This window comes from Sphingopyxis sp. J-6, assembly GCF_046603995.1.
Lineage (GTDB): Bacteria > Pseudomonadota > Alphaproteobacteria > Sphingomonadales > Sphingomonadaceae > Sphingopyxis.
Window position 1 is genome coordinate 2,597,340 of sequence record NZ_CP145810.1, and the last position, 54,949, is coordinate 2,652,288.

The following is a 54,949-nucleotide window of genomic DNA, read 5'->3' on the forward strand; positions in this document are numbered from 1 at the left end:
GTCGTAGAGCTTGCCGCCGACATTGAACCGGCGGGTGCCGAGGTCGGCGAACCCCTGTTTGCGATAAAAGGCGAGCGCCCGTTCGTTCTGCGCATAGACGCCAAGCAACAGACGGCGATGGCCGCGAGCGGCTTCCAGCGCCTGCTTCATCAACGCCGCGCCAAGGCCGGTGCCATGAAAGCGCGACAGCGAATAGATGCGCTTCAATTCGATATCGCCGTCGCGCGCGGCCGCGAGGTCGGGCTTGCCGACGAGCACGAATCCGACGGGTGCCCCGCCGGGCTGCGCTTCGGCAAGCCACGCCCGGGCGCCGTCGGCCAGAGCGGCGCGATAGGCCGCTTCGCAATGCTGCGCGGCGCAATGACCGACGATCGCATCGCCGTCGAGGATGCCAGCAAAGGTCTCGAGAAAGGTCGCCGCGCCGATCAGCGCGAGCGCCGGCGCGTCATCCGCTCCGGCCTCCCGGATCGTCCATGTCGGAATGTCCGTCATCGGTTCAGGCAGCCATGGTGAAGGGCTCAAGCCCCGCGAGCCGCGTCCGCACCGGAACTTCGGGGACCGGCCGCGGTGCCAGCCCCTCGATCGCCTTGGCCATCGCGGCGATATGCGCCGGGGTCGACCCGCAGCAACCGCCGAGGATATTGACCTGACCGTTTTCGGCCCATTCACCGACCAGCTCCGCGGTCGTCTCCGGCAGCTCGTCATATTCGCCGAGTTCGTTGGGCAGGCCGGCGTTGGGATAGACCATCACCAGCGAATCGGCGAGGTCGGACAAGACCTTCACATGCGGGCGAAGCTGCGATGCGCCGAACGAGCAGTTGAGCCCGATCGTCAGCGGCTTCGCATGGCGCACCCCATACCAGAAGGCCTCGACCGTGTGCCCCGACAGGTTGCGGCCGCTGAGGTCGGTCAGCGTCATCGAGATCATCAGCGGCAATTCGCGCCCGACCTTCGCCTCGGCCTCGAGTGTCGCGGCGATCCCCGCCTTGGCATTGAGCGTGTCAAAGATCGTCTCGATGAGGATGAAGTCGGCGCCGCCCTCGGCCAGCGCAACGACCTGGTCGAGATAGACGTCCTTCAGCTCGTCGAAATCGATCTCGCGATAGCCCGGGTTGTTGACGTCGGGCGACAGCGACAAGGTCTTGTTCGTCGGCCCGACCGCGCCTGCGACAAAGCGGCGGCGGCCGTCGAGCGCTTCGTATTTCACCGCCGTCTCGCGGCCCAGCCGGGCGCTTTCGATATTGATGTCGGCGACCAGATGCTCGGCGCCATAATCAGCCTGGCTGATCCGGTTGGCGCTGAAGGTATTGGTCGAAACGATGTCCGATCCCGCCGCCAGATAGGCCTCGCCGATCGCCGTCACGATATCGGGCCGCGTCAGCGCAAGGATGTCGTTATTGCCCTTCTGGTCGTGCGACAGGCCGAGGTTGCCGGCATAATCGGCCTCGGCGAGCTTCCTAAGCTGGATCTGCGTGCCCCAGCCGCCGTCGGTGAGCAGGATGCGTTCTTTCGCCGCCGCTTGCAGCGCCTCACGTGCACTTATCATGCCGCCTGATCCTTTGCCGTCGCCACCGGCCGCAATCCCAGCAAATGACAGATCGCATAGCTGAGTTCGGCCCGGTTGAGCGTGTAGAAGTGGAAATCGCGCACCCCGCCAGCATAGAGGCGGCGGCACATTTCGGCTGCGATCGTCGCCGCGACGAGCTGACGCGCCGCCGGATGGTCGTCGAGTCCGTCGAACAGCGACACCATCCATGCGGGGATTGCGGTGCCGCACATGTCGGCCATGCGGCGCGTCTGTGATACGTTCGACACCGGCAGGATGCCGGGGATGATCGGCGCTGTGATCCCCGCCGCTGCGGCCGTGTCGCGAAACCGCAGGAAGCTGTCGGGCGAGAAGAAGAATTGCGTGATCGCCCGCGTCGCACCCGCGTCGAGCTTGCGCTTCAGATTGTCGAGGTCGGACTGCGCGCAGTCGGCGTCGGGATGGACCTCGGGATAGGCGGCGACCGAAATGTCGAACGGTGCAACGGCCTTCAGCCCCGCGACCAGCTCGATCGCATTGGCATAACCTTGCGCGTGCGGGCGATAGGGGCCGCCCGACGGCACGTCACCGCGGAGTGCGACGATGTGCCGCACCCCGGCTTCCCAATAGGCCTCGGCCACCGCGTCGATCTCGGCGCGCGAAGCCTCGACGCAGGTCAGGTGCGCGGCGGGCGGCACGCTGCTCGTCGCGGCGATCCGCGCGACCGTCGCGTGCGTGCGTTCGCGTGTCGAACCCCCGGCCCCGTATGTCACCGACACGAAGCGCGGCGCGAGCGGCTCGAGCGCATGGAAGGTGTCCCACAACTGAGCTTCCATCTTTTCGGTCTTGGGCGGGAAAAATTCGAAGCTGACGCCGATATCGCCATCGAGATTGGCGAACAGCGGCGAAGCCGCGGCGCGGCGGGCCTCCGCGAGCGAGTCGAGGTTCGATGTCATGCCGCAAGCCTTTTACGCTGACCGTCGCTGCCTTGGGCGACGGGGGATTGATCTTCGTCGCTGCGCCGCCGGCCAAGCCACAGCTTGACCGCAAGTTCGCCGCCTTCGAGCGTCTGCGAGGTTTCGAGCCCCATGCCCGCCGACGCGAACCAGCCGCGGATCTGGGCATCGGAGAAGCCGAGGCGGGCATGCGCCGCAAGCGTGCGCATCTCCTCATCCTCGTGCGGCGCGAAATCGACGATCAGCAGGTGCCCGCCGCCGCGCAGCACGCGGCCCGCCTCGGCGATCACGCGGTCGGGTTCGTGCGCGAAATGCAGCGCCTGATGAATGACCACGCTGTCGACACTCGCATCCGCCACGGGGAGGCTCAGGAAATCGCCCTGCACCAGATCGATCGGCACCGGCTGGCCGGCCAGCTTGGCGCGCGCAATGCGGAGCATTTCGGGGCTGCGGTCGAGCGCGGTGATGCGGCGCGCGGTCGGCGCGAAAATCTCCGCCATCCGGCCGGTCCCGGTCCCGATATCGAGCAGGTGGCCGAGCCGGCGGTTGTGCATGATCGCGAGGATCGCCGCCTCGACCTCACTCTCGGCGACATGGCGCGACCGGATTGCATCCCATTCGGCGGCATGTTCGGCAAAATAACGCTCGGCGGCGGCGGCCCGCTCGGTCCGGACGGCAACGAGGCGGCGGGCGTCATGCGCGATCACCAGCGCCTCACGCGGCGAAAAGGGCCATTTATCTGCGCGCGCGATCGTTTCGCCCACAGGTCCGTCCTGCGCAAGGCGTAGGAAGACCCAGCTCCCCTCGCGGCGGCGTTCGACCACCCCCGCGTCGACGAGGATACGGACGTGCCGCGACACGCGCGGCTGGCTCTGGTCGAGCACGACCGCAAGCTCGCCGATCGCCAGCTCCATCTCGCGCAGCAGCGCAAGGATGCGCAGGCGCGTCGGATCGGCAAGGGCACGAAAAATGTCGAGCAGCTCAGTCACAAACACACATATAAAGCTTTCTTTATATCTGGTCAATCGTTGACGAAGCCTTGTTTCCCGCCGCTTGCGACACCGCACCCCACTCCATCCATCGATTTGCGCCCATGATCACACAAAAGGCCGTTGCGCCCATTTTGGCGAGATTGTAGCTCTTTGGGCGATTGGCAATTTGCCGGGTCGAAAGGTTCGTGTCCGAAATGCCGGTCGATCAATTCAATCGAGAGGGGTATTCCCAAATGAAGAAATCGATCACTCTGTCGCTCGTTCTCGCGGCCTCGATGGGCCTCGCCGCTTGTGGTGAAAAGGCTGCCGAAGCCCCCGCCACGACCGACGAATCGGCGGCAACCGTCGAAGGCGCCGCTGACGGCGCGATGGAAGCAGCCGAAGGCGCTGCCGACGCGAGCGCCGCTGCCGGCGACGCCGCTGCTGCTGCCGGTGCTGCTGGCGACGCCGCTGCTGCTGGCGACGCTGCGACCGCGACCGACAAGGCCGCCGAAGCTGCCGGCGCTGCCAAGGAAGCGACCGACGCTGCCAAGGCTGCGACCGAAGAAGCCAAGAAGTAAGCTTCTTTCGGGCCATTCGGCCAGAATAAGGAGGGGGGTTGCCGACTTGGTCGGCGGCCCCTTTTCTTTTGGCCGTGCGGCCGGAAGCATGGGCATGCAGGATAGTTGCCAAGCCCCGAATCCACAGCTAATTCTTCACGACCGTGCCCGGTTTCGGTCACTCGGATGTTCGAAAGGAAATTTCATGCGCAAAATCATCATCGCCTCGATGGCCGCTGCGGCCTTCAGCCTCGCCGCCTGCTCGGAAAAGGCGCAGGAAGAAACGTCGGAAGCTGGCGCCGCCGTCGCTGATGATGCCGCTGCTGCCGGCGATGCCGTCGCCGAAGGCGCTGCCGATGCCGCCGACGCCACCGCCGCTGCTGCGGGCGAAGCTGCCGATGCGACCGCCGCTGCCGCCAAGGACGCCGGCAACGCCGTCGAAGGCACCGTGAACGCCGCCGGCGACGCCGCCGCGAAGGCCGGCGACAAGATCGCCGACGAAACGAAGAAGGCGGAAGCCAACGACAAGCAGTAATCGGGGCTTGCGCGCCAAGCGCGCGCAATCCGGAACGGGGGGCTCCATTCGACACGGATGGGGCCCCTTTTCGTGGGAGATTAGGATGCCGAGGGTTGATCTTGCCCTGTGCGCCGCAGCGACGATCCTGACGGCAGGATGCAGCCGCACCGACAATGAACCCGGCCCCGGCGGGGTGACGGTCAGCGAAGCGAAGGCGCTCGACGATGCCGCCGAGATGCTCGAAAGCCGCGACAGCGTCCCTGCCCCCGACCCGGCAAAGGAAGAGAAGGCCAAGGCGAACGAATAATCGCCTTTCGTTCGGCCGGGCGTAAAGCTAGGCTGCGCGCGTCCCGCAACTGGCGCTGATGATGGAGTCCCATCGGGGAGCGGGATTGGTCGAGAACCAGCGAGCCGCGCGCCTGGGTGATCCGCTGCCACCAAGGACCATCCGCATGACCGAACCCACGCCCGCCGCTCCCGCATCGACCCAGATCGTCTTCCTGCTCTTTCCCGGCATCACCCAGCTCGACTTCACCGCACCCGCGCAGGCACTCAGCCGCATGCCCGGCGCGACCTTGGCCGGCGCTGCGGCCACCACCGCGCCGATCGCCACCGACAGCGGCTTTTCCATCGTGCCGACACATGATTTCGCGAGCTGCCCGCAGGCGGACATTCTCTGCATCCCCGGCGGACATGGCGTCGCCGAGGCCTTGGGCGATGCCGCGACGATCGATTTTATCGCGCGGCAAGCCGCCGGCGCCCGCTGGATAACCAGCGTCTGCACGGGTGCCTTCCTGCTCGGGCGCGCCGGGCTGCTCGCGGGCAAGCGTGCGACAACCCATTGGGGCTATACCCATCTCCTGCCGCTGGTCGGCGCAGAGCCCGTCGCCGCTCGCGTCATCGAGGACGGGAATATCATCACCAGCGGCGGAGTGACTTCCGGGCTCGACTTTGCGCTTACACTGATCGCCCGGCTGCAGGGCGACGCGGTCGCGCAGGCGATCCAGCTTGCCATCGAATATGACCCCGCCCCACCCTTCGTCGGCGGCCACCCCGACCGTACCCCTGCGGCGGTCACGGCCGGACTGAAGGCGCGCGTCTACGACGCCGCGGCGGCGCGAATGGAGGCAGCGCTCAAGGCCTAACGACAGTCGGCGAGCGCGATCTCGTAGAGTTTGGGCCAATATTTCCCGGTCACGAACAGGCGCTTCTTCTTCGCGTCCCACGCGATGCCGTTGAGCACGCTGTCGTCGCCCGAAGCGCCTGCATCGGCCTTGAGCCCCGACAGGTCGACGAGCGAGACGACATCACCACTTTCCGGGTCGATCCGGACGATGAAGTCGGTCATCCAGATATTGGCCCAGACCTGTCCCTCGATCGCCTCGAGCTCGTTGATCATGCTGATCGGCCGGCCGCCGAAGCGCACGGTGACGCGCTTTTTCTCGGTCATCGTTTCGGGATCGAGAAAGCGCAGTTCGGAGGTCCCGTCGCTCAGCACGAGCTGGTCGCCAACCGTCGTCAGCCCCCAGCCCTCGCCGGCATAGGTGAAATTGCCCCGCGGCTTCAGATTCTTGATCGACCAGCGATGGCCGACGCCATTCTGCCAGGTCACGCCGATGATCTGGTCCTTCCACCGCGCAATCCCTTCGCCGAACTGGTCGGCGGGCAAGCTGGTCTGGGCGAGTGCCTTGCCGGTATCGAGATCGAGCCGGGCGACGCGCGACTTCCCATATTGGCCCGTGCCCTCGTAAAGATGGCCGTCGTCCCAGAACAAGCCCTGCGTGAAGCTGGCCGTGTCGTGTGGATAGCTCCGGACGATACGATAACCGCAGCGCTCGACCGGCGCGGGGTCCGCGGCGGCGGCGGTAAGGGCGAAGAGCAGGATCATCCTGCATAGCTATGCCGGGCGGAATGAACTGGCAATGTCCCACTTTCGTCACCCCGGACTTGATCCGGGGTCCCGCTCGGCGACGCTGGAAAGCGGGACCCCGGATCAAGTCCGGGGTGACGGGAACGTAAAAGCACAATGGAAAAGGGCCGGAGCATCGCTGCTCCGGCCCTTGTTTCTGTCGGCGAGTGGCCGAACGGCGCGGACTTTAGAAGTCCATGCCGCCCATGCCGCCCATGCCGCCGCCGCCCATGGGCATGGCGGGCTTGTCGTCGGGCAGCTCGCTCACCGCCGCTTCGGTGGTGATGAGCAGACCGGCAACCGAGGCCGAATCCTGCAGCGCGGTACGCACGACCTTGGTCGGGTCGATCACGCCGGCAGCCACCAGATTTTCATACACGTCGGTCGACGCGTTGAAGCCGAAGTTGGTGTCGTTCTGGTCGAACAGCTTGCCCGCGACGACACCGCCGTCGAAGCCGGCGTTCTCGGCGATCTGACGGACCGGAGCCTGCAGCGCGCGACGGATGATGTCGATGCCGCGGGTCTGGTCTTCGTTGACGCCGGTCATGCCGTCGAGCGCCTTAGTCGCATAGAGAAGCGCGGTACCGCCGCCGGGGACGATGCCTTCCTCGACCGCAGCGCGGGTCGCGTGCAGCGCGTCGTCGACGCGGTCCTTGCGTTCCTTCACTTCGACTTCCGAAGCGCCGCCGACCTTGATCACGGCAACACCGCCGGCGAGCTTCGCCAGACGTTCCTGCAGCTTTTCGCGGTCGTAATCCGACGTCGTGGTTTCGATCTGCGCACGGATCTGTTCGACGCGGCCCTTGATCGTGTCGGCTTCACCCGCACCGTCGACGATGGTGGTGTTGTCCTTGTCGATGGTGACGCGCTTGGCCTGGCCGAGCATGTTCAGCGTGACCGACTCGAGCTTGATGCCCAGGTCTTCGCTGATCATTTCGCCGGCGGTCAGGATCGCAATGTCCTGCAGCATCGCCTTGCGGCGATCGCCGAAGCCCGGCGCCTTGACGGCGGCGACCTTGAGGCCGCCGCGCAGGCGGTTCACGACGAGGGTGGCGAGCGCTTCGCCTTCGATGTCTTCGGCGATGATGAGCAGCGGACGGCCCGACTGCACCACGGCTTCGAGGATCGGCAGCATCGACTGGAGGTTCGACAGCTTCTTCTCGAAGATGAGGATGTACGGATCATTCAGCTCGACGAGCATCTTTTCCGGGTTGGTGATGAAGTAAGGCGAAAGGTAGCCGCGGTCGAACTGCATGCCTTCGACGACGTCGAGTTCGAAATCGAGGCCCTTGGCTTCCTCGACGGTGATCACGCCTTCCTTGCCGACCTTTTCCATCGCTTCGGCGATCTTCTCACCGACTTCGGTGTCGCCGTTGGCCGAGATGATGCCGACCTGCGCGATTTCGGAGGTGCCCGAAACGGGCTTCGACTGTGCCTTCAGCGTCTCGACGACCTTGGTCACCGCGATGTCGATGCCGCGCTTCAGGTCCATCGGGTTCATGCCGGCGGCAACCGACTTCATGCCTTCACGGACGATCGCCTGCGCCAGAACGGTCGCGGTGGTGGTGCCGTCGCCGGCCTTGTCGTTCGCCTTCGATGCGACTTCGCGCAGCATCTGGGCGCCCATATTCTCGAACTTGTCCTTCAGTTCGATTTCCTTGGCGACGGTGACGCCGTCCTTGGTGATGCGGGGGGCGCCGAAGCTCTTGTCGATGACGACGTTGCGGCCCTTGGGGCCCAGCGTGACCTTCACCGCGTCGGCGAGGGTGTCGACGCCGCGCAGGATGCGCTCACGCGCGTCGCGGCTGAATTTTACGTCTTTAGCAGCCATGTGCTTATTCCTTTCAAAGGCGCAGAAAACTGCGCAACTTTACTCGCAAATCGATGAAACCGCTCAGGCGATGACGCCGAGGATGTCCGATTCCTTCATGATCAGCAGCTCCTCGCCGTCGACCTTGACTTCGGTGCCCGACCATTTGCCGAACAGGATGCGGTCGCCCGCCTTGACGTCGAGCGGGGTCACCTTGCCGTCGTCGGCGCGGGCGCCGGTGCCGACCGAGACGACTTCGCCTTCCTGCGGCTTTTCCTTGGCGGTGTCGGGGATGATGATGCCGCCGGCCGTCTTTTCTTCGGCTTCGATACGGCGAACGAGCACGCGGTCGTGCAGCGGTCGGAACTGGGTCATGAAACTCCCTCCAGAAGTGCAAATGATATCGTTTTAGCACTCACATACCGGGAGTGCTAACAGGCGGGCATATGGGTGGGAGTCCAAAGGCCGTCAAGCAGCGGCGGTCAACTTTTTTGCGTCAGGCCGGAAGAAGGCCGAGACGGCTGCGCATCCGCCAGCGCGTCAGCAGCACCGCCGACACGACGATCAGGCCGACCGCCAGCCCGATCCACACCCCGACACCGCGCAGCGGCGTCCAGAAACCGAGGTAGATGGCGGTGCCGTATCCGGCGATCCAGTAACCGCACACCGCGATGATCATCGGGATGCGCGTATCCTGCAGCCCGCGCAGCACCCCCGCCGCGACCGCCTGTGCACCGTCGAAGAGCTGGAACGCCGCCGCGACGACGAGGAACTGCATCGCGAAGCCGACCAGCGCGGCATTGCGCGCCGCGTCGACGTCGACATAGATCGACAGCACGAGCTTCGGGAACAGCCACATGACCAGCGCGGTGAAGGCCATGAAGCCGATGCCGAGCAGCAGCGACGCCTGCCCCGCAAAGCCGATGCCGCGATGGTCGCGCGCGCCATACGCCAGCCCGACGCGGATCGTTGCCGCCTGCGCCACCCCGAACGGGATCTGGAAGGCGAGCGCCGCGACCTGCAGCGCGATCGTGTGTCCGGCCAGTTCGGTCTCGCCGATCCGCCCCATCAGGAAGGCGGCGCCGGTGAACAACCCCGCTTCGGCGAGGATGGTCAAGCTGATCGGCGTGCCGATGCGCAGCATTTCGAAGAAGCGCGACCATTCGGAGCGCCACCAGTTGCCGAACAGGCGGTAACGCCGCAGCCGCCGGTCGGTCTGGATGACGACGACATAGGCGAGCAGCATCAGCGCGCTGGTCATCACGCTCGAAATCGCCGAACCGTGGAGCCCGAGCGCGGGCAGACCGAGATGGCCGAAGACGAGTACCCAGTTGCCGAGCGCGTTGACGCCGAGCGCGAAGAAGGTGATCGCCGTCGCGATCGTCGGCCGGCCGAGCGCCGAGACGAAAATGCGCAGCACGCTCGCCGCGATCATCGGAAACATGCCGAACATCAGGATGAGGAGGAAGCTCGCCGCGCGCGCCGTCAGGTCGGCGGGCTGGCCGGTCGCGCGCATGATCGGGCCGCCCGCTGCGCACACGCCCATGAAGAGCAGCGAAACGAGCGCGCTCAGCCACAGCGCCATGCGCACCGTGCGCCGTACTTCGCGCACGCTGTGCTTGCGCCGGCCGAGTTCCGCCGCGATCAGCGGCGCCGCCGCGCCGACCAGGCCCGTCCCCGTCCAGAGCAAGAGCCCGAAGATCGAAACGCCCAGCGACGAAGCGGCGAGCGCCGTATCGCCCAGCCGGGCGACGAAGATCACGTCGATTGCGTGCACCATCATCTGGAGCAAGTTCGCCGCCGCCAGTGGCAGGGCGAGCGCCCACGTCGCGCGGAATTCGGCACGGAAATTCTGCGGACGATCCGCAGTCAGGGGGTGGGCCTGCTCGAGCATAGCCGGCCCGGATAGGCGCGGGCGCGCGGCGCTTCAATCCCCCGGCAGGGCGCGAAGCGAAATTCCCGTCCATGGTGGCAAATCGGCCACATCGGCCGTCGGTCAGCGCGATGGGTCGAGGTAGATTTCGACGCGGCGATTGGCGATGGCTTCCGCCGGGGTCCCGGCCAGTGGGCGACTGGCGCCGAAACCCCGGGCCCGGATCGCTTTCGGATCGACGCCGCGCGCGCGCAGTTCGTTCGCGACGACATCGGCCATCCGCTGGCTGTCGGCGGGGCTACCTCCGCCGCTTTCGACATGGCCTTCGACGCGAACCGGACCACGGCATTCGCGCCATGCGAGCCAGGTGTTGGCGATCGTCAGATTGCCCACGGGCGGCATGTCGGTGCGCCGGGCAACGAAGGACAGGACAAAGGGATCATCGGGGCGGCAGAAGAGCGGTTTGCCGCCGCCCGCCGCCGCCATCGGGACGACCTCTGCAGGCTCCGGCAGGACGGGAAGGTCCGACGATGCGGTCGCGGCGACGGGCGCCTGCTGCGGCGGTTCGGGGTCGTCACGTCCAAAGGTGAGTGCCGCGACCGCGACGAGCAGCAGGGCACTTCCCCCGAACAGCGGCCAATAGCGTGCCGGCCCGCCGCGAGGGGCTTCCGCCGGCACCGGATCTGCGGGAGCAGCCCGGGCCGGGTCCGGCGGCTCGCGATGCGCCAGTGCCGCCACGCGTTGCCGCGCGGTTTCGACGAGCGGATCGTCCGGATTGGCGGCGATCCAGCCGCGCCACAGCCCCGCATCGGCCGCCTGTTCGCAGCGGACATAATCGCCCAGCCCCGGCCGCCCGACGAGGCGGCCGATCCGCCCCACCACCTGCCGCCAGCCCTCGCTCGATTGCCAATCACCACCCGAAGAAACGTCGCGGCGGTCGAACAGGTCGACCGCCTGCACCGACGCGAATTCCAGCGGCGGCAGGCAATCGTCGAGGCGCGCCGCGACCAGCCGCTCGTTCTGCCGCCCGGTGCGCGCCTCGGCGCGGATCCAGTCGCTGTCGGCGGCGAGCGCCGACCAGAGCACGAGAACGGCTTTCGCCGAGCGCACCTCGCGTTCGATCTCGCGGTCGAAATCGGTGCCGGGCTCGATATGCGCGTCGAACCAGACCGACAGTTTCAGGTTGACGAGCGCGTTGTAGATGGCGACGCAACGGCCGCGCTCCTCGCGCTTATAGCTGATAAAGACGTCGGTCATCGTCCCGGGATAATGCGCGGGACGGCTATTTGCTCCACAGCATCGCCATCTCGACGGCGAAGGCGATGAAGGTCAGCGTCAGCCCGACCACGAACAGGCGATAGGCATAAGCGAGATAGCGATATTTGCGCCGCGCGAGGACGATGCCGTTCTGATAGGTGTCGCGCAGCATCGTCTCGTACAGATCCTCCTCGGTCCGGAGGCGCGCCTTCACCGCCGCGATGAACTCGTCCTCGTCCATCTGCGCGAAGCGGCCGAAGAAGAGGATGTTGCTGTGATCCTTGCCGTCGCGATAGACGACCGGCGGCGCTTTGCCGACGCGCGGCAGCACCGCCGAAATCGCGAACAGCGCCGACAGGAAGGAAAAGGTCGCAAGGATCGCGAGCGGCATCGCCAGCGCCCCTCCCCCCGACCGCGCCTGTCCGATCGCAAGGGTGAAGACGACGAAGGTCGCGCCCATCAGGATCGATGCCTTCTGGTCAGCCATCTGCGACAATTGCATCGTGATCTGCTGGTTGGTGCGGACGAGATGCACGGCGTTCGGCGGGAAGGAAATCGGCGGCGGCGCCGACGATGTCGTTGATTCTGCGCTGTCCATGCTGCCATGCCCCTGCCAGCGACCCTGCCACAGGAATGGCATGAAGTATCGCAAGCGGCAAGATGCTGCCCTGTTCCCGCCGCATTCGCTTGCCAATCGGGCAGCAGCGCGGCATTCCCGCGCGCAATCTTATTTCTTTACGGGACGCACCTGCATGAGCACCGCCCTTCGCGACCAGATTTACGGCCTTATCGCCCCCTTCAACAAAAAGGGCGTCGATCTGACCGATGCGACCACCTTTGCCGGCGACCTCGAATGGGACAGCCTGACGGTGATGGATTTCGTCGCCGAGGTCGAGGACACGTTCGACATCATCATCAGCATGAACATGCAGGCCGAAATCGAAACCGTCGGCCAGCTCGTCGCCGCGGTCGAGAAACTGCAGGGCTGACACCGCGATGACCGATCTTTTCAGCAAGTTCGACCCGCTGATCCAGCAGCGCGAGGCGCTGCTCGCCACCGGCGTCACCGATCCGTTCAGCCTGGTGATGGAAAAGGTCGTGTCGCCGACCGTCGCGATCTGCAACGGGCGCGAGACGATCCTGCTCGGCACCTATAATTATATGGGGATGACCTTCGACGACGACGTCATCGCCGCCGGCAAGGACGCGCTCGACAAATTCGGCAGCGGCACGACCGGCAGCCGCGTCCTCAACGGCACCTATCAGGGGCACAAGGAGTGCGAGGAAGCGCTCAAGGAATTTTACGCCATGGATCATGCCATGGTGTTTTCGACCGGATATCAGGCCAACCTCGGCATCATTTCGACCATCGCGGGCAAGGGCGACTATGTCATCCTCGACATCGACAGCCACGCGTCGATCTATGACGGGTGCAAGATGGGCGACGCCGAAATCGTCGCCTTCCGCCATAACGACGTCGAGGCGCTCGAAAAGCGGCTGAAGCGCCTGCCCCCCGAAGCGGGCAAGCTCGTCGTGCTCGAAGGCGTCTATTCGATGCTCGGCGACGTCGCGCCGCTGAAAGAGATGATCCGCGTTTCCAAGCAAGCCGGCGCGATGGTGCTGGTCGACGAAGCGCATTCGATGGGCTTCATCGGCGCACATGGCCGCGGCGTCGCCGAGGCGCAGGGGGTGATCGACGATGTCGATTTCATCATCGGCACGTTCAGCAAGAGCGTCGGCACCGTCGGCGGCTTCTGCGTCTCCAACCATCCGAAGTTCGAAATCATGCGGCTCGTCTGCCGCCCCTATGTGTTCACCGCCTCGCTGCCGCCGAGCGTCGTCGCGACCGCCGCGACAAGCATCCGCAAGCTGATGCACGGATCGAACAAGCGCGCCCACCTATGGGAAAATTCGAAGACGCTGCACAAGGGCCTGCAGGGTCTGGGCTTCCAGCTCGGCACCGAAGAGCCGCAGTCGGCGATCATCGCGGTGATCATGCCCGACCTCGAAAAGGGCGCCATGATGTGGGAAGCGCTGCTGGAAGAAGGGCTCTACGTCAATCTTGCGCGTCCGCCGGCGACCCCCGCGGGCATGACGCTGCTGCGCTGCTCGCTCTGCGCCGAGCATTCGAGCGAGCAGGTCGGCGAGATCCTTGCCCGCTTCGAGCGCGCAGGCAAACGCGTCGGTATCATCGACTGAAGCCCCCGCACGACCCGACCAGCGGATTCCTTTTCGGGGTGAACCGAAGCATCGGCCGCGCCCCGCCCGCTTCGCCGCTTTGCGGCCGGGCGCTTGTCCGGTAAAGACGGCGCGTGTTCGAGAGGGATTTCGATATCGAGACCGAAAGCCGCCGGGAGCGCCTGCGCTTCTGGCTGACGATCGGGGTCGCGACCATCCTGGTCGGCGTCGTCGCGGCGCTCGTCCTGCTGCTGTCGCGCGCCAACGACAATTACGAACGCTCGCTCGGCTGGCAGACGCAGAGCATGGAGGTCATCTCGCAGACCCGCTCGCTCGACGCGTCGCTCGCGCGCGCCGAGGCGGCGCTCGGCCGCTTCGCAGTCGGTTTGCAGAAGGAAGACGGACGCGTCTTCGAGCAGCAATGGGGCCGCGCGCGCCAATATCGCGTCCAGCTCCAGCGCAACGTCCGCGACAATCCGGCGCAGGCGAAGCTGGTCGCGGAACTGACGCACGAAATGGACCGGCGCGGCGCCCAGCTCGGCGACGCGGCGCTCAGCGCCAATTATCGCCAGACCGTCGCCGCCATTTCCAAATATCACGCTGCCGGGCACGATCAGGGGCTCGGCAAGATCGACAAGCTGCTGACGCGGATCATCGACAACGAACGCACTTTGCTCCGCGAACGCAACCGCCTCGCGGCGGCCGATCGCGCCAGCCTCAACCAGGCGATGCTGCTCTTCTCGCTGCTCGGCGCCGGCGCCGCGGTGATCGCGATCGGCGCGACCTTTTCGCTCGTCCGCGCCGATGCCGAACGGCGGCTGGCGCGGCGCGACCAGCTCGCCGAAAGCGATCGCGCGATGCAACTGGAAGCGGCGGTCGACGCGCGCACCGCCGAACTCGAACAGGCGAACACCGCGCTGCGCGGCGAAATGGCCGAGCGCCTCTCGGCCGAGGAACAACTGCGCCAGGCGCAGAAGATGGAGGCCGTCGGCCAGCTTACCGGCGGCATCGCGCATGATTTCAACAATATGCTCGCAGTCGTCGTCGGTGGACTCGAACTCGCGCAGCGCTGGTTGTCGGAAGCCCCCGACAAGGCGCAGCGTCATCTTGCCAATGCGCTCGATGGCGCCAACCGCGCCGCCGACCTGACGCGGCGGCTGCTGACCTTCGCGCGCTCCGAACCCGCGCGGCCCGAAATGACCGTGGTCGACGAATGCATCGCGTCATTCGCCGAGCTCGTCGAGCGGACGATCGGCGACCGGATCGCGCTGACGCTCGATCTTCAGGCTCCCGACCTCGCTTGCCGGCTCGACCGGCGCCAGTTCGAAAATGCGCTGCTCAACCTCGCGGTCAATGCCCGCGACGCGATGGAGGGCCACGGATCGCTGACCATCCGCACCCTGCGCGACGAAGAAGAGGAAACCGCGGCGCTGGCGGTGCAGGTGATCGACACCGGCTGCGGCATGTCGCCCGAAGTTCTCGAGCGCGTTTTCGATCCCTTCTACACTACCAAGCCCGCCGGTCAGGGGACCGGCCTCGGCATGAGCCAGGTCTTCGCCTTTTGCCGCCAGTCGGGCGGCGAGGTACAGATTTCGTCGACCGAAGGCGAAGGAACGAGCGTCGCGATGCTGCTGCCCGTCGCCCGCGCCGAAGAGGCCGCCGACACCGACGGCGATCCCGGCGAAGGTGTGGCGCACCCCACCCTCGCCGATGCGCTCAGCATCCTCGTCGTCGAGGACGACCAGCGCGTCCTCGCGGCGACTGTCGATGCGGTCGCCGAACTGGGCCACAGGCCCGTCGCGTGCGGCAATCCGCTGGAAGCCGAAGCCCTTGTCGAAGGGCAGTTCGCCGCCGGCAGCGGCTTCGACCTCATTCTGTCCGACGTGTTGATGCCCGAACTCACCGGGCCCGAAATGGTCGCGCAACTCAAGCAGCGCTGGCCCGAACTCTCCGTTCTTTTCGTCACCGGCTATGCCGGGGATGCCAGCGAAGACGCCGCCTTCGGCGACCATGACGTGCTGCGCAAGCCCTTCACACTGAGCGCGCTCGACCAGGCGATCCGGCGGAGCGGCGATACGCGGCCGGGCGATGGACAACGGCTGGCAAGCTGAGTTTTTCGTCTATCGCATTTTCCGGGTGAAAATGCTCAGCGGATCGCACCGCTTTTCATCAATCGCGGTACGAGGGTCAGCGCCGCGACGAGCGGCCAGCGGCGTTGCCACGGCTTGATCTCGATCTTCGTGCCCGCGTGGCGGTTGATCTTCCACGCCAGATAATCGATTCCGCCGGCATAGGTCAGGCTGGCTTTGGCGAGCCGGAGGATGCTGAGCGCCTTGCCTTCGGCGCGGCGCCGCGCCCAGCCGCCGCTCCGCACGCCCGCCGGGATCGCGGCGATCGCCGGGGCGCTGAAAGCGAGATAGCGTCCGGTATCGGCATCGACCACCGACTGCGCACGCCCCGTCCGCTCGGCGCGGAGTTCGACCGAATAGGTCAGCGCAAAGGCGCGCCGCCACCAGTCGAGCGGCGCTTCGCCGGCGACGCCCCCCGCCGCCGCAAGCAACGTCGGCGCGGCGCGTGCGACCGCCGCGACCGCGCGGTCCGCCGCGGTATCGTCGACCGCCCAGACCAGCCGCGACGGCTGCGCGAAACGCGCCCAGACCGACACATTGCGTGTTTCCGGCCCGTTCAGCCGGTGAAAATCGGCTTCGCTGAGCACCGCATATTTGGCAATCAGCCCGTCATGCTGGAACGGATAGACGTTCGGCGGGATCAGCCGGTTCGCGACGGCCTGCCAGCGCTTCGGATAGGCATCGCCATAATCCGACACGATCAGGTAGAAATCGAGCATCAGCCCGTCGAGCTCGCTTTCGCGGAGGCAGCTTCCGTAAAACAGCACCGCGCGCGCACTGCCCGGATATTCGGCCGCGATCGCCGCGGCCATCGCCGCGACGCGCGGGTCGACCGGGACTGATAATTCGGCGCGGACCAGTTCCCCGATATCGGTCATGACGCGATGCTTCTCAGGCGGCGAGGCGCAGGAACGGCACCGGCTGCGTCGAGGTCAGGATGATCGGCTGACCGCCCTTCGCCTCGAAAATCTCGCCGTCGAGGATGACGTTCGACCGCTCGCCCTCGATGCGGATCTCGTCGCCCTGCTGGAAATGCACGCCCTCAAGCTCTTTCTGCCCCAGCGTCCCGCGCCAGGTCGCGCCGAGCATGCGGAACAGCGCGCCGACGCTGCTGTCGGTCGCCAGCAATTTCATATGGCCGTTCGTCCCGCCGCCGTCGCTCGTCCGGATGCTGAGCAGCAGCTTTTCGAGGGTCGTGACGATAAGCAGCGAGAATTTGCCCTTGAACTCGCCCTGCCGAACCAGCGACACGGTCATCGGTTCGGGCTTGGGCGGCAGGCGTCCACCGCCGAGGCCGAAGATGATCGAGAAGAGGCCGAGTACCGCAGCGAGGAAATGCGACAATCCGTTCGGCAGGCCGAGCGGGTAGATGCGGTTACGGCAATAGAGCATGACGTCGGCGAGATAGGCGCCGCCCAGGAACATGCCGAGCACCGGCCGCGCCTCGCCGCCGCTGTCGAGCGAAATGAGCTGGCGTTCGATCACATGATCCTCGAGCCGCCCCGATTCAACCAGTTCGACGACGCGCTCGAGCGCCTTTAGCGGATCGCCCTCCGCGCCGAGGTCGAGCGCGATCAAATTGGTCTTGCCGTTGGGAAGCACCGCGACCGGCGGCGGCGAACCGCCGAAATGGCCGCCCGAATACAGCTCGGTCAGCGCCGCCTGCACCGTGCCGTCGCCGCCGTTGATCACGATGATCCGCGGGCTGACCATCGCGATGGTGCGGATCGCCTCGCCGATCTGGTCGACGTCCTCGACCTCGTAATGAAAAATGTCGGGATGCGCCGCGCAATATTCGCGAACCCGGGGCAACAGGGCACGGTTGCCCGTCGAACGCGGATTGGAAAGAAGCGCGACGCTCGCCATCGCCCCTACATGTACTTCATCGTGATGGAGATCGTCCGGGGGGCGTCTCCAACCGAAAAGGCCGTCTTCTTGTAGCTCGGCTTGCCGAGGTTGAAGACGTTGATGCTGGGATTGTTCGACATCCCGCCGCCGTCCGACGACAAATCGGTCTTGCCGTTGCCGTTGACGTCGTGACGCACCGCGATGCCATAGGTCCCGGCTTCGGGAAGCGGCACGCAGACGGTCATCGACCCGGCGCGCGCCGGCACTTCGATGCGGGTGATCCAGCGGCCTTTGGCGAGCCAGTCGGCCGCCGTGCCGCGATAGCTTTGCACGCGAATCTTGCCGGTCGACGCCTTGACGCCGCTGATCTGGACCAGAGTCGACGGTCCGCTCTTGCACTTCGACAGATCGTTCGTGATGACGCGGCCTTCCGCCTGCGCCGATGCGGCAAAAGCCAGCAATGCAACACATAGCGAGGCCGATACAAATTTCGACATGACCTCAAAACCTCCAGAGGCTATAGCCATGCCAGCCACGCAAAAAGCATGTGCCGACACGGGTCCCTGTCGCCCTTGAATCGGTATATCGGAACCATTTGCGGCCAAATCATGGTGATGGGGCGACGAAAGATTGAATAAGCTACCTGCCATCGACCGCTATATCGCGCGGCTCATCTTCTTTCCCATGCTCGGCACGCTCGTCCTGTCGGCGATGCTGCTTGTGCTCGAAAAAATGCTCCGGCTGTTCGATTTCGTCGCCACCGAAGGCGGCCCGGTCAGCGTCGTGTGGCGGATGCTCGCCAACCTGATCCCCGAATATCTCTCGCTCGGCATCCCGATCGGACTGATGCTCGGCATCCTGCTCGCCTTCCGCCGGCTCGCGACGTCGAGCGAGCTCGACGTGCTGAAGGGTGTCGGCATGAGCTTCGGGCGATTGATGCGCGTACCCTTTGCCTATGCCGTCGCGCTGGCCGCGCTTAACCTCGCGATTGTCGGCTTTATTCAGCCGGTTGCACGCTATGCTTATGAAGGTTTGCAGTTCGAGCTGCGCTCGGGTGCGCTCGGCGCGTCGATCAAGGTCGGCGAATTCACCAAGCTCGGCGAGCGCATGACGCTGCGGATCGAGGAAAGCTACAACGACGGCCGCAGCCTGCGCGGCATTTTCGTGCGCGGCGAGCAAAAGGACGGGCAAAGCGTATCGGCCACCGCGTCGCAGGGGCAGTTCCTCGCGACCGACGATCCCGACACGATCATCCTGCGCCTGACGCAGGGCGTGCTGATCCACGAATCGCCGAAGTTCGCGGTGCCGCGCGTGCTCAGCTTCGACAACCACGACCTGCCGATCCCGCTGCCCAAGATCGAGGCCTTCCGCACCCGCGGCGGGTCCGACCGCGAAATGACGATCCCCGAACTGTTCGTCGCCGGCAAGGACAAGGCCGAATCCGCCGCCACCCGGCTGGAAATAAGGGCGAATTTCCATTTTCGTATCGTCGAGGTGATGTCGATGTTCTTGATCCCGCTGATCGCGATCGCGCTCGCCATCCCGCCGAAGCGGTCGACCTCGTCGCTCGGGGTCTTCCTGTCGATCGTCCTCCTCGTCACCCAGCACAAGATCAACCAATATGCCGAGGATCTCGGCGCGCGCGGCACGGTCGACCCGATCCTCGCGCTGTGGGTGCCCTTCCTGCTGTTCGCGGCGCTCGCGGTGTGGATGTATTATACCGTCGCGCATGTCCCCGGCGGCCAGCCGATCGGCGCGCTCGAACGCGTCGCGGCCAAGGCCAGCCAGAAAGTCCGCGCGCTGATGACCATTTTCCAGCGCAAGTCCAAGATCGCCTGATGCACCAGCTCCACTTCTTCCCGTCGCGCACGATGGCGCTTTACGTCGGACGCCTGTTCCTTGTCCGCAGCTTCGCGATCCTGTTCGCGCTGGTACTGATCCTGCAAACGCTCGATCTGCTCGGCGAGAGCGGCAAGATCCTCGCGGTCGCGGGCAACAGCGACAGCGACGTCTGGCGCTATGTGGGCTTGCGCCTGCCGCAGATCATCGAGACGTTCCTGCCCTTTTCGGTGCTGCTCGGGACGATCCTGACGCTGATCACGCTCAACCAGAACAGCGAGGTGATCGCGATGAAGGCGTCGGGCATGTCGGCGCATCAGGTGCTCGCGCCGCTGTTCCTCGCCGCGCTGCTCGTCGCCGGGATCAGCTTCGTCTTCAACGAACGCATCGTGACGCGCGCCAACGCCGCGCTCAGCGCGTGGCAGAAGGTGCAATATGCGCAGGTGCCGGCCGACAGCGGGCGGCGCAGCAACATCTGGGTGCGCGCCGGCGACGACCTGATCAACGCCCAGACGGTGCAGACCGGCGGGCCGACGGTCGTATTGGGCAAGGTCGCGATCTACGAGCGCACGCAGGGCGTCCTCTCGTCGATCCTGTCGGCCGACAGCGCCCGCGCCGTCGACGGCGGCTGGGAGCTCACCAATGCCAAGCGCTTCCTGCGCCGCTCGGGGACGCTCGAACCGCTCGGCAATATCGTTGCAGCCAAGGGCGTGAGCCCCGACCAGTTCACGCTGGCGCAGGTCGACGGCGACGAACTGCCCTTCCTCCAGCTCCAGTCGGCGATCGCCGATCTCGAAGCCGCCGGGCGGCCGGTCGATGCGCTGAAGGGCGTGCTCTGGCACAAGATTTCGGGGCCGCTGTCGGCCATCCTGATGCCGCTGCTCGGCGCGGTCGCGGCCTTCGGGCTCGCGCGCTCGGGCAAGCTGTTCGTCCGCGCGATCCTCGGCATGGCGCTCGGCTTCGCCTATTTCGTCGCCGACAATTTCGCGCTCGCGATGGGCGACCTCGGCGCCTACACGCCTTTCCTCGCAGCGTGGGGACCGTTCATTCTCTTCGCGCTGATCGGCGAGATGATTTTGACCCGGACCGAGGAATAAGGCGCGCTTCGACGAATGGACCTTTATCCATCGGCCCAGAGCGTCCCCTCCCCGGCCGCAGAACGCTTTTTGCTTGGAATTTGGGTAGCTGCATCTCTTGGCGCCGTCATCGTCTTCGGGCTGATGATCTTACGCCACCCAGAAAATGCATTGCCGATCCTGGGCTCGGCAGGCTTTGCGCTACTTTGGTGCGCGTCGTTCGGGCTTGCCGGTTTCCTGCTTCGCCGAAGACGGCTCCGGCGTATCGCCGCGCGACAGAAATTTATTGCTTCGCTCGCCGAATTGCCCTGAGCTCCGGTCCAGCCGGTTCGGGACGGATTATGCCGCCCCGCCCCGTGCCGACCCCGCCACCAGCCGCGCGACCAGCCCCGGCAATCCGGCATAATTGGCGCCATGATATTGCGAGTCCGCGGGCAGCGCGTCCTTGAGGCGGCGATGCGCCTCCGGGAGCGCATGATAGGGAACCCCCGGCAGCAAATGGTGGAGCGCATGGTAGCGCAGCCCCACCGGCGCCCACAGTTCGGGCAGCACGCCCGGCGGCGGCACATTGACGCTGTCGAGGAACTGCGCGGTCACCGTCAGCACGCCGCCGTCATTCTCCCACAGATGCGCGACGAGGGTACGGATCTGGTTGAGCACCACGGTCGCCGACGCGATGGCGCCGAAAATGATCAGCGCGCGCAGCGGCACCCAGCCGAAAACGCCCGCGGCGATCAGCAAGGTCGACCACGCCCAGGCGCCGCCTTCCTGCCAGGCCCATTGGCGGCGGAATTCGCCCTCGGGCGGCTTGCGGCGGAACATCGGGTTGATGATCAGCCCCGAATAGCGTTCGACGACGATCCGGCGCAGCGGCGGGATCAGGAACGACAGCGGGGTCAGCACCGCATAGCGGAAGACGAAAGCCAGCGGCGCAAAGGCTGCGAGGACGACGAACAGCGGCACCGTCCACGGCTTCATCAGCGCCAGCGGCAGATATTCGGGATCGTCGACCGTACCATATTTGGTGCGGTTGTGGTGCAGGCTGTGGATGCCCTCATACATGAACGACGGGATCAGCAGCGGCACGCCGATGAGCATATTCCAGCCGAGGCGGAACCCCGGCAGCGCATTTTTGCGGATATGCGTGATCTCGTGGATGAAACTGCCGGCGCGATAGAGGGCGAGCACGGCGACCAGCGAGGCGGCGAGCATCCACGCCGTCGACGGCGCGAAAATCGCCGCCGCGATGCCGGCATAGCCGACGAAAGCCGAAGCGAGGAAATCGGTCCAGTAGATGCGCGGACTGGGCGCGGTCAGGTCGCGCGTCAGCTCCGACGCCGCGCGGATCATCGCCATATCGTCGGCGATCGCCGATTTCGGGGTCGCCGCCGCGGACGGCTCCGACGCCCGGTCGACAAGAGTGTTCATCGCAAACATAGGCTGCTCTTCATCATGATTTCGTGGCAGCAAAATGGCCGAATGCGGGTCGCCAGTGCCTCATCAATGCCCTAATGCGTCGCCAACAAAGATAGGAAGCCTTCTTCAGGAAACCAGTATGAGCGGACATTCGCAAGGCCCCGTCACCATTCACCCCGTCAAGTCCAAGGCCGACCTAACCGAGTTCGTCGAGCTGGCCTTCCGGCTCAATCGCGGCGATCCCGCGTGGGTGCCGCCGCTGAAGGGCGAAGTCTATGGCCTGCTCACCCCCGGCAAGAATCCGTGGTTCGAGCATGGCAAGGCGCAATTTTTCCTCGCGCGCCGCGACGGGCGAACGGTGGGCCGCATCTCGGCGCATATCGACGATCTCGCGCTCGCACAGCCCGTCGAGCAAGGCATGGGCCCGGGCACCGGCAATTGGGGACTGCTCGAGGCCGAGGATGCCGAAACCGCCGCCGCGCTGCTCGTCACAGCCGAGGATTGGCTGCGCGGCCAGGGCATGCACCGCGCGCTCGGGCCGCTGTCGATCTCGATCTGGGACGAACCCGGCCTGCTGATCGAAGGGTTCGACACCCCGCCGACGATCATGATGGGGCACAACAGCCCGCTCTACCGCGGCTGGATCGAGGCGGCGGGCTATCAGCCGGTGAAGCAGCTCTTCAACTATGACGTTCGCGTCGACGAAGGCTTTCCGCCGCTGGTCAACCGCATCGTCGCCGCAGGCGAGAAGAATGCGCGGATCCGCATCCGCAAGGTCGACAAGCGGCGTTTCGACGCCGAAGCGAAGCTGATCATGGGCCTGCTCAACGACGCCTGGTCGGACAATTGGGGCTTCGTGCCGCTGACCGACAGCGAGATCGCCTATATCGGCAAGAAGCTGAAGGACATCGTGTTCGAGGACCTGATCCGCGTCGCCGAGGTCGACGGCGAAGCGGTCGCGTTCATGATCGTGCTGCCGAATGTCAACGAACTGCTCATTGACATGGACGGGTCGCTGTTCCCCTTCAACTGGGCGCGCCTGCTCTGGTGGCTGCGCAAGCCGAAGAGCCGCATCCTGCGCGTGCCGTTGATGGGCGTGGCCAAGAAGCTCCAGAACAGCCGCATGGCGAGCACGCTCGCCTTCATGATGATCGAATTCATCCGCCGCGATGCGGTGCGCGATTATGCCACCCAGCGCGGCGATATCGGCTGGGTGCTCGACGACAATCAGGGGATGAATGCGGTCGCCGCAGCCATCGAGGCCAAGGTCAACCGCGTCTATCAGATTTACGACAAGCCGCTGGGCTGATGCGCTAATAGCTGTTCCCCGGCGAAAGCCGAGGCCCATGAAATATTGCACTACGCCCGCTGGACCCCGGCTTTCGCCGGGGAACAACTATGCGGCACGCGCCGTCGTCGCTCGCACTACCTCAGAAGGAAAAGCCGAGCGAGAAGACGACGCCCGAATCGAAATATTTGTCGACCGCCTTCACCCCGGTGGTCGGAATGTCGGTGTCGACATATTTGACCCCGGCGGTGATCGGCCCGAAGCTTGCCGAGGCGCCTATCGACCAATCCCAATAATGGCTCCCCGGGGCCAGCGCGCCGAGCCCGCCGTCGGTGTAGCCCGCCTGCGCCGACAGCGTCACCGGCGTCGTCGGAATGCCCGCCGAAAGCCCGGCGCTGAGATAGATGCTGTCTTCACCGCCCAGCGACTGCTGATCCCAGGCATAGCCGACGGTGCCCGTCGCCTCGACCGGCCCCAGCGTATGCGACACCTTGCCGATGATCTCGAAATAATCCGCCGGCCCGGCCGCCTTCTCGCCGCCCGGATAGCCATAATAGGTGAGCCCGATGTCGAATTCGGTCCCCGGCGCGATTTCGGTCGCATAGCCGCCATAGATGTCGATCTCGGTCTTGCCATAGGTCGGCGTATCTTCGAGGTTCGAGCCCCAGACGCCAAGATAAAGGCCGCTGTCGTGGCTGACGGTGAGCGTCGGCTGGACCGCGACATCGCCGCCGGTCAGCGATATGCCGCGAAACCGGTAGTCGGAGACGACCTCGATCCCGCCCGAAACGGTGATCGGACCGGCGGAAACGCCGCCCTCCTCTTCCTCCGCCATGGCCGGCGTCGACATTGCCGACGCCGCGAGCAGCACGCCGAGGCACGCCTTGCTGAGAAACTTCATGGATGGTCCCCTCATATTGTTTTTCCGGATCGTCCCCACCCTGCCGAACGCGCTCTCACCTCTCTGATGCGGGCCTGCAGCGACGAACGCGCTAAAAAGTGCCGATTTTGACGCAATGCACAATCGGAAACTGCACCTGCGGTCCATTCGGGCCATCGGGTGTGACATTGCCGCCACATTGCGGGTCTGCACGCTTCGCTTTGCCAAGCGCCGCCCGCGGGGCTAAAGAGCGGCGCATATCTCCCCCTTCACGAGCATCGTCGAGAGCATCATGAGCGATCACAATCCCGGCCTGCGCCCCTGGCGCGACATCGCGCGGCGGACCAGCCGCCAGATCATGGTCGGCAGCGTCCCGGTCGGTGGCGGCGCGCCGATCACGGTGCAGACGATGACCAACACGCTGACGTCGGATGCGGTGGCGACGATCGACCAGATTCGCCGCTGCGAGGAGGCCGGCGCCGACCTGATCCGCGTCTCGTGCCCCGACACCGACAGCACCGCCGCGCTCGGCAAGATCGTTCGCGCGGCGCGGATCCCGATCATCGCCGACATCCATTTCCATTATAAACGCGCGCTCGAAGCCGCCGACGCCGGCGCGGCGTGCCTGCGGATCAACCCCGGCAATATCGGCTCATCCGAGCGCGTCGGCGAGGTCGTCCGCGCCGCAAAGGCCAACGGCTGCGCGATCCGCATCGGCGTCAACGCGGGCAGTCTCGAAAAGGATCTGCTCGAAAAATATGGCGAGCCCTGCCCCGAAGCGCTCGTCGAAAGCGCGCTCGACCATATCAAGCTGCTCCAGGATCATGATTTCCACGAATATAAGGTCGCGGTGAAGGCGAGCGACGTGTTCCTTGCGGTCGCGGCCTATATGCAGCTCGCCGACGCAGTCGACTGCCCGCTCCACCTCGGCATCACCGAAGCGGGCGGGCTGATCGGCGGCACCGTCAAATCGGCGCTCGGCATCGGCAATCTGCTGTGGGGCGGCGTCGGCGACACGATCCGCGTCAGCCTGTCGGCCGAGCCCGAAGAGGAAGTGCGCGTCGGCTACGAGATCCTGAAAGCGCTCGGCCTGCGCACCCGCGGCGTCCGCGTCGTGTCCTGCCCGAGCTGCGCGCGGCAGGGCTTCGACGTCATCCGCACCGTTCAGGCGCTCGAAGATGCGCTCGGCCATATCAAGACCCCGATGTCGCTCTCGGTATTGGGCTGCGTCGTCAACGGCCCCGGCGAGGCGCGCGAAACCGACATCGGCGTCACCGGCGGCGGCAACGGCAAGCATATGGTCTATCTCTCGGGCGTCACCGATCATCATGTCGAGGACGCCGACATGATCGCTCATATCGTGAAGCTGGTGGAAGCCAAGGCGGCCGAGATCGACGCCGGCAGCGCGGTGAGCATGGACACGCTGCACGGCAAGGCGGCGTAGGGCGGGCCAAATCGCCTTTTACATCGCTGTCAGCAAGCGCTAGCCTCGCGTCCTCGCGAGGAGCACCGCCATGCCCGACAAGTTCGATAGCTTCGACCGCATCGCCCAGTTGCTGCTGTTGATCGCGGCGGTCACCACCGTCGCCAACGGCGCCTTCATGCTGGTGAAGCCGCTCGACTGGTATGTCTTCGTCCCCTCCGTGGTCACCACCGGCCCGCCGAACGCGCATTTCATCCGCGACATCGGCCTTGCCTATCTCGGGTCGGGACTGATCCTCTTCTACGCGGCGCTTCACCCCGTTCGGCGCTGGCGCGCGGCGGTGGTCGGCGGGCTGTGGCTGAGTTTCCACGGCCTCCTGCATATCTATGAGGTCGCCGCCGGTATCTGCGGTCCCGCGACCTTCTGGGCCGATGCGCCAGCGGTGATCGGCCAGCCGGCGCTCGTCATCGCGGCGCTCATCATCCTGCGCATGCGAAAGCGGATTTGACAGCGGCTGCGGCGTTCGACAGACGGGCGCGATGACGCTCTCGATCCGCCCCGCCACCCCCGCCGACCTGCCGCTGATCGCGCAGTTCATCCGCGACCTTGCCGACTATGAAAAGCTCGCCCACGAGGTGCGCTTCGACGAGGCAAAGCTCGGCGAGAAGCTGTTCGGCCCGCGCCCTTATGCCGAAGTCGTGATCGGCGAGTTGGGCGGCACGGCGCAGGGCTTCGCGCTGTTCTTCCACAATTTCTCGACCTTCGAGGGGCGGCCCGGCATCTATCTCGAGGATCTGTTCGTCCGTCCCGACGCGCGCGGCTCGGGGCTCGGCAAGGCGCTGCTCGCGCATCTCGCCAGGCTCTGCGTCGAACGCGATTGCGCGCGGCTCGAATGGTGGGTGCTCGACTGGAACACCCCGTCGATCGGCTTTTACCAGAGCCTCGGTGCAAAGCTGATGGACGAATGGACGGTGATGCGCGTCGACGGCGCGGCACTGACGGAGCTAGCCGGCAGCGCACACGCCTGACCCCGCTATTTCGGCTTGCGGAACCGCAGCACGAACTGGTCGGTCTTGCCCTGCACTGCGGGGTCGAACACCGGCTTCGTGCGGTCGTCGCCCGCGTTGGCGAGCAGGTCGCTTTCGCCGTCGAGGACGAATCCCTCCGCCTGCACCTCGGCTTTCACTGCCTCAGCGTCGATGCGGTGCAGGCTGCCGACGTCGCGCGCGCCCGATCCCGCTGCGGCGCTGTGGTCGGTGACGATATAGGTGCCGCCGGGCTTCAACGCCGCGAACGCCGCGCGGTTGACCTGATCGGCGAGGTCAGCGGACGCGTCGCCGCCTTTCAGGTCGTGATAGTTGCGCGACGTCCACACGACATCGGCGGGGCCCGCGCGGGCGAGGTCGGCGAGCGCTCCGATCTGCAGCTTCACATTGCCGCGGCCGGGCTCGCGCACCAGCTTGCGCAGCGGATCGGATTCGCGCGGGATCACCGCGACGACGGTGCCGCGCGGGCCGACCGCCGCCGACAGCACGCGCGTGTAATAACCGCCGCCGGGCAGGATCTCGACGACACGCTGCCCCGCCTTGACGTTGGCAAAGCGCAGCATCATCCCCGGCTTGCGCGCCGCGTCCTCGGCAATATCGGCGGCGGGTCGCGACGGCTTGGCGGTTCCCATCATCTGGGCGGCGGCCGACATCGGCGGCAAGGCGATCGCGCCCGCCAAGGCGAGACTGCAAACGGTGAGCAGGTGAATCTTGTGCGATGGTTTCAGCATGGCCAACCTCCCTGAATATATGCCAACCGCGAATAGCCGGTCCGCCGCCATCGGAGGCGTGTTATTCGACCAACACAGTGCAGACGCCGACCAACCGACGAATGGCGGAACAATGGCCATGGATGCCGCGTTTTCCCGCCATGTTCGACCATACCGGAATCGTCGTCAGCGACCTCGCCCGCGCCCGCACCTTTTACGACGCGATCGGCAAGCCGCTCGGTCTCGTCACCGCCGACAATGGCGAGCAGGCCTTTATCTTCGGCAAAAGCAAGGAGGAGCCGATCCCCTATCTGTGGGTCGGCACGCTTCGCCCGAGCTATTGGGCCGAAGGGTCGCGCACCGGCGTCAACCAGATGCATGTCGCCTTCGTCGCGCCGTCGAAAGACGCCGTCGACGCGTTTCACGCGGCGGGCATCGCCGCAGGCGGCACCGACCATGGCGCGCCGGGCCCGCGCGAGGGCGCCGAGGGCTATTATGGCGCTTTCCTGCTCGACCCCGACGGCAACAATATCGAGGCCGCCTTTCGCGACAATCTGCCCTATCTGCGCCGTTCCTAACGCGCCGGAGCGGGCTTGCGCCGCTCCATCGGCCGGCTCGGCATATGCGTGTCGGACAGTTTCTTCGCCTCGCCCGCCTCGACGCCCAGGTCGGTGAGCACGCGGACCAGCGCCTCCGCGGGCGGCACCGCGATGTCGGGCTGCACCCCGTCGCCTTCCCAGTCCTTGCCGGTCGCCGGATCATAGGTGCGCCCGACCGGGATGAAGGCTTCGTAGCCGCCGCCGAGTTCCTCGCCGCGGCCGAAATGATTGGCGCCCGCGGTCGGCGCGCCGACCAGCGTCCCGCGTCCACTATGCTTCATCGCCAGCGAGAAATGCTCGGCCGCCGATGCGGTGCCGCCCGATGTCAGCACATAGACTTTTGCATCGCGCAGCCGCGCGTCGCCGTTCGGCGTCGCCCAATGCTCGCGCGTCACCATCCCCGGATCGCCGTCGACCTTGCGCATCGAGGCGATGCCGTCGATCGGCGAACCGCCCTCGGCATCGACCGAGGCGCGTGTCGCCATCGTCACCAGCCGGGTCGGCGCCGCAAACAGCCACGGGAACATCACGTCCATCTGGTCCATGCCGCCGCCGCCGTTGGTGCGCAGGTCGAAGATGACCGCCCTCGCATCGGCATGGTCGGCGATGAATTTCGCCGCCGCTGCGGTCACCGCCGGATCGTCGGGGAAGATGTTGAAGCGGATATAGGCGATCCCCGGCGCGATCCACCCCGGCTGTTCGATCGGCACCCGCGGCGGATAGCGCGTCGGCGCAGTAACGCCCGGCGCGGCGGCGCCCTCCGGCACCCGGACCCTCAGATGCCCGTCGGGGGACACCGCATTGACATCGGCATCGATCGCCTCGCCCAATGCCTCGCCGGAGAGCGGCGCATAGCGGCCCACGGCGATGGCGGCGCGGATCGCCGCGGCATAGCGCTTGCCGGTCTCGGGATAGACATAGTCGCTCTCGAGCAGCGCGGCATATTTTTCGGCGATGGCGTTGGCGCTCGCATCGTCGGCGGCCAGCACCGGGGCCGTCGGCAGGACGGCAACCGCAGCAACGCTCGCGGCAATCAGCAAGGCAGGCAAAAGGCGCATCATTCTTGTCTCCATCCGGCCCCTGTCGGAACGAGGTGTATCACATTCACAATACGGATCAACTACATTTGTAGTCGATGATTCAGGCTCGACGGTTGCGCGAGAACCAGACCAGCGCCGCGCCGACGGCGGAGAGGATCGCACCGTTGCGCGTCCAAGTCGTATCGCCGAGCATGAAGCTGCTCGCCGGCCATCGTATGATATCGAGCCCCTGCAGCATCCACAGCCCGCCCATCAGCAACGCCGCGACGCCGACAACCGCCATGACCGCTTTTAATGCTCCCATGTCGTCTCCCCTACCCGCGCTGCAATCCGATCAGCGGCCGCAGCCAGCCGATGCTGCGCCCGATCGCGTAGAAAAGCCAGCATCCCGATACGGTCGCGGCGAGAAGGATCAGGAACGACAGCAGCGCGTCGACGCCGGCGCGCAACAGGTACCAGCCGACCACGACGATGATCGTCTGATGGATGATGTAGAAAGGGAACACTGCCTCGGCGAGTGTGGCGCGCCAAGGGTGGTCGCGGTTCCAATAATGGTCGGCGATCCCGACCAGCGCGACGATCGCCGCCCAGCCCTGCACCAGCCGCGCGATGTGATAGGGCGGAAACACCCAGTCGGGCGCGATCGTGTCGCCCGGCCAGGTCCATTCGATCCACGCCACGGGCCCGAAGGCGACGACGGCCAGCATCGCCGCGACCTTCCACCAGCGCGCGACCGCGTCGAACAGCGACAGTCGGACGCGGAGCAGCCAGCCGGCGGCAAAGGCCACCAGATAATGGAGGTGCGACGGCCCGTCGTCGAACAGCGCATGCGTTTCGTCATGATCCGGAAAAAGCGCATAAATGATCAGCCATGCCACAAGCGGCCAGACCAGCAGCCCCCAGCCGTTCAGCCACCGCGCCGCCGCGTCGGCGATCCGTGCGCGGACGCCTTCGGGCACGACCGCGAGCAGCAGCGCCGCCAGCATCGTATAGACCCACAGATAGACGACGAACCACAGATGCTGCCAGGTCGGCAGCGCGATGCCGTCGATGAACTGGAAACCGAAATAATCGTGCAGCCAGAAGTGCAGGAAGCCTTGGCGGTAGCCATGCTGTCCGGCAAGGTCGATCCACGGCTGCGGCGGGATGACGACGGCCATGCCGAACAGCAGCGGCACCAGCAGCCGCGCGCTGCGCGACCGCGCGAACGTCCCGCTGCCGCCGAGCTTCGCGAACAACGCTGCGCTGGCATAACCCGAGACGAGGAACAGCAGGGCCAGCCGCCAGCCATTGGTCGCCAGCATCGGGATCGCGACCCAGTCGATCGGCTCGGCGATCTTCACATGCCAGCCCCACGGCACGAAATACATGCCGATATGATAGAGGATCAGCAGCGCAAACGCGCCGATCCGCAGCCAGTCCATGCCGTAATGACGTGCGGTGGTCATGCCTGAGCCCGTCCCCTCTCCCTCGTCATCCCGGACTTGATCCGGGATCCAGACACCATTGCGCAAATGGATCCCGGATCAAGTCCGGGATGACGACGGGGAATATGCTATTTCAGCACCCGCCACGCCATCTCGGCAAATTCGCACAGCAACGGCCGCGTATCGCGCGGGTCGATGATATCCTCGACCCCGAACTTTTCCGCCGTCCGGAACGGCGAGCGCACGCGGTTCAATCGTTCGCGGATCGCCTCGAGATGCGCCGCAGGGTCTTCTGCCGCCTCGAGTTCGCTCTTGTAGGCGACCTCAACCCCGCCCTCGATCGGCAGGCTGCCCCAGTCCCCCGACGGCCATGCGAAGCGATATTGGAAGCGCTCGGCATTGCTCATCGCGCTCCCCGCAATCCCGTAAGCCCGCCGCACCACGACCGATGCCAGCGGCACCGTCGCGCGATAGATCGCGTTCATCGCCTGCACCCCGTAACGGATCGTCCCCGTCCGCTCGGCCTCGCCGCCGATCATGAAGCCTGGATTGTCGACGAGGTGGACGATCGGCAGCCGGAACTGGTCCGCCATCTTGACGAAGCGCTCGGCCTTCTCGCTCGTCTTCGCGTCCCACGACCCGCCGAGATAGGACGGATCGCTCGCGAGCACCGCGACCGGATAGCCGTCGAGCCGTGCGAAGGCGGTGATCACCGCCCGCCCCCAGCGCGCGCCCATTTCGAAGAAGCTGCCCTGATCGAATACCGCATCGGCGATGCGCCGCATCGAATAGACCATCTTCGCTTCGCGCGGCACGACCGACAGCAGCGCCTCCTCGCGGCGCCCCACCGGATCGCGGCATTCGGTCCGCGCCGCGCGCTCGTGGACCGACGACGGCAGGTACGACAGAAAGCGCCGCGCCGCCGCAAAGGCTTCGGCTTCGCTCGCCACCTCGTCGTCGACGACGCCGTTGCGCGTGTGGACATCGGTTCCGCCCAATTCCTCGCGATCCAGCGTATCGCCGATCGCCGCCGCGACCGCCGGCCCCGCCGCGAAGAGCTGCGACAGCCCGCGCACCATCACGCTGTAATGGCTCGCGACGACGCGCGCCGCGCCCAGCCCCGCGGTCGGCCCGAGCGCCAGCGCGACCACCGGCACGGTATCGAGATTGGCGATGATCTCGTGCCACCCCGGAACATGCGGGATATAGGTATAGCCCATATCCTCCAGCGTCTTGACCGACCCGCCGCCGCCGGTGCCGTCGATCATGCGGATCAGCGGCAGGCGATATTCATGCGCCATCGCCTCGCACTGGACGAACTTGCGGTGCAGCGCCGCGTCGGCGGCGCCGCCGCGCACGGTGAAATCGTCGGCCGAGGCGACGACCGGGCGGCCGTCGATATTCGCGCGTCCGAAGATGAAGTTCGATGCGGCCAAGTCTTCGAGTTCGCCGTCGGCGCCGTAACTGCCGCGCCCCGCAATCTTGCCGATCTCACGAAAACTGCCCGCGTCGACGAGCGCCGCGAGCCGCGCCCGCGCGTCCATCTTGCCGCGGCCGTGCTGGCGCGCGACCTTTTCCGCGCCGCCCATCTTTTCGGCCATCGCGCGGCGCTGCGCGAGTTCCTCGATCTCTTTTTTCCAGCTCATGGGGATGGAGGCTATCTTACGTTGACGGAAACGTCATGCAAAACCTATCGTCAGACCATGACGCGCCGGTTCGCCCTTCCCCTCGCCATCACGCTGCTGGCGCTCGCACCCGCCGCCGCCGGCGAAACGCGCACCATACCGGGCGTCGAAGACCCCTACCGGACCGACGCTTTCGTCGCCGACCCGATGCCGGCAATCGACGCCGCGCTCGCGAGAGCGCGACAGTCGGGCAAGCCGGTCCTCCTCGTCATGGGCACCGGCGATTGTCACGACAGCGCCTGGCTCGCCAACCTGCTCGGGACCGCGCGTTTCGCGCCGGTCCGCGACCGTTACGAGATCGTCTATGCCGATATCGGCATGCCGCATGTCCGCGGCCTCGGGCGCAGCCCCGCGGTGCCGAAACGCTTCGGCTTCCGGATCAAGGGCACGCCAACCGTCGCGATCCTCGATGCCGAGGGCCGTGTTCTCAACCGCAGGGCCGCACCGAAGTGGCGCAACGCCGCGAGCCGCAGCGAAGACGAAATCTATCAAGAACTTATGGGGAGAGACTGATGACTGACATCAACCTCGCAGGGCGCGTCGCGCTCGTCACCGGCGCGTCGCGCGGGATCGGCCGCGGCATCGCGATCGGCCTCGCCGAAGCGGGCGCCGATGTCGCGGTCAACTATACGCGTGGGGAAGAAGCCGCCGCCGAAACCGTCGCCGCGATCCAGGCGCTCGGCCGCAAGGCGAAGGCGTATCAGGCGTCGGTTGTCGACGAGGCCGCCTGCGCCGCGATGATCGCGGGCATCGAAGCCGACTTCGGTCCCCTGTCGATCCTCGTCAACAATGCGGGCATTGCGAGCCGTGGCCTCGCGGTCGCCGACACCGACCCGGCCGAGGTCGACAAGCTCTTCGCCGTCCACGCCGCCGGCCCGCACCGCCTGTCGCGCCTCGCGCTGCCGCAGCTACGCCGGCACGACCGGAGCGACATCGTCGTCATTTCGAGCATCGCGACCCTTGCCAACGCCCCGAACGGCGCCCCCTACACGATGGCGAAAGCGGCCGGCGAAGCGCTCGCGCTGACGCTCGCGAAGGAGGAACTTGCGAACGGCGTCCGCGTCAACATCGTCGCCCCCGCGCTCACCGTCAGCGACATGGGCGAAAAGCTCTCGCGCGCGATCACCGGCAACGCGGACATCCACCACCTCGACACCAAAATGCCCTTCGGCCGCGTCGCCGTCCCCGCCGACGTCGCCGCAGCGGTCGTCTGGTTCGTCAGCGACGCGAACAGCTATTGTTCGGGGCAGAAACTCAACATCGACGGCGCGGGGCAGGCGACGTTTCGGTAGCCTGCCCATTTCCAACTTCAGCGAAACCAGCGCTCGGTGTTGATGACGATGTCCCGGATGCAGTTCGATTTACGATCGGGCCAAAGAAATCCCAGCAGCCCCTCTCGCTGCCGGATATTATAGCTCGGACAACTCGCGTCCCGACAATTGTCCTCGATCTTCCCGCCAGGATATTTCACGGTGGCCCGGTCGGTCCTGATGCAGACGCGGTCCAGACCTTGGATTGTGAAGATAGCACCGCCGTCGCCTCGCCGCAGATGCAGGCGCGGACCGCCAAGTGCGGGGATCGCAGATTTTTCGACATAGCAATCTCCGGCTCGACATTTGTCCGGCAAGCCGAACGCTTCGACAAAATCTGCCGCGGTCAACTCATGGTCGGGATTCACTTTGTCGAGCCGCTCGAATAGCGCGGCTTCGGCCGGGTTGAACGCATCCTTGGGCGCCAGCCAGAAAAACAGGGCACCACCGACGGCCAGCGTCAGAAGCGCCACATGAAGAAAGCCCCGCCAGTCCATGATATAATATTACATTGATTTTGGAAGGGAGGCAAGTTGCGGAAAGACCGGTTGAAAAATCAACCCATCCCATGCTCTGCCGGGATGCCCGACGGCGGCCCCTCGGGCATGCGCATTAACTCGGCTTCGCCCGCGCCCGCCTCGTAACGCGCCAGCAGTTCGTCGGGGTCATATTCGATCCCGATCGGATTGTTGCCGAACAGCTCGCTCTTCATATAGGCGACCCCGTCGGCGACGCTGCCATGGTCGACCTGAAACTCCATCCGGTTGCCGTCGGGGTCCTGATAATACATCGACAGCGCGATACCGTGGTGGATCGGCCAATAGGGCGCGATGCCCGCCGCCTTCAGCCTCTTGTAAGTCGCGAGCAGGTCGCCCGCGCTCGCGAACGTATAGGCGACATGATTGACCCCGACATCGCCGCGCCCGCCGTCGCCGCCGGGTTTCAGCAGCTCGAGATTGGCGAAGGCAAAGCGGTGATGTTCGTCGTCATAGGTCAGGAAGGCGAGCGCCGGGTCCTGATGCACGACATCGGCCTCGAACACGCGTTGGTACCATTCGATCATCTCGTCATATCGCCGCGTCATATAGACGACGTGCGCGAACTTGCTCGGTTTGGTCATGGCCCCACTCCATCCAGCAACCCGCAGCGATGCTGCGCGCCTTCGTTTCGTTGTGCAAGTCCAAACCCCTCCGCTACAGCCGCTGCCATGCGCCCCGATTCGGCCTCTCCCCTTGTCCCCTTCCTGATCGCGTGCGCGGGCATCGCGACCTTTTCGGCGATGGACGTGCTGATGAAGGGGCTGTCGATAGATATCGGCGCTTATAATGCAGTGCTCTGGCGGACCGGGACGGGAACGCTGGTCAGCGGCGCGCTCTGGTTCGCGACCCGGCCCAAATGGCCCGACAAGGCGACGATGCAGATCCACGCGTGGCGCTCGCTGTTCGTATCGGGGATGGCGCTCTGTTTTTTCTGGGGGCTTGCGCGGCTGCCGATGGCGGAAGCGATCGCGGTGTCCTTCATCGCGCCGCTGATGGCGCTCTACATGGCAGCGATCTTTCTGGGCGAGAAGATCGGGCCGCGCTCGATCGCCGCCTCGCTGCTCGGCCTCGCGGGGGTGATCGTGATCGTCGCGGGCAAACTGGGCGGCAGTGATTACAGCGACGAGGCGCTATGGGCGATCGGCGCGGTATTCCTGTCGGCGATCTTCTACGCCTATAATCTCATCCTCGCGCGGCGGCAGGCCAAGATGGCCGAGCCGCTGGAGATCGCCTTTTTCCAGAATTTCTTCGTCGCCGCGATCCTCGCGCTCGGCGCGCCATGGTTCCTCGCCGTGCCCGACGTCGGGCAGGCGCCGTATATCCTCGGCGCCGCGGTGCTGGCGACCACCTCGCTGCTGCTGCTGAGCTGGGCCTATGCCCGCGCCGAGACGCAGATCCTTGCGACGACCGAATATACCGGCTTCCTGTGGGCGATGCTGTTCGGCTGGTTCTTCTTCGCCGAGGCGGTGGCCTTGCCGACGCTCGCAGGCGCGGCGCTGATCGTCGCGGCCTGCCTGATCGTCATCCGCAAGGCACCGCACGGCGACCCGATCGAGCCGGCGGCGGCCTAAACCGCCGCGCGCGCCAGCCGGTCGTTGATCGCGGCGCCCAGCCCTTCCTCGGGGATCGCCGCCACCGCAATCCGCCCCTTCGCGCTCGCTGCGCCCGCGTGCAGCGCATCGAACAATCGCGCCGCCGCCTCGGTCAGGTCGCCGGCCGCGCTCAGGTCATAATCGCCCGCGACGGCGCCGAAGCCGATCCCATATTCGTCGTCGGCAAATTCCGTCGCGCCCAGCCGCACCGGTTTCCCCGGCGCATAATGGCTGGCGAGCATGCCCGGCGCAACGACCTCCGATCCCGCTACTCCCGTTACCGGCAGCCCGCTCGCCTCGCCCAGCATCGCGGCGGTCACCGGGCCCGGTCGCAGCATTTCGACCACCCCGTCGCTGACCCGCGCGATCGTCGATTCGACCCCGGCCGTCGTGGCGCCATCGTCGATCACCAGCGCGATCCGCCCGTCGAGGCTGGCGAGCACATGCGCCGCCCTCGTCGGGCTCACCTTCCCGCTGGCGTTGGCGCTCGGCGCCGCGAGCGGCGCGCCGGTGGCGACGAGCAGCGCCTGCATCGCGCGATGCCCCGGCACCCGGATCGCGATCGTCCCCAGGCCCGCCGTCGCGATGCTCGCGACCGGGCAGTCGTGGGTGCGCGGCACGACCAACGTCAACGGCCCGGGCCAGAAGGCCGCTGCCAGCGCGCGCTCGGCAGCGCCGAATACCCCCAGCTTTTCGGCCGCCGCCAGATGCGGGACATGAACGATCAGCGGGTTGAAATCGGGACGCCCTTTGGCGGCATAAATGCGCGCGACCGCCCCCGAATCGCGCGCGTCCGCGGCGAGGCCATAGACGGTCTCGGTCGGCACCGCGACCGGCTGGCCGCGCGCGACCAGCGCCGCCGCGCGCGAAATCGCCTCGCTGCCGTAGGGGCAGGTTTCGGTGTTCATGCTCTCGTTTGACCCTCAGCCATGCCGCGCTATAGCGCCCGCGAATGGGGATTCACCAGTAAAGTCGGGACAAGAGATGACCTATACTCCGCCCACCACCGAACAATTGTTCGTTCTCGACCATATCGCCCGCGTCGACGCGATGGCGAGTCACGACAAATTCGCCGCCGCGACCCCCGACATGGTCGAGGCGATCGTCACCGGCATCGGCGACTTCGCCGCCGAGGTTTACGCCCCGCTCAACCGCGTCGGCGACGTCCAGAACCCCAAATGGGACAATGGCAAGGTCACCATGCCGCCGGGCTTCAAGGAAGCGTATAGGCAGTTCGTCGAGGCGGGCTGGGGCAGCCTCGACGGTCCCGGCGAATATGGCGGGCAGGACCTGCCCTTCACCCTCGCCGCCGTGGTGATCGAGGCGCTCGGCAGTGCCAATATGGGCTTCACCCTTTGCCCCATCCTGACCGCGGGAGCGATCCACGCGCTGATGGCCTATGGCACCGAGGAACAGCGCCAGACCTGGCTGCCCAAGCTGGTCAACGGCGAATGGAACGGCACGATGAACCTGACCGAGCCCGCCGCGGGCAGCGACGTCGGCGCATTGCGCTCGACCGCCGAGAAGGTGACCGAGGGCGAGCACGCGGGCCTGTACAGGATCAAGGGCCAGAAGATCTTCATCACCTTCGGCGAGCATGACCTCACCGACAATATCGTCCACCTCGTCCTTGCCCGCACCCCCGGCGCGCCCGAGGGGACGCGCGGCATTTCGCTGTTCCTCGTTCCCAAATACCGCCTCGATCCGGCCGGCAACCCGACGATCTCCAACGGCGTCCATTGCGCCTCGATCGAGCACAAGCTCGGTATTCACGGCTCGCCGACCGCGGTAATGGTCTATGGCGACAGCGAGGATTGCCTCGGCGAAATCGTCGGCGACGAGATGGGCGGCATGCGCGCGATGTTCGTGATGATGAACAACGCCCGCCTGATGGTCGGCTGTCAGGGCGTCCAGATCGCCGAGCGCGCGACGCAGCAGGCGCAGCGCTACGCCGCCGAACGCGTCCAGTCGTCGCTCGCGGGATCGCCCGACCGCACCCCGGTGACGATCGACCAGCACCCCGATGTCCGCCGCATGCTGTGGCGGATGCGCGCCCAGACCGAAGCGGCGCGCGCGCTGACCTATTATGCCGCGGCGCAAATCGACTTCGGCAAATTGGACGACGAGGCCGCGGCGATGCGCGCCGAGGTGCTTATCCCGCTGGTCAAGGCGCATGCCACCGACATCGGCTGCGAAGTCGCGAGCCTTGGCGTGCAGGTGCACGGCGGCATGGGTTTCATCGAGGAAACCGGCGCCGCGCAGCATTATCGCGATGCACGCATCGCGCCGATCTATGAAGGCACCAACGGCATCCAGGCCGCCGATCTCGTCGGGCGCAAGCTCGGCATGGCGGGCGGCGATCTCGTCCGCGGCCTGATCGACGACATCGCGCACGGCGCCGCCGACTTCCCCGAACTCCAGCAGCTTGTCGACGCCTGCCGCGCGGTCACCGACTGGATGGTGAATGCCAACACCGGCGACCGGCTCGCGGGCAGCTACCCCTATCTCACCATGCTTTCGACCGCGACCTGCGGCTGGCTGATGGCGCTCCAGCACAAGGCGGCGAAGACCGCGCTCGACGAAGGCAATGGCGACGCCGCTTTCCTCGAAGCCAAGGTCGCCTCGACGCGCTTCTACCTGCAGCAGATCGTGCCTGCGGCAACCGGCCTCGCCCCCTCGGCGCTCGCCGGCGACGCGGCGCTCGCGCCGCTGCCCGCGCTCGGCTGAGCGAACGCCGCGGTCAATAAGCGAGGGCGCAGCCGTCGGCGCGCATCTCGCTGGCCGCGGCGTAGACGCGCGTGTCGCCGTCCATCCGGTGTTCGACACACTGATAGCGGCCGAACCCGCCATCGGGCTCGCCCAGCGTCCAGCCGATATCGGCGAGCCGCCGCCGTGTCGCCTCGGGCACCCCGCTTTCGAGGCGGAGCAGGCCGTTCGTGCCGAGGTCGGGAGCGTCCTCGCCCATCGTCTCGGACGATCCTTCATGATGCCAGCGCGGTGAATCGCCCGCCGCCTGAATCTCCAGCCCGTAATCGACGCGGTTGACGACGATCTGTGTCTGCCCCTGCGGCTGCATGTCGCCGCCCATCACGCCAAAGCTCATCCACGGCACCTGCCCGCGTGCCGCGAAACCCGGGATGATCGTCTGGAACGGCCGCTTGCCCGGCGCATAGATGTTCGGATGCCCGTCCTGCAGACTGAAGAGCTGCCCGCGGTCCTGGAACATGAAGCCGAGCCCGTCGGCGACGAGCCCCGATCCCATGCCGCGGAAGTTCGACTGGATCATCGACACCATCATGCCGTCCTTGTCGGCGCAACTGAAATAGGTGGTGTCGCCGCGGCTCGGCGCCTGCCCCGGATGGACCGTCGACAGCAGCCGGTCGGGGCGGATCAGCTTGGCGCGCTCGGCCGCATAGTCCTTGGAGATCAGCCATTCGACCGGCACCTGGGCGAAGTGAGGATCGGCGTAATATCGCGCGCGATCCTCATAGGCCAGGCGCTTCGCCTCGGCCTGCAGGTGGATCGACAGCGCCGACTGGAACCCCGCGCCCTTCAGGTCGAAATTCTCGAGGATGTTGAGCATCTGTAGCGTCGCGATGCCCTGCGTGTTGGCGCCGAGCGCATAGACGTCGGTGCCGCGATAGGCGGTCCGGTGCGGCTCGATCCATTCGGACTTGTGCGCGGCCATGTCCTCGTAGCGCAGCCAGCCGCCGATCCGCTTGAAATAGGCATCGATCGTCCGCGCAATCTCGCCCTCGTAAAAGGCATCGCGACCGCCTTCGGCGATCAGTCGAAAGGTACGCGCGAGGTCGGGGTTGCGAAACACCTGCCCCGCCGCCGGTCCCTTGCCGTCTTCGACGCCATAGGTCCGCAGCGCATTGTCGACCTCCTCGATCCCGCGCCCCGGCTGGCGAAAGCCTGTCAGGCTGCGGCGGATATAATAAGCGATCATGTCGGGCACCGGCGCGCCCGCCTCGGCATGCGCGATCACCGGTTCGAACAATTCCTTCCACGGCAGCTTGCCGTAGCGCTGGTGCATCGTCCACCAGCCATCGACTGCGCCCGGCACCGATACGCTGATCGCACCATAGGCCGGCAGCGTGCCGCCCTTGGCGCGGCTGCGCACCGTCGCCAGATCGAGCCCGCGCGGGCTTTTCCCCGAACCGGCCAGACCCGCGAGCTTCTTCGCCTTCGGGTCCCAGATCATCGCATAGACGTCGCCGCCGATGCCGTTCGCCGTCGGTTCGAGCAGCCCGAGGCAGGCGTTGATCGCGATCGCCGCGTCGACCGCCGATCCGCCGCGCTTCAATATATCGATCCCCGCCTGCGTCGCCAGCGGATGCGCCGTCCCCGCGGCACCGCTCAGCCCATAGGCCGCGGTCCGCGACGCAAAGCTCGCGCCGACCGGCCGGTCGCCGCCCTGGACATCGGGCCGGACGAAACGGTCCGCGCCCGCTTCCCAGACCGGCGGCTGCGCGGCGGCGTCGCCTGCTTTCGGTGCGGCCTTCGGCTTGCCCTCCTGCGCGAGGCCGACCGTGGGCAACAGCGCGGCGGCGGGCACGGCGGCCAGAAGTGTGCGACGATCCATGGACTTGTCTCCCGGGGAAAAATCCACTTTCGCGGCAAGCGATGAGGATGACAAGACCGGATGTCCCAGGGTCGGGGCCCATCTTTCGCCGCGGCTGCTAACCTTCTTTTAACCGGCGAAATCCCACAACCGGATATGGCCATTTCCGGATATTTTCTTCCCTCGCCGCAGAGCACCGACAAACGTCAGGACACGCGCCGAAAACTCAGCCTTCTGGCCCACGGCGTGCAGCATGACGGCACCGGCATCGCGGTGCAGATTCACAATATCTCGGGCACCGGCCTGCTGTTCGAAAGCGACATCGAACTGGTGTCCGGCGACCGGATCGAAATCGCACTGCCGCACGCCGGCGACATCAGCGCCGTGGTCATCTGGGCCAGCGGGCGGCTGTTCGGATGCCAGTTCGAAGGCCCCGTCTCGCCCGCGACGCTGAGCGCGGTGGAGCTCAAGAGCGCTCCCGCCTCGGCGCCCGTCTTCGACGAAGAAACTGCGGCACCGGCAATGGACGACAGCTTCGGGCTCCGCCTGCAGCGGCTCCGCACCATGGCCGGGCTCAAACAGGCCGATCTCGCGGTGCGCATGGGCGTCGGCGCGGCATCGGTTTCGAGCTGGGAAAAGGGCCGCGCGCGCCCGAAGCGGAGCAGCATGGCAAAGCTCGCCGCCATTCTCGGTGTCCAGACCGCCGACCTGATCGAGGACGCCGCGCCCGAGGGGTTGCAGAAGCTGCTCGACCGCTGCCGCGAACAGATTGCGCGCGCTGTCGGCACCCGCCCCGACCGGATCAGGATCGTCGTCGAACTTTAGGATCGAACGCTAGGTGGCGAGCACCTTCGCCATCATCCGCTCTTCCTTTTCGATCCACGGCGCCATGCTCGGCCGCGACAGGATCGCTTCGCTCCACGCCGCGATCTTCGGATGTACCGCCGCGTCGACGCCGGTCCCGCAATGGCGAAAATTCATCAGCGGCGACGCGACGGCAAGGTCGGCAAGCGTCAGCCGGTCGCCGACGAGGAACCCCGATGCAGGGATCGCGCCTTCGAGATAGTCGAGCAATTTCGGCAGTTCCTCGCTTTCGGCCAACGCCGCGGCGGCAAGGTCGCCCTCACGCCCGAGGAATTTCGGCGCGACGATGCGGTTGAAGAACATCTTGCCGCTGCACAGCGCAAACACCGTGTCGGCAAATTCCTCCCACCAGATCACCTGTCCGCGCTGCTGCGGATCGGCGGGGATCAGCGGCGGCTCCGGATGCTTGGCTTCAAGATACTGGATGATCGCGCTCGAATCGGCGAGCAGGAAACCGTCGTCGTCCATCGCGGGCATCTTGCCCAGCGGCGACGCCGCGCGGAACCCCGGATCGGGGTCGCCGATCCCGACGCCCTTCAACTCGAACGCCAACCCCTTTTCGCCAAGATAGCCCAGCAATTTGCGGACAAATGGCGACACGACCGACCCGTAAACGATCATCTTTTTCCTCCTCGGCAGGCCGTCCAGCATAGGAGAAAGGTTGTCCGTTGCAACCCGTCGCAGCGTCCGCATCCGAGCAGCTGCGAAAGGCACTTGCCTTCGTCCCATCAGCGTGGAAAAGATTGCTGCAGGGGGTCGCTGCCGCGGCAGATATCATGCGGGGATAATCGCCAATGCGTCCTTCGCTCTGGGCAGACCGGTTGATGGGGCTGCTCGTCCGTTTCGTCGGGCTGCTCATCCTGCTGGCCACCCTCGCCGCTTCGGCCGCGAGCTTCTTCTATAACCAGACGCAGGAATCGGATCAGGCCGCCCGCGTCGCGATGCAGGTCAATATGCGGCTGCGCGACCATGTCGCGATCCTCGAAGGCGTCCGCGCGCTTTATCAGTCGGACAGCGCGACCAGCGGCCCCGGCATCAAGGCCTATCTCGGTGCGCTGCAGCCGCAAGTGCAGGCGCCGGGGATGGAGGGCGTCGGCATCGCCGCCGCGATGCGCGCGGCGACGCCCGCCGCGCTCGAGGCGAAGCTGCGTGAAAATTATGGCGAGGATATCAAGATCTGGCCCGCGACCGACCAGCCAATCGGCTTCGCGGTCGTCCTTGTCGAGCCTTACACGCCGCGCCGCCACGTCGCGCTCGGCTTCGACATGTACAGCGAACCGGTGCGGCGCGCAGCGATGCGCCGCGCCTGGCAAACCGGCCGCCCGGCGGCGAGCGGCATCGTCCAGCTCGCGCAGGAAAAGGCCGCCAAGGTCAAGCAGCCCGGTTTCCTCGTCTACATCCCCGTCTACACCCGCGATCCGCTGCCCGGCGAAGAACCGGGCGGCGACACGATCGCAACCACCGCCGGCACCCGCCCGGTCGAGGCGTTCGTTTATGCGCCGTTCCGGGTCCACGACCTGATGCGCGCGGTGCTCGGTGCCCAGCTCGATACGATCGACGGGATCGAAGTGCGCGCGGGCGCCGGCCCGGCGGCGCCGGTCGTCTTCCGGCACGGCAAGATCGGCTGGGACGCGCACGAACAGACGCTGCGCATCGCCGACCGCGAATGGACGATGCGTATCTCCTACGGCCGGTTCATCGACCGGCTTGGCCGCCCGCTCGGCATCCTGCTGTTCGGTATCGCGCTCGCCCTGCTCGCGACCCAGCTTCACCGCGTCCAGCGCCGCCGGATCGACGTCGCGCAGGCGCTCGCCGAACAGCAGGCGCGCCATGCCGAGGATCGCGAGCTGATGATCGGTGAAATGGCGCACCGGATGAAGAACGCCTTTGCCCGCATCGGCGCGCTGGCGCGGATCACGCTGCGCGAAGCGAAGGATCTCGGCGACTTTGAAACCAAGTTCGACGGGCGGATGCGCGCGCTCTCCGATGCGAAGCAGATGCTGGTGACCGGCGCGGTCGATCATGTCGAGCTTGGCCGGATCGTCCGCCGCGAACTCGAACTCGCCGGCCGCTCCGCCGACCAGCTCGCCGCCGTCGAGGGACCCGAAGTCCGCCTCGATGACGACGGCGCGCAGTCGATCTCGCTCGCGATCCACGAATTCGTCACCAACAGCATCAAATATGGCGCGCTCGCCGGCAGGGGCGACCTCGCCGTCGGCTGGCGGCGCGATGCGGGCGACATCGAATTGTCGTGGGTCGAAAGCGACCTGCCCGAAACGCCGCAGATCGACCATGAAAGCTTCGGGACGCAATTCATCCGCACCCTGATCGAGCGGCAATTGAAGGGAAGCTGGCAACGGACCGCGGTTGACAAGCGCCTCGCCATCGTCATTCGCTGGCCGGACAATGCCCCCACCGACTGACGTCAGGGTCAGAACCCATGGATTGCGCGCCCGAGGTTTGAAGCGATTTTGTCTAGGGCTAGGAGGCAAGGCGCAGGGATATGTCAATATTTCAAGACTTGCCAACAACGCCATGGACAAAATCGATCAAATCCCGAAGGGACGCCGAAATGGCTTCGATCTCGCATTCGCGCAACCTTGCGGGTAGCGCTGCTACCCGCGGCGGCTGCGCGAACACGATATCTTCGCCATTTCGGCGCCTCGGACGTGCAATCCATGGGTTCTGACCCTTACTGGCATATCTGGATCGACCGCGGCGGCACCTTCACCGATGTCGTCGCGCGGTCGCCTGACGGCGAGGTGGTTACTGCCAAATATCTCAGCGAAGACCCCGCCCGCCCCGGCGACGCGGCGGTGGGCGCGATCCGCGAACTGACCGGCTCGGGCGGCGGCACCCTTCCCCCGCTCGCGATACGCATGGGTTCGACCGTCGCGACCAATGCGCTGCTCGAACGCAAGGGCGAACCGACGCTGCTCGCCATCACGCGCGGGTTCGGCGATGCGCTGACCATCGGCTATCAGGACCGCCCCGAGCTGTTCGCGCGCAGGCTCGACCGCACCCCGCCGCCTCATGCGGAAGTGGCGGAAATCATCGAACGCGTCGGCCCCGACGGCGACATCCTGACCCCGCTCGACGAGGATGCCGCACGCGCCGCGCTACAGTCGGCGCGCGACGCCGGTCTCACCAGCATCGCGATCGTGCTGATGCACGGCTACCGCTATCCCGCGCACGAACGGCGGCTTGCCGAAATCGCCGCCGAAGTCGGCTTCGCGCAAATCTCGACCAGCCACGACGTCAGCGCGTTGATCAAGCTCGTCGGCCGCGGCGACACGACGCTCGCCGACGCCTATCTGTCGCCCGTCCTGCGCCACTATGTCGACCAGTTCGTCGGCCAGCTCGGCGACGGCACAGACCCGCAGTTCATGAAAAGCTCGGGCGGCCTTGCCTCCGCAAGCGCCTTCCACGGCCGCGATGCCATTCTCTCGGGCCCCGCGGGCGGCATCGTCGGCATGGTCGGCAGCGCCGCCCCGTTGGGCAAGGACCGCCTCATCGGCTTCGACATGGGCGGCACCTCGACCGACGTCAGCCATTATGCCGGCCGCCTCGAACGCGATAACGAGACCATCGTCGCGGGCACGCGTATCCGCGCGCCGATGCTGCGGATCCACACGGTGGCGGCGGGTGGCGGCTCGATCTGCCGCTGGGATGGCGCACGCCTGCTCGTCGGCCCCGAAAGCGCCGGCGCCAACCCCGGCCCGGCCGCATATGGCCGGGGCGGACCGCTCACCATCACCGACTGCAACATCCTGCTCGGCAAGATCCAGCCCGATCATTTCCCCAGGCTGTTCGGCCCGAACGGCGACCAGCCGCTCGACCGTGATATCGTCGTGCAGAAATTCGCCGCGATGGCGGCCGAGGTCGGAGGCATCACGCCCGAAGCCCTCGCCGAAGGGCTGCTCGCCATCGCCGTCCAGCAGATGGCGAACGCCATCAAGCGCATCACCATCGCGCGCGGCCACGACATTACGCAGGGTTACAGCCTCGTCGGCTTCGGCGGCGCGGCGGGCCAGCATGTCTGCCTCGTCGCCGACGCGCTCGGCATCGACGAAATCCTCCTCCACCCGCTCGCCGGGGTGCTCTCGGCCTATGGCATGGGCCTCGCTCGGCCCTCGGCGATCCGCGAGCGGACGCTGGCGCTGAAACTCGACGAAGACTGCGCGGCGACACTCGCAGCCGACGAAGCGGAACTGGCGGACGCGGCCCGCGCCGACCTCGCGGCGAACGCCGAAACCGCCCGCGAAACGTTGCTCTTCGTCCGCCTCGCCGACAGCGACAATGCGATCGAACTCCCGCTCGCCCCGCCAGCCGAGGTCGCAAGCGCCTTCGCCGCCGCCTTCCGCCAACGCTTCGGCTACGCCCCGCACGCCAATCTCGTCGTCGATCGCATCCGCGTCGAACTCACCGAGGCCGGCGATACGCCCGCGACGCTGCCGCCACCATCCGCCGCCGCGGAGACCGGGCCCGAAATCGTCACCGCCTGGCTCGCCGGGGGCGAGCATCATGTCCCGCTCCATCGGCGCAGCGCTCTCGCTCCCGGCCGCACCGTAACCGGCCCTGCGATCATCATCGACGCGCTCTCGACAACGGTGGTCGAGCCGGGCTGGCGTGCCGAAATCCAGCATGAGGGTACGTTGCTCCTCGCCCGCACGCGTGCCGCCGAAACGCACACCGCCGCAACCGACGATCTCGCGCAACCCGACCCCGTCCGCCTCGAAATCTTCAACAGCCTGTTCATGGCGATCGCCGAGGAAATGGGCGGCGCACTCCAGCACAGCGCCTCGTCGATCAACATCCGCGAACGGCTCGACTTCTCATGCGCGATCTTCGACGCGGGCGGCAGTCTCGTCGCCAATGCCCCGCACATGCCCGTCCATCTCGGCTCGATGGGCGAGAGCGTCCGCACCATCCTGCGCCAACGCACGGGCGACGGGCGCGGCATTCGGAAGGGCGACGCCTATGCCCTCAACGCCCCCTACGACGGCGGCACGCACCTCCCCGACATCACCGTCATCATGCCGGTATTCGTAGAGGGCAATGCGCCGAGCTTCTTCGTCGCCGCACGCGGCCATCACGCCGACCTCGGCGGCATCGCCCCGGGCTCGATGCCGCCCGACAGCACGAGCATCGCCGACGAAGGCATTCTCTTCGACAATGTCCTGATCGTCGATGACGGCAATTTTCTCGATGCCGACGTCCACCTGCATCTCACCGCCAGCGAATGGCCCGCGCGCAACCCCGCGCTCAACATCGCCGACCTGAAGGCGCAAGTCGCTGCCTGTCAGCGCGGCGCCAGCGCGCTCGCCGACCTCGCCGCCACCCACGGCGCCGCCACCGTCGCCGCCTATATGACGCACGGCCAGCGGCAGGCCGAAGCCGCGGTGCGCCAGCTCGTCGCGCGCCTCGACGACGGCGCTTTCCGCTATGCGATGGACAATAGCGCCGAGGTCGCCGTCGCGGTCAAGGTCGATCGCGCGGCACGCCATGTCACCATCGACTTCACCGGTTCGTCGGCGACGCTGCCCGACAATTTCAACGCCCCGCTGCCCGTCGTCCGCGCCGCAGTCCTCTATGTCCTGCGCACCATGCTCGACGATCCGATCCCGATGAACGAAGGCTGCCTCGCGCCGGTGACGCTGATCGTTCCGGAAAACTCGATGCTCTCGCCGGCCTTTCCCGCCGCGGTCGTCGCGGGCAATGTCGAAACCAGCCAGGTCATCACCGACGCGCTGTTCATCGCCTTCGGCGCGATGGCGGGGGCGCAGGGGACGATGAACAATTTCACCTTCGGCGGCGACGCGCACCAATATTACGAGACGATCGCCGGCGGCTCGGGCGCCGGTCCCGGCTTCGACGGCACCAGCGCCATCCAGACGCATATGACCAACAGCCGCATGACTGACCCCGAGGTGATGGAGATGCGCTTTCCCGTCATCGTCGAGGAATTTTCGATCCGCCGCGGTTCGGGCGGTACGGGCAAGTGGCACGGCGGCGACGGCGCGACCCGCCGCATCCGCTTCCGCGAGCCGATGACCGCCAACATCCTCGCCAACCGCCGCAGGATCGCTCCCGCGGGCCTCGCCGGCGGCGAAGACGGCGCACCGGGCCGCAACCGGGTCGAGCGCGCCGACGGCCGGATCGAACATCTCGCCGCCACGGGCAGCGCGAAGCTCGAAGCCGGCGATGCTTTCGTGATCGAAACCCCCGGCGGCGGCGGCTATGGCGGCGCGAAGGGGGACTAGATGCTCGTCCTGATCGGCATCCTGATCATCATCGCGGGCTTCCTGCTTCGCTTCAATCCTTTGCTCGTGATCATGGCCTCGGCGCTCGCGACTGGACTCGCAGCGGGGCTCGATATCACAGCCATCGTCGCCGCGTTCGGCAAGGCGTTCAACGACACGCGCTATGTCTCGATTATCTGGATCGTCCTTCCCGTCATCGGCCTGCTCGAAGCCTATGGTCTCCAGCAGCACGCCCGCACGCTCATCACGCGCATGAAAGGCGCGACGCTCGGGCGCCTGCTCACCTCCTATCTGTTGCTCCGCCAGGCGATGGCCGCGGTCGGGCTTACCTCGGTCGCCGGTCACCCGCAGACCGTCCGCCCGCTCGTCGCGCCGATGGCCGAAGCGGCGGCCGAAGCGAAGAACGACGCCCTCACCGACGACCAGCGCGAGGAAGTGAAAGCCTTTTCCGCCGCGACCGACAATGTCGGGCTGTTCTTCGGCGAGGATATCTTCCTCGCGATCGGCTCAATCCTGCTGATGAAGGGCGTGCTCGAAGGCTATGGCTACCAGATCGAGCCGCTGCACTTCTCGCTCTGGGCGATCCCGACCGCGATCGCCGCCTTCATCATCCACGGTTTCCGTCTCCGCCGCCTCGAAAAGCGCATGGTCCGGACGGATGCGGCGCAGGATGCGGGCGAATGATCACGCTCGGTTTCGTCTATGTCCTCGCGGGCCTGACCTTCGCGGCCTTCGCGCTGCTCGGCCTGCGCGATGCCGACAATCCCAAGCGCTTCGGCAACGCCGCCTTCTGGGGCCTGCTCGCGATGTCGATGCTGGCGGGCGACCGGCTCGGCGACTTCGGCAACGGCCTGCTCGTCCTTGCGCTCGTCGCGATCGCGGGTACCGGCCAGATCGGTCGCGCGCCCGGCGGCGACGTCGCACCCGAGGTGCAGGCGGCAAGGGCCGCGAAGCACGGCCCCTTCCTGCTTCTCGTCGCGCTGATCATTCCCGCGGTTGCCCTCGCGGGCACCTTCCTGTTCAAATGGGTCCCCGGCCTCGCCGATCCCAAGCAGGCGACGCTGATCTCGCTCGCGCTCGGAGTCCTCATCGCGCTCGCGGTCGGCATGGCGCGGCTCAAACCGCCGCCGTCGCTCCCGCTTCAGCAGGGCCGCCGCCTGCTCGACGCGGTCGGCTGGGCGACGATCCTGCCGCAGATGCTCGCCAGCCTCGGTGCGGTCTTCGCCCTCGCCGGCGTCGGCGAAGTCGTCGGCGGCCTCATCGGCACCGCGATTCCCGAAGGCAGCCTGTTCGGTGCCGTGCTCGCGTTCGGGCTCGGCATGGCGCTGTTCACGATGGTGATGGGCAATGCCTTCGCGGCTTTCCCGGTGATGCTCGCCGCGGTCGGCATGCCCCTGCTGATCAAGCAATATGACGGCGACCCCGCCGTCGTCGCGGCGATCGGCATGCTCGCGGGCTTTTGCGGCACGCTGATGACCCCGATGGCGGCAAACTTCAACCTCGTCCCCGCCGCGCTGCTCGAACTCAAAAATCCCTATGGCGTGATCAAGGCGCAGATCGGTACCGCGGTGCCGCTGCTCGCGGTGAACATCGTCTTCATCTGGCTCTTTGCATTCTGACCATGACCCACCTCACCCCCGAACACGCCGCCCGCTTCGCCACCGCAACGCTCGCCCACCTCGGCCGCGAATATCCCTACAAGATGGACCTCGTACTGAACGGCCCCGAGGATGCGAAGCCGCCGCGCGAGCATCACCCGATCTTCCACGGCAGCTTCGACTGGCATAGCTGCGTCCATGGCTGGTGGCAGATCCTCCGCCTCGCGCGCCGCTTCCCCGATCTTCCCGTCGCCGCCGACATTCGCGCCCGCGCCGACGCAATGCTCGTCCCCGACAAGGTCGCGGGCGAGCTGGCGTTCCTCGACCGGCCCTATTCGGCGGCGTTCGAGCGCCCCTATGGCTGGGCGTGGCTGCTCGCGCTGCATGCCGAGGCCGCCCGCCACGACGCCCCTTGGGGCGACGCCCTCGAACCGCTCGCCATCGCTTTTGCGGCGCGCTTCCACGCCTTCCTGCCCAAGCTCACCTATCCGCTGCGCGTCGGCACCCATTTCAACATCGCCTTCGCCCTCCTCCTCGCGCGGCACTGGGCCGAGACCCGCGACCCCGCCCTCGTCACCCTCATCGACACTCGCGCCCGCGACTGGTTCGCCGCCGACCGCGACTGTCAGGCGTGGGAGCCCGGCGGCGACGAATTTCTCTCCCCGGCGCTTACCGAAGCCCATCTGATGGCGGCCGTCCTCGGGGGCGGCTTCGCCACATGGTTCGACGCCTTCCTCCCGCACACAGCCGCCGGACAACCCGCGACCCTCTTCACCCCCGCCACCGTCTCCGATCGCAGCGACGGCAAGATCGCCCACCTCGACGGGCTCAATCTCAGCCGCGCATGGAGCTGGCACACCATCGCCGCCGCGCTCGGCTCGGGGCACCCCGCCAGCCCCGTCGCCGAAGCCGCCGCGCAGCGCCATCTTGCCGCCGCCCTTCCCCATGTCACCGGCGACTATATGGGCGAGCATTGGCTCGCGAGCTTCGCCCTGCTCGCACTCGACGGCCTGTAACGGCGCGCCCTTCTCTGTCGTCACCCCGGACTTGATCCGGGGTCCATGACGACGGCGCAGCGATGGATGCCGGATCAAGTCCGGCATGACGAGGGTTTGAAACCACCCGCATTGACAACCCCGCTCCCCACAGCGACAGACGGCGCAAAGGGGGAGAAGGACTGCCATGAAGACGTTGCGCCCGACATCGTTCGACGTCGCCGAACGCGCCGGGGTCTCGCAATCGACCGTCTCGCGCGCGCTGCGGAACAGCCCGGGCGTCAACGCCGAGACACGCGCGCGCGTCTCCGCCGCCGCGCGCGAACTCGGCTATGTCGTCGACCGCCACGCCTCGTCGCTGCGCCTCAAGAGCAGCGAGACGATCGCGCTCGTCACCATCTGCCGCCCCGGCGAGGACCGCAGCGCGATCAACCCCTTCTATTTCGCCTTGCTCGGCAGCATCGCCGCCGCGACCTCAGCACGCGGTTTCAACCTGCTCGTCTCCTTTCAGGAGAGTGAGGCCAATTTCCGCGCCGATTTCGTCGCCTCGGGGCTCGCCGACGCGATGATCGTCATCGGCACCACCAGCAACCGCGCCGCTTGGCAATATTTCGCCGAGGCGCAGGCGTCAGGACTCGATTTCGTCTGCTGGGGCAGCCCCGGCAGCCCGTTCCACTGGATGCGCAGCGAAAATGACGAGGGCGGCCAGCTGGCCGCCGCGCATTTCGCGAAGACCGGGCGCCGCCGCATCGCCTTCGTCGGGCCGCAGCAGTCGCCGCAGCGCCAGTTCGACGAACGGCGCGACGGTTTCGCGGCGACGCTCGCCGCGCACGGCCTCACCCCCGTCGTCGTCGAACCGCCCGCCGCCGCCGACCGGCACGCGCAGGGCGTCGCCGCAACGCGCGCCTTGCTGGAGGCCCATCCCGACATCGACGCCATCTTCGCCGCGTCGGACATGCTCGCGCTCGGCGTGCTGCAGGGGCTCAAGGATGCCGGACGCCGCGTGCCGCAGGATGTCGCGTTGATCGGCTTCGACGGCATTCGCGCGGGCACGCTGGCCGATCCCGCGCTCACCACGCTCGAACCCGATCTCGACGCCGCCGGCGAAGCGCTCGTCGCGATGGCGCTCGAGGACGACGAGCATACGCGCAGCGGCACGCGCATTCCCGTCCACCTCGTCGTACGCGGCACCACCTGACAGAAATTCTGCGGTAACCGTGACTTAACTCCCCAAAAAGTAACTTCCTGTTATCCACGCGGGCGTATCCCGGACGGACGGGAAGCGGGAACGGCAAATTGAACGGACAGCTTTTCATTTCGCTGCTCAATCCGGGCATCGGCCTGCTGTTCGCCGCTGCCTTTTTCCTGCTGTGGCTGAACCGCCGCGAGGCCTATGTCGCCTATGCATCGGCCGCCTATGTCGCCACCGCCGCCGCCTTCCTGATCCAGGACGTCGCGCCCGCGCTGCCGATGGAGTTGCAGCGCCTGCCGGCCAATTTCGGCTTCCTGCTCACCGGCATGCTGTTCGCTGCCGCGATCATCAAACGCTATGCGCTGCCAGTACCCTGGCGCGCGATGGCGGTGACGATCGCCGTGGCCATGGCCTTCTTCACCTGGTTCCTGCTCGTCCACCCCGACATCCCCGCGCGCATCTATTCGGTCAGCGTCGGCGCCGGGGTGATCGCGCTGATGATCGTCCGCGCGCTGTGGCCGCTCGACAAACCCCATCTGATCGACCGCGTGCTATTCTGGGTCTCGGCGCTGTCGGCCGCCAATCTGATCATCCGCCCGGTCGTGATCCTCACCTTCAGCGGCGGCTTCGACGATTATGTCGGTTTCCAGCAGTCGGTCTATTGGACCACCGTCCAGTTCAGCCAGGCGATGGTGTCGATCGCCGCGGCGATCAGCCTGATGGTCGCGGTCGCCATCGACATGATCGCCGAACTGCGCCAGCAGGTCGATGACGACGAGCTTTCGGGCCTGCTCAACCGCCGCGGCTTCGAGGCAAAGGCGGGCGCGGCGCTTCGCCGCTCGGCCGACGAAGGCCTTCCCGCGGCGCTGCTGATCGCCGACCTCGACAATTTCAAGCAGGTCAACGACAGCCACGGCCACGCGTGCGGCGACGCGATCATCGCCGCCTTTGGCGCGCATGTCCGCGCCGTCGGCCCCGACAGCATGATCGCCGGGCGGATCGGCGGCGAGGAATTTGCCCTGCTGCTTCCTGGCACGGGAATCGAGGCGGCACGCCAGCTCGCCGAAGCGGTACGCACCGGACTTGCCAACGCCTGCGGCGACCAGATTCCGCCCGCCCTGACGCCGACGGCCAGCATCGGCCTTGCCGCGAACGTCCCCGGCACCGGGCTGTCGCAATTGATGCGGCAGGCCGACGAGGCGCTTTATGTGGCGAAGCGTTCGGGTCGCAACTGCGTCCGCACCTTCACCCCCGCCCCGGTCCTTCTCGCCACCGCCTGAAATTTCCGGCCGCGCCGGACCTGCGCGCTCCGGCCTCCTGTCCGCTCGCGATTTTTGTGCATTGCACACTAAGCAGGCATATACTAACATAGCTTATTAATTTCACTCAGGGGGTTCCCATGCGTTTCCATTTCGTCATCGCACCGTTCATTCTCGCCGCCGCGACCGTGCCCGCGGTCGCCGCGCAAGCCACCGACACGCCGGCCGCCAGCGCCCTGCCCCGTGCGCCCGTCGAAGGCGAAGTTCTGCGCGACGCCAAGGCGCGCATCCTTGGCAAGGTCTACAAGGTCCAGCCGTCGGGCGGCGTGCTCGCCATCGTCAACCGCCAGACCGTCCGCATCCCCGCCGACACGCTCAGCATCGTCGACGGCAAGCTGGTCACCAGCCTGACTAAGAGCGAAGCGCTCAAGCAGAAATAGGGCCCGGCGCCCTTTCTACCGGGTAGCTTCTGCAATGGCCGGTTGGGCGTGGGGAGCGGAAGTTCGCGCCCGAGCTGCACCCCGGCGAAAGCCGGGGCCCAGAGCGTTGGAAAGCTGGCCTTGCGTAAATACGCCCTGGGCCCCGGCTTTCGCCGGGGTACACGCCAGTTATGTCCACAACCGGCCGAAACCGGCCGATAGCCGCCCCGTGGTCGCTTCTACCCCGCCTCGCGCGGGTCACACCCTGCCACCACCGCCGGATCGACCTCGCCGCCCAGATTGGCGGCGATGCGTTCGAGCATCGCGTCGAGCGCGGCGATTTCGGCGGCGCTGAATCCGGCCAGCGCGTCGGCATCCTCGGCGGCACCGATCGCCGCCAGCTCGGCGAGCAGCGGATCGATCGCGCCGGTCAGGTGAATGCGATAGGCACGCCGGTCGGCGGGGTCGGCGCGCCGTTCGAGCCAGCCCGCCTCGGCCAGCCGGTCGATCGAACGCCCCACCGTCACTTCGCCGACTTCGAGCAACCCGGCAATCTCGCGCTGCGTCGCGCCGGGAAAGCGCCGCACGCACGCGATCGTCCGCCACTGCGCGCTGGTCAGCCCGGCGCCCGCTGCACGGCGGTCGAAACGCAGCCGCAACAGGCGCGACAGCTTCATGATCCGCATGCCCAGCGTCTTGTCGCCCTCTGCCTCCACGCCCGCCTCCCTTCGCATCTTCCGTGTCGCAGCCGCGCCCGCGCGGCGCAAGAGGGCGAAACGCCCGGACTGTGATGGCTGTCACCCCGCCGCTGCGGGTTTCGGACCATAGACCGGGTAACAGGGTCGACAAGGAAAGACGGATGCGATTGCGCCATTATCTCAAGCTTTTGCCGCTACTGCTGCTGATCCCCGCGGCCGCCGCCGACGCGCGGCTGACCGGCAATGCGGGCGCGCAGGCTCCGTCGATCCCCGTACCGCCGCTGCGCGAAAGCTGGCGCTATCGCTGCGATGCCGAACGGGTGCTGGCGGGCGGCACGGTCAGCCTGACGCGTCTTTACACCGATGCGGGAAAGCTCGACGGCGGCGACTTCATGCGCTGGACTCCCGCCGCTTATGACCCGCAACGGCCGCAGCGCCCGCTCGACCTCGAGCTTTCCTATATCTGGGACCCCGCGCGCCAGCCCGCGATCGAACCGCGCGCCATCGAGGTGAAGCTCCGCGTCGGGATCGACGCCGACCTGCCCGAGGTCGCGCTGATCTGGATGCAGCGTCCTTTCCCGGTCGAACCGCACGGCATTATCGGCAGCACCGCGCTTTCGACCCAGATCTTCCCTTACGCGGCCTATGACATGCGGAACGGCCATGGCGAACTGCCGCTCGGCGACCTGCTTGCCTATGCCGAGGGCTATGATGCGCTGGGTTGGACGCTCGTGCGTCCGTCGGACCGGCTGGGCGGCGACGCCGAACTCGCGCGCGGCACGATCGACATCGCGGCACTGCGCGAAGCCGTGGCCACGCTCCCGGCGCTGCGAACCATGCTCGCGGCGAAAACCGCCGAGCCAAAGACGCGCTGCGAACGCGTCCTCTGGCCCGAACATATCCTCTATTGAGCGCGCTGCGCGCCGATCAGAAGCCGAAGCGGATCGTCGCGCGCACGTTCCGCGGTTCGCCATAGACATAGCCGTCGAACCACAGATTGTTGTTGAAATAGCGCTTGTCGAACAGGTTGTTGACGTTGACCTGCAGCTCGACATGCTCGCCGAGCGCGTAACGCGCCATCGCATTGACGAGCAGATAGGCGGGCTGGCCGACCGCGACAATTTCATCGGTCGCCGGGTTGGGCGCGGTCTTCGGCGGGGTGCTTTCCCAGCGCAGCGAGCCGCCGAGGCTCAGCCCGTCGAGCGCGCCGCCGAAGTCATAACGCGTCGCCATGCGCAGCACCCGCCGCGGATGATGCGCCTGCACCGCCAGGCCGTCGATATCGCGCGCCGAAAACTCGCTCCACCCGAGGTTGAGGTCCCAGCCGGGCAGGATCTCGCCCGCCAGCTCGGCTTCATAGCCCTTCGACACCGTGCCCATCGCGGGACGGAAGGCGGGGTCCTGTGTGCCGGGAACCTTATGCGGGAAATCCACCACCGCGAAATTGTCCTGCTCGATACGGAACACCGCGGCGGACGCGCGCAGCCGCCCGCCCAACCATTCGCCCTTCAGCCCCGCTTCGTAATTGGCGCCTTCCAGCGGCGGCAGATAATCGCCGTTGCGGTCCTTGGCGGTCTGCGGATTGAAGATGCTGGTATAGCTCGCATAGGCCGACAGATTGTCGGTCACGTCGAACACCAGCCCCGCATAGGGGGTGAAGCGGTGGTTGTGGCGGATCGTATAGGCCTCGG

The 54,949-nt window shown here is 66.5% G+C and carries 56 protein-coding genes (2 of these 56 only partly in view); 29 read left to right on the forward strand and 27 right to left on the reverse strand.

Annotated features, from left to right (window positions below; genetic code table 11):
* The 4 genes in view from V6U71_RS12480 to V6U71_RS12495 are tightly spaced (at most 4 nt apart) and all read right to left on the reverse strand, a layout consistent with a single transcriptional unit that may run on beyond the window.
* Positions 1–492: the 5' portion of a GNAT family N-acetyltransferase gene (locus V6U71_RS12480; RefSeq protein WP_411338772.1), read on the reverse strand. It extends 33 nt beyond the left edge of the window; the window shows 492 of its 525 coding nt (coding positions 1–492); it begins with the start codon at positions 490–492; its stop codon lies beyond the left edge, outside the window.
* Between the two features lie 4 nt (positions 493–496).
* Positions 497–1,546 carry a homocysteine S-methyltransferase family protein gene (locus V6U71_RS12485; protein ID WP_411338773.1) on the reverse strand — a complete coding sequence of 350 codons (1,050 nt, stop codon included), beginning with the start codon at positions 1,544–1,546 and terminating at the stop codon, positions 497–499.
* A complete protein-coding gene (gene metF, locus V6U71_RS12490; protein WP_411338774.1) occupies positions 1,543–2,481 on the reverse strand; it encodes a methylenetetrahydrofolate reductase in 939 nt (312 codons plus the stop codon). The genes V6U71_RS12485 and metF overlap by 4 nt, the downstream gene beginning before the upstream one ends.
* Positions 2,478–3,470, reverse strand: coding sequence for an ArsR/SmtB family transcription factor (locus V6U71_RS12495; protein WP_411338775.1), 993 nt, complete (start codon positions 3,468–3,470; stop codon positions 2,478–2,480). Before V6U71_RS12495 ends, metF begins: the two co-directional genes overlap by 4 nt.
* A gap of 236 nt (positions 3,471–3,706) precedes the next feature.
* Here V6U71_RS12495 and V6U71_RS12500 point away from each other — a divergent pair, with 236 nt between their 5' ends.
* The 4 genes from V6U71_RS12500 (at position 3,707) to V6U71_RS12515 (ending at position 5,674) form a co-directional block, all read left to right on the forward strand.
* Positions 3,707–4,033, forward strand: a complete 327-nt coding sequence (locus tag V6U71_RS12500; RefSeq protein WP_054587349.1) for a hypothetical protein — start codon at positions 3,707–3,709, stop codon at positions 4,031–4,033.
* 184 nt (positions 4,034–4,217) lie between these two features.
* Positions 4,218–4,547 carry an entericidin EcnAB gene (locus V6U71_RS12505; RefSeq protein ID WP_411338776.1) on the forward strand — a complete coding sequence of 110 codons (330 nt, stop codon included), beginning with the start codon at positions 4,218–4,220 and terminating at the stop codon, positions 4,545–4,547.
* A gap of 85 nt (positions 4,548–4,632) precedes the next feature.
* Entirely contained in the window at positions 4,633–4,836 is a 204-nt protein-coding gene (locus V6U71_RS12510; protein ID WP_411338777.1) for a hypothetical protein, read from the forward strand.
* A 145-nt stretch (positions 4,837–4,981) separates the two neighbouring features.
* On the forward strand, positions 4,982–5,674 hold the full coding sequence (locus V6U71_RS12515; RefSeq protein WP_411338778.1) for a DJ-1/PfpI family protein: 693 nt from the start codon (positions 4,982–4,984) through the stop codon (positions 5,672–5,674).
* Here the strand turns inward: V6U71_RS12515 and V6U71_RS12520 are convergent.
* The 6 genes from V6U71_RS12520 to V6U71_RS12545 all read right to left on the reverse strand — a co-directional run bounded on the left by V6U71_RS12520 (position 5,671) and on the right by V6U71_RS12545 (position 11,976).
* Positions 5,671–6,417, reverse strand: coding sequence for a glutaminyl-peptide cyclotransferase (locus V6U71_RS12520; RefSeq protein WP_411338779.1), 747 nt, complete (start codon positions 6,415–6,417; stop codon positions 5,671–5,673). The two genes, V6U71_RS12515 and V6U71_RS12520, sit on opposite strands and share 4 nt — an antisense overlap.
* Before the next feature lie 208 nt (positions 6,418–6,625).
* Complete coding sequence (gene groL / locus V6U71_RS12525; protein ID WP_411338780.1) at positions 6,626–8,269, reverse strand: chaperonin GroEL; 1,644 nt, start codon at positions 8,267–8,269, stop codon at positions 6,626–6,628.
* Between the two features lie 63 nt (positions 8,270–8,332).
* Complete coding sequence (gene groES / locus V6U71_RS12530; protein WP_054587343.1) at positions 8,333–8,623, reverse strand: co-chaperone GroES; 291 nt, start codon at positions 8,621–8,623, stop codon at positions 8,333–8,335.
* 121 nt (positions 8,624–8,744) lie between these two features.
* Positions 8,745–10,142, reverse strand: coding sequence for an MATE family efflux transporter (locus tag V6U71_RS12535; RefSeq protein WP_411338781.1), 1,398 nt, complete (start codon positions 10,140–10,142; stop codon positions 8,745–8,747).
* 102 nt (positions 10,143–10,244) lie between these two features.
* The gene (locus V6U71_RS12540) at positions 10,245–11,378 is read right to left on the reverse strand and encodes a TIR domain-containing protein (protein ID WP_411338783.1); all 1,134 of its coding nucleotides are present in this window, start codon (positions 11,376–11,378) and stop codon (positions 10,245–10,247) included.
* A 25-nt stretch (positions 11,379–11,403) separates the two neighbouring features.
* The gene (locus V6U71_RS12545; RefSeq protein ID WP_411342351.1) at positions 11,404–11,976 is read right to left on the reverse strand and encodes a Pycsar system effector family protein; all 573 of its coding nucleotides are present in this window, start codon (positions 11,974–11,976) and stop codon (positions 11,404–11,406) included.
* 154 nt (positions 11,977–12,130) lie between these two features.
* Here V6U71_RS12545 and V6U71_RS12550 point away from each other — a divergent pair, with 154 nt between their 5' ends.
* The 3 genes from V6U71_RS12550 to V6U71_RS12560 all read left to right on the forward strand — a co-directional run bounded on the left by V6U71_RS12550 (position 12,131) and on the right by V6U71_RS12560 (position 15,667).
* Positions 12,131–12,367 carry an acyl carrier protein gene (locus V6U71_RS12550; protein ID WP_411338784.1) on the forward strand — a complete coding sequence of 79 codons (237 nt, stop codon included), beginning with the start codon at positions 12,131–12,133 and terminating at the stop codon, positions 12,365–12,367.
* A 7-nt stretch (positions 12,368–12,374) separates the two neighbouring features.
* Positions 12,375–13,577: a serine palmitoyltransferase gene (spt, locus tag V6U71_RS12555; protein WP_411338785.1), complete on the forward strand. Its 1,203-nt coding sequence runs from the start codon at positions 12,375–12,377 to the stop codon at positions 13,575–13,577.
* A 113-nt stretch (positions 13,578–13,690) separates the two neighbouring features.
* A complete protein-coding gene (locus V6U71_RS12560; RefSeq protein ID WP_411338786.1) occupies positions 13,691–15,667 on the forward strand; it encodes an ATP-binding protein in 1,977 nt (658 codons plus the stop codon).
* A 35-nt stretch (positions 15,668–15,702) separates the two neighbouring features.
* Here V6U71_RS12560 and V6U71_RS12565 read toward each other — a convergent pair whose 3' ends face one another.
* From V6U71_RS12565 to V6U71_RS12575, 3 genes are read right to left on the reverse strand one after another with little or no spacing between them, the layout of a single operon-like run.
* Positions 15,703–16,563, reverse strand: a complete 861-nt coding sequence (locus tag V6U71_RS12565; RefSeq protein ID WP_411338787.1) for a hypothetical protein — start codon at positions 16,561–16,563, stop codon at positions 15,703–15,705.
* Positions 16,564–16,576: 13 nt separating this feature from the next.
* Positions 16,577–17,551 carry a diacylglycerol/lipid kinase family protein gene (locus V6U71_RS12570; RefSeq protein WP_411338788.1) on the reverse strand — a complete coding sequence of 325 codons (975 nt, stop codon included), beginning with the start codon at positions 17,549–17,551 and terminating at the stop codon, positions 16,577–16,579.
* A gap of 5 nt (positions 17,552–17,556) precedes the next feature.
* Entirely contained in the window at positions 17,557–18,030 is a 474-nt protein-coding gene (locus V6U71_RS12575; RefSeq protein ID WP_054729815.1) for a DUF2141 domain-containing protein, read from the reverse strand.
* Between the two features lie 187 nt (positions 18,031–18,217).
* Between V6U71_RS12575 and lptF the strand changes: the two genes are divergently transcribed.
* Genes lptF through V6U71_RS12590 form a run of 3 tightly spaced genes read left to right on the forward strand, consistent with a single transcriptional unit; the run spans position 18,218 to position 20,760 of the window.
* A complete protein-coding gene (gene lptF, locus V6U71_RS12580) occupies positions 18,218–19,372 on the forward strand; it encodes an LPS export ABC transporter permease LptF (protein WP_411342352.1) in 1,155 nt (384 codons plus the stop codon).
* Positions 19,372–20,469, forward strand: a complete 1,098-nt coding sequence (lptG, locus tag V6U71_RS12585; protein ID WP_411338789.1) for an LPS export ABC transporter permease LptG — start codon at positions 19,372–19,374, stop codon at positions 20,467–20,469. Before lptF ends, lptG begins: the two co-directional genes overlap by 1 nt.
* 15 nt (positions 20,470–20,484) lie before the next feature.
* The gene (locus tag V6U71_RS12590) at positions 20,485–20,760 is read left to right on the forward strand and encodes a hypothetical protein (RefSeq protein ID WP_411338790.1); all 276 of its coding nucleotides are present in this window, start codon (positions 20,485–20,487) and stop codon (positions 20,758–20,760) included.
* 27 nt (positions 20,761–20,787) lie between these two features.
* Here V6U71_RS12590 and V6U71_RS12595 read toward each other — a convergent pair whose 3' ends face one another.
* On the reverse strand, positions 20,788–21,876 hold the full coding sequence (locus tag V6U71_RS12595; RefSeq protein ID WP_411338791.1) for a fatty acid desaturase family protein: 1,089 nt from the start codon (positions 21,874–21,876) through the stop codon (positions 20,788–20,790).
* A 127-nt stretch (positions 21,877–22,003) separates the two neighbouring features.
* On the opposite strand from V6U71_RS12595, the gene V6U71_RS12600 reads away from it, so the two are divergent.
* A complete protein-coding gene (locus V6U71_RS12600) occupies positions 22,004–23,173 on the forward strand; it encodes an N-acetyltransferase (RefSeq protein WP_411338792.1) in 1,170 nt (389 codons plus the stop codon).
* A 121-nt stretch (positions 23,174–23,294) separates the two neighbouring features.
* On the opposite strand, the gene V6U71_RS12605 is transcribed toward V6U71_RS12600, so the two are convergent.
* A complete protein-coding gene (locus tag V6U71_RS12605; protein WP_411338793.1) occupies positions 23,295–24,053 on the reverse strand; it encodes a TorF family putative porin in 759 nt (252 codons plus the stop codon).
* A gap of 271 nt (positions 24,054–24,324) precedes the next feature.
* Between V6U71_RS12605 and ispG the strand changes: the two genes are divergently transcribed.
* From ispG to V6U71_RS12620, 3 genes are all read left to right on the forward strand, one after another.
* The gene (ispG, locus tag V6U71_RS12610; protein WP_411338794.1) at positions 24,325–25,476 is read left to right on the forward strand and encodes a flavodoxin-dependent (E)-4-hydroxy-3-methylbut-2-enyl-diphosphate synthase; all 1,152 of its coding nucleotides are present in this window, start codon (positions 24,325–24,327) and stop codon (positions 25,474–25,476) included.
* Positions 25,477–25,546: 70 nt separating this feature from the next.
* Positions 25,547–25,963, forward strand: a complete 417-nt coding sequence (locus V6U71_RS12615) for a hypothetical protein (RefSeq protein WP_411338795.1) — start codon at positions 25,547–25,549, stop codon at positions 25,961–25,963.
* Positions 25,964–25,994: 31 nt separating this feature from the next.
* Complete coding sequence (locus V6U71_RS12620) at positions 25,995–26,483, forward strand: GNAT family N-acetyltransferase (RefSeq protein ID WP_411338796.1); 489 nt, start codon at positions 25,995–25,997, stop codon at positions 26,481–26,483.
* 5 nt (positions 26,484–26,488) lie between these two features.
* On the opposite strand, the gene V6U71_RS12625 is transcribed toward V6U71_RS12620, so the two are convergent.
* Complete coding sequence (locus tag V6U71_RS12625) at positions 26,489–27,232, reverse strand: class I SAM-dependent methyltransferase (RefSeq protein WP_411338797.1); 744 nt, start codon at positions 27,230–27,232, stop codon at positions 26,489–26,491.
* Positions 27,233–27,372: 140 nt separating this feature from the next.
* On the opposite strand from V6U71_RS12625, the gene V6U71_RS12630 reads away from it, so the two are divergent.
* Positions 27,373–27,789, forward strand: a complete 417-nt coding sequence (locus V6U71_RS12630) for a VOC family protein (protein ID WP_411338798.1) — start codon at positions 27,373–27,375, stop codon at positions 27,787–27,789.
* On the opposite strand, the gene V6U71_RS12635 is transcribed toward V6U71_RS12630, so the two are convergent.
* From V6U71_RS12635 to V6U71_RS12650, 4 genes are all read right to left on the reverse strand, one after another.
* Positions 27,786–28,871, reverse strand: a complete 1,086-nt coding sequence (locus V6U71_RS12635; protein WP_411338799.1) for a S41 family peptidase — start codon at positions 28,869–28,871, stop codon at positions 27,786–27,788. The two genes, V6U71_RS12630 and V6U71_RS12635, sit on opposite strands and share 4 nt — an antisense overlap.
* Before the next feature lie 79 nt (positions 28,872–28,950).
* On the reverse strand, positions 28,951–29,154 hold the full coding sequence (locus V6U71_RS12640; protein ID WP_411338800.1) for a hypothetical protein: 204 nt from the start codon (positions 29,152–29,154) through the stop codon (positions 28,951–28,953).
* 10 nt (positions 29,155–29,164) lie between these two features.
* Positions 29,165–30,298: an acyltransferase family protein gene (locus V6U71_RS12645; protein ID WP_411338801.1), complete on the reverse strand. Its 1,134-nt coding sequence runs from the start codon at positions 30,296–30,298 to the stop codon at positions 29,165–29,167.
* A 107-nt stretch (positions 30,299–30,405) separates the two neighbouring features.
* A complete protein-coding gene (locus tag V6U71_RS12650) occupies positions 30,406–31,923 on the reverse strand; it encodes an acyl-CoA carboxylase subunit beta (RefSeq protein ID WP_411338802.1) in 1,518 nt (505 codons plus the stop codon).
* 57 nt (positions 31,924–31,980) lie between these two features.
* On the opposite strand from V6U71_RS12650, the gene V6U71_RS12655 reads away from it, so the two are divergent.
* Together V6U71_RS12655 and V6U71_RS12660 are read left to right on the forward strand one after the other, a co-directional pair.
* Positions 31,981–32,475, forward strand: coding sequence for a thioredoxin family protein (locus V6U71_RS12655; RefSeq protein ID WP_411338803.1), 495 nt, complete (start codon positions 31,981–31,983; stop codon positions 32,473–32,475).
* On the forward strand, positions 32,475–33,254 hold the full coding sequence (locus tag V6U71_RS12660) for an SDR family NAD(P)-dependent oxidoreductase (protein ID WP_411338804.1): 780 nt from the start codon (positions 32,475–32,477) through the stop codon (positions 33,252–33,254). Before V6U71_RS12655 ends, V6U71_RS12660 begins: the two co-directional genes overlap by 1 nt.
* Before the next feature lie 17 nt (positions 33,255–33,271).
* Here the strand turns inward: V6U71_RS12660 and V6U71_RS12665 are convergent, their stop codons facing one another.
* Positions 33,272–33,769, reverse strand: a complete 498-nt coding sequence (locus V6U71_RS12665; RefSeq protein ID WP_411338805.1) for a hypothetical protein — start codon at positions 33,767–33,769, stop codon at positions 33,272–33,274.
* 59 nt (positions 33,770–33,828) lie between these two features.
* Positions 33,829–34,392, reverse strand: coding sequence for a VOC family protein (locus tag V6U71_RS12670; RefSeq protein WP_411338806.1), 564 nt, complete (start codon positions 34,390–34,392; stop codon positions 33,829–33,831).
* A gap of 87 nt (positions 34,393–34,479) precedes the next feature.
* Between V6U71_RS12670 and V6U71_RS12675 the strand changes: the two genes are divergently transcribed.
* Complete coding sequence (locus V6U71_RS12675) at positions 34,480–35,382, forward strand: DMT family transporter (RefSeq protein ID WP_411338807.1); 903 nt, start codon at positions 34,480–34,482, stop codon at positions 35,380–35,382.
* Here V6U71_RS12675 and V6U71_RS12680 read toward each other — a convergent pair.
* Complete coding sequence (locus V6U71_RS12680; RefSeq protein ID WP_411338808.1) at positions 35,379–36,311, reverse strand: L-threonylcarbamoyladenylate synthase; 933 nt, start codon at positions 36,309–36,311, stop codon at positions 35,379–35,381. The genes V6U71_RS12675 and V6U71_RS12680 overlap by 4 nt on opposite strands.
* Before the next feature lie 76 nt (positions 36,312–36,387).
* Between V6U71_RS12680 and V6U71_RS12685 the strand changes: the two genes are divergently transcribed.
* On the forward strand, positions 36,388–38,130 hold the full coding sequence (locus tag V6U71_RS12685; protein ID WP_411338810.1) for an acyl-CoA dehydrogenase: 1,743 nt from the start codon (positions 36,388–36,390) through the stop codon (positions 38,128–38,130).
* 13 nt (positions 38,131–38,143) lie between these two features.
* On the opposite strand, the gene V6U71_RS12690 is transcribed toward V6U71_RS12685, so the two are convergent.
* A complete protein-coding gene (locus V6U71_RS12690) occupies positions 38,144–39,991 on the reverse strand; it encodes a gamma-glutamyltransferase family protein (RefSeq protein WP_411338811.1) in 1,848 nt (615 codons plus the stop codon).
* 135 nt (positions 39,992–40,126) lie between these two features.
* On the opposite strand from V6U71_RS12690, the gene V6U71_RS12695 reads away from it, so the two are divergent.
* Positions 40,127–40,795, forward strand: a complete 669-nt coding sequence (locus V6U71_RS12695; protein ID WP_411338813.1) for a helix-turn-helix domain-containing protein — start codon at positions 40,127–40,129, stop codon at positions 40,793–40,795.
* A gap of 9 nt (positions 40,796–40,804) precedes the next feature.
* On the opposite strand, the gene V6U71_RS12700 is transcribed toward V6U71_RS12695, so the two are convergent.
* Positions 40,805–41,455: a glutathione S-transferase family protein gene (locus V6U71_RS12700; protein ID WP_411338814.1), complete on the reverse strand. Its 651-nt coding sequence runs from the start codon at positions 41,453–41,455 to the stop codon at positions 40,805–40,807.
* 173 nt (positions 41,456–41,628) lie between these two features.
* Between V6U71_RS12700 and V6U71_RS12705 the strand changes: the two genes are divergently transcribed.
* The 8 genes from V6U71_RS12705 to V6U71_RS12740 all read left to right on the forward strand — a co-directional run bounded on the left by V6U71_RS12705 (position 41,629) and on the right by V6U71_RS12740 (position 52,581).
* Complete coding sequence (locus V6U71_RS12705) at positions 41,629–43,257, forward strand: CHASE domain-containing protein (RefSeq protein ID WP_411338815.1); 1,629 nt, start codon at positions 41,629–41,631, stop codon at positions 43,255–43,257.
* A 255-nt stretch (positions 43,258–43,512) separates the two neighbouring features.
* A complete protein-coding gene (locus V6U71_RS12710) occupies positions 43,513–47,097 on the forward strand; it encodes a hydantoinase B/oxoprolinase family protein (RefSeq protein ID WP_411338816.1) in 3,585 nt (1,194 codons plus the stop codon).
* The gene (locus V6U71_RS12715) at positions 47,098–47,781 is read left to right on the forward strand and encodes a DUF969 domain-containing protein (protein WP_411338817.1); all 684 of its coding nucleotides are present in this window, start codon (positions 47,098–47,100) and stop codon (positions 47,779–47,781) included.
* Positions 47,778–48,716, forward strand: a complete 939-nt coding sequence (locus V6U71_RS12720) for a DUF979 domain-containing protein (RefSeq protein ID WP_411338818.1) — start codon at positions 47,778–47,780, stop codon at positions 48,714–48,716. The genes V6U71_RS12715 and V6U71_RS12720 overlap by 4 nt, the downstream gene beginning before the upstream one ends.
* Positions 48,717–48,718: 2 nt before the next feature.
* Entirely contained in the window at positions 48,719–49,711 is a 993-nt protein-coding gene (locus V6U71_RS12725) for a DUF2891 domain-containing protein (RefSeq protein WP_411338819.1), read from the forward strand.
* Positions 49,712–49,877: 166 nt separating this feature from the next.
* Positions 49,878–50,888 carry a LacI family DNA-binding transcriptional regulator gene (locus V6U71_RS12730; RefSeq protein WP_411338820.1) on the forward strand — a complete coding sequence of 337 codons (1,011 nt, stop codon included), beginning with the start codon at positions 49,878–49,880 and terminating at the stop codon, positions 50,886–50,888.
* A gap of 98 nt (positions 50,889–50,986) precedes the next feature.
* Positions 50,987–52,162, forward strand: a complete 1,176-nt coding sequence (locus V6U71_RS12735; RefSeq protein ID WP_411338821.1) for a GGDEF domain-containing protein — start codon at positions 50,987–50,989, stop codon at positions 52,160–52,162.
* 119 nt (positions 52,163–52,281) lie between these two features.
* Positions 52,282–52,581, forward strand: coding sequence for a hypothetical protein (locus tag V6U71_RS12740; protein WP_054729895.1), 300 nt, complete (start codon positions 52,282–52,284; stop codon positions 52,579–52,581).
* A 218-nt stretch (positions 52,582–52,799) separates the two neighbouring features.
* On the opposite strand, the gene V6U71_RS12745 is transcribed toward V6U71_RS12740, so the two are convergent.
* Complete coding sequence (locus tag V6U71_RS12745; RefSeq protein ID WP_411338822.1) at positions 52,800–53,276, reverse strand: MarR family winged helix-turn-helix transcriptional regulator; 477 nt, start codon at positions 53,274–53,276, stop codon at positions 52,800–52,802.
* A gap of 143 nt (positions 53,277–53,419) precedes the next feature.
* On the opposite strand from V6U71_RS12745, the gene V6U71_RS12750 reads away from it, so the two are divergent.
* Positions 53,420–54,169, forward strand: a complete 750-nt coding sequence (locus V6U71_RS12750; RefSeq protein ID WP_411338823.1) for a hypothetical protein — start codon at positions 53,420–53,422, stop codon at positions 54,167–54,169.
* A 16-nt stretch (positions 54,170–54,185) separates the two neighbouring features.
* On the opposite strand, the gene V6U71_RS12755 is transcribed toward V6U71_RS12750, so the two are convergent.
* Positions 54,186–54,949: the end of a TonB-dependent siderophore receptor gene (locus tag V6U71_RS12755; RefSeq protein ID WP_411338824.1), read on the reverse strand. It continues 1,411 nt past the right edge of the window; 764 of the gene's 2,175 nt are visible here — the last part of the coding sequence; the start codon falls outside the window, past its right edge; the stop codon is at positions 54,186–54,188.

What these genes read in the sequence shown, in the direction of transcription:
- V6U71_RS12685 (WP_411338810.1), top strand. Translation starts at nt 36,388, where the DNA reads ATGACCTATACTCCGCCCACCACCGAACAATTGTTCGTTCTCGACCAT.
- V6U71_RS12650 (WP_411338802.1), bottom strand. Translation starts at nt 31,923, where the DNA reads ATGAGCTGGAAAAAAGAGATCGAGGAACTCGCGCAGCGCCGCGCGATG.
- V6U71_RS12655 (WP_411338803.1), top strand. Translation starts at nt 31,981, where the DNA reads ATGACGCGCCGGTTCGCCCTTCCCCTCGCCATCACGCTGCTGGCGCTC.
- V6U71_RS12535 (WP_411338781.1), bottom strand. Translation starts at nt 10,142, where the DNA reads ATGCTCGAGCAGGCCCACCCCCTGACTGCGGATCGTCCGCAGAATTTC.
- V6U71_RS12660 (WP_411338804.1), top strand. Translation starts at nt 32,475, where the DNA reads ATGACTGACATCAACCTCGCAGGGCGCGTCGCGCTCGTCACCGGCGCG.
- V6U71_RS12705 (WP_411338815.1), top strand. Translation starts at nt 41,629, where the DNA reads ATGCGTCCTTCGCTCTGGGCAGACCGGTTGATGGGGCTGCTCGTCCGT.
- V6U71_RS12545 (WP_411342351.1), bottom strand. Translation starts at nt 11,976, where the DNA reads ATGGACAGCGCAGAATCAACGACATCGTCGGCGCCGCCGCCGATTTCC.
- V6U71_RS12630 (WP_411338798.1), top strand. Translation starts at nt 27,373, where the DNA reads ATGTTCGACCATACCGGAATCGTCGTCAGCGACCTCGCCCGCGCCCGC.
- V6U71_RS12565 (WP_411338787.1), bottom strand. Translation starts at nt 16,563, where the DNA reads ATGACCGATATCGGGGAACTGGTCCGCGCCGAATTATCAGTCCCGGTC.
- spt (WP_411338785.1), top strand. Translation starts at nt 12,375, where the DNA reads ATGACCGATCTTTTCAGCAAGTTCGACCCGCTGATCCAGCAGCGCGAG.
- groL (WP_411338780.1), bottom strand. Translation starts at nt 8,269, where the DNA reads ATGGCTGCTAAAGACGTAAAATTCAGCCGCGACGCGCGTGAGCGCATC.
- V6U71_RS12575 (WP_054729815.1), bottom strand. Translation starts at nt 18,030, where the DNA reads ATGTCGAAATTTGTATCGGCCTCGCTATGTGTTGCATTGCTGGCTTTT.
- V6U71_RS12670 (WP_411338806.1), bottom strand. Translation starts at nt 34,392, where the DNA reads ATGACCAAACCGAGCAAGTTCGCGCACGTCGTCTATATGACGCGGCGA.
- V6U71_RS12515 (WP_411338778.1), top strand. Translation starts at nt 4,982, where the DNA reads ATGACCGAACCCACGCCCGCCGCTCCCGCATCGACCCAGATCGTCTTC.
- V6U71_RS12540 (WP_411338783.1), bottom strand. Translation starts at nt 11,378, where the DNA reads ATGACCGACGTCTTTATCAGCTATAAGCGCGAGGAGCGCGGCCGTTGC.
- V6U71_RS12695 (WP_411338813.1), top strand. Translation starts at nt 40,127, where the DNA reads ATGGCCATTTCCGGATATTTTCTTCCCTCGCCGCAGAGCACCGACAAA.
- V6U71_RS12625 (WP_411338797.1), bottom strand. Translation starts at nt 27,232, where the DNA reads ATGCTGAAACCATCGCACAAGATTCACCTGCTCACCGTTTGCAGTCTC.
- V6U71_RS12590 (WP_411338790.1), top strand. Translation starts at nt 20,485, where the DNA reads ATGGACCTTTATCCATCGGCCCAGAGCGTCCCCTCCCCGGCCGCAGAA.
- V6U71_RS12710 (WP_411338816.1), top strand. Translation starts at nt 43,513, where the DNA reads ATGGGTTCTGACCCTTACTGGCATATCTGGATCGACCGCGGCGGCACC.
- V6U71_RS12600 (WP_411338792.1), top strand. Translation starts at nt 22,004, where the DNA reads ATGAGCGGACATTCGCAAGGCCCCGTCACCATTCACCCCGTCAAGTCC.
- V6U71_RS12635 (WP_411338799.1), bottom strand. Translation starts at nt 28,871, where the DNA reads ATGATGCGCCTTTTGCCTGCCTTGCTGATTGCCGCGAGCGTTGCTGCG.
- ispG (WP_411338794.1), top strand. Translation starts at nt 24,325, where the DNA reads ATGAGCGATCACAATCCCGGCCTGCGCCCCTGGCGCGACATCGCGCGG.
- V6U71_RS12750 (WP_411338823.1), top strand. Translation starts at nt 53,420, where the DNA reads ATGCGATTGCGCCATTATCTCAAGCTTTTGCCGCTACTGCTGCTGATC.
- V6U71_RS12665 (WP_411338805.1), bottom strand. Translation starts at nt 33,769, where the DNA reads ATGGACTGGCGGGGCTTTCTTCATGTGGCGCTTCTGACGCTGGCCGTC.
- V6U71_RS12640 (WP_411338800.1), bottom strand. Translation starts at nt 29,154, where the DNA reads ATGGGAGCATTAAAAGCGGTCATGGCGGTTGTCGGCGTCGCGGCGTTG.
- V6U71_RS12675 (WP_411338807.1), top strand. Translation starts at nt 34,480, where the DNA reads ATGCGCCCCGATTCGGCCTCTCCCCTTGTCCCCTTCCTGATCGCGTGC.
- V6U71_RS12505 (WP_411338776.1), top strand. Translation starts at nt 4,218, where the DNA reads ATGCGCAAAATCATCATCGCCTCGATGGCCGCTGCGGCCTTCAGCCTC.
- lptF (WP_411342352.1), top strand. Translation starts at nt 18,218, where the DNA reads ATGCTCGGCACGCTCGTCCTGTCGGCGATGCTGCTTGTGCTCGAAAAA.
- V6U71_RS12730 (WP_411338820.1), top strand. Translation starts at nt 49,878, where the DNA reads ATGAAGACGTTGCGCCCGACATCGTTCGACGTCGCCGAACGCGCCGGG.
- V6U71_RS12720 (WP_411338818.1), top strand. Translation starts at nt 47,778, where the DNA reads ATGATCACGCTCGGTTTCGTCTATGTCCTCGCGGGCCTGACCTTCGCG.
- V6U71_RS12520 (WP_411338779.1), bottom strand. Translation starts at nt 6,417, where the DNA reads ATGATCCTGCTCTTCGCCCTTACCGCCGCCGCCGCGGACCCCGCGCCG.
- groES (WP_054587343.1), bottom strand. Translation starts at nt 8,623, where the DNA reads ATGACCCAGTTCCGACCGCTGCACGACCGCGTGCTCGTTCGCCGTATC.
- lptG (WP_411338789.1), top strand. Translation starts at nt 19,372, where the DNA reads ATGCACCAGCTCCACTTCTTCCCGTCGCGCACGATGGCGCTTTACGTC.
- V6U71_RS12570 (WP_411338788.1), bottom strand. Translation starts at nt 17,551, where the DNA reads ATGGCGAGCGTCGCGCTTCTTTCCAATCCGCGTTCGACGGGCAACCGT.
- V6U71_RS12740 (WP_054729895.1), top strand. Translation starts at nt 52,282, where the DNA reads ATGCGTTTCCATTTCGTCATCGCACCGTTCATTCTCGCCGCCGCGACC.
- V6U71_RS12680 (WP_411338808.1), bottom strand. Translation starts at nt 36,311, where the DNA reads ATGAACACCGAAACCTGCCCCTACGGCAGCGAGGCGATTTCGCGCGCG.
- V6U71_RS12615 (WP_411338795.1), top strand. Translation starts at nt 25,547, where the DNA reads ATGCCCGACAAGTTCGATAGCTTCGACCGCATCGCCCAGTTGCTGCTG.
- V6U71_RS12510 (WP_411338777.1), top strand. Translation starts at nt 4,633, where the DNA reads ATGCCGAGGGTTGATCTTGCCCTGTGCGCCGCAGCGACGATCCTGACG.
- V6U71_RS12550 (WP_411338784.1), top strand. Translation starts at nt 12,131, where the DNA reads ATGAGCACCGCCCTTCGCGACCAGATTTACGGCCTTATCGCCCCCTTC.
- V6U71_RS12595 (WP_411338791.1), bottom strand. Translation starts at nt 21,876, where the DNA reads ATGAACACTCTTGTCGACCGGGCGTCGGAGCCGTCCGCGGCGGCGACC.
- V6U71_RS12715 (WP_411338817.1), top strand. Translation starts at nt 47,098, where the DNA reads ATGCTCGTCCTGATCGGCATCCTGATCATCATCGCGGGCTTCCTGCTT.
- V6U71_RS12500 (WP_054587349.1), top strand. Translation starts at nt 3,707, where the DNA reads ATGAAGAAATCGATCACTCTGTCGCTCGTTCTCGCGGCCTCGATGGGC.
- V6U71_RS12690 (WP_411338811.1), bottom strand. Translation starts at nt 39,991, where the DNA reads ATGGATCGTCGCACACTTCTGGCCGCCGTGCCCGCCGCCGCGCTGTTG.
- V6U71_RS12725 (WP_411338819.1), top strand. Translation starts at nt 48,719, where the DNA reads ATGACCCACCTCACCCCCGAACACGCCGCCCGCTTCGCCACCGCAACG.
- V6U71_RS12485 (WP_411338773.1), bottom strand. Translation starts at nt 1,546, where the DNA reads ATGATAAGTGCACGTGAGGCGCTGCAAGCGGCGGCGAAAGAACGCATC.
- V6U71_RS12700 (WP_411338814.1), bottom strand. Translation starts at nt 41,455, where the DNA reads ATGATCGTTTACGGGTCGGTCGTGTCGCCATTTGTCCGCAAATTGCTG.
- metF (WP_411338774.1), bottom strand. Translation starts at nt 2,481, where the DNA reads ATGACATCGAACCTCGACTCGCTCGCGGAGGCCCGCCGCGCCGCGGCT.
- V6U71_RS12605 (WP_411338793.1), bottom strand. Translation starts at nt 24,053, where the DNA reads ATGAAGTTTCTCAGCAAGGCGTGCCTCGGCGTGCTGCTCGCGGCGTCG.
- V6U71_RS12620 (WP_411338796.1), top strand. Translation starts at nt 25,995, where the DNA reads ATGACGCTCTCGATCCGCCCCGCCACCCCCGCCGACCTGCCGCTGATC.
- V6U71_RS12645 (WP_411338801.1), bottom strand. Translation starts at nt 30,298, where the DNA reads ATGACCACCGCACGTCATTACGGCATGGACTGGCTGCGGATCGGCGCG.